The 43,145-nt window shown below is 41.2% G+C and carries 31 protein-coding genes and 1 pseudogene (1 of these 32 cut by a window edge); 19 read left to right on the top strand and 13 right to left on the bottom strand.

The window, feature by feature from the left end; translation table 11 throughout:
- The 3 genes from V7K62_RS17310 to V7K62_RS17300 form a co-directional block, all read right to left on the bottom strand.
- The coding region (locus V7K62_RS17310) for a hypothetical protein (RefSeq protein WP_334866002.1) at positions 1-1,400 on the bottom strand (1,400 nt) is incomplete at its 3' end.
- Positions 1,401-2,029: 629 nt separating this feature from the next.
- Positions 2,030-2,485, bottom strand: coding sequence for a cupin domain-containing protein (locus V7K62_RS17305; protein ID WP_334866001.1), 456 nt, complete (start codon positions 2,483-2,485; stop codon positions 2,030-2,032).
- A gap of 380 nt (positions 2,486-2,865) precedes the next feature.
- Positions 2,866-3,645 (bottom strand): cysteine hydrolase family protein, encoded by a 780-nt coding sequence (locus tag V7K62_RS17300; protein WP_334865999.1) that lies wholly within the window; start codon positions 3,643-3,645, stop codon positions 2,866-2,868.
- Between the two features lie 81 nt (positions 3,646-3,726).
- Here V7K62_RS17300 and V7K62_RS17295 point away from each other — a divergent pair, with 81 nt between their 5' ends.
- From V7K62_RS17295 to V7K62_RS17275, 5 genes are all read left to right on the top strand, one after another.
- Complete coding sequence (locus V7K62_RS17295; protein ID WP_334865997.1) at positions 3,727-5,127, top strand: amidohydrolase; 1,401 nt, start codon at positions 3,727-3,729, stop codon at positions 5,125-5,127.
- A gap of 452 nt (positions 5,128-5,579) precedes the next feature.
- Positions 5,580-7,847 (top strand): caspase, EACC1-associated type, encoded by a 2,268-nt coding sequence (locus V7K62_RS17290; RefSeq protein WP_334865995.1) that lies wholly within the window; start codon positions 5,580-5,582, stop codon positions 7,845-7,847.
- Between the two features lie 70 nt (positions 7,848-7,917).
- The gene (locus V7K62_RS17285; RefSeq protein WP_334865993.1) at positions 7,918-8,403 is read left to right on the top strand and encodes a hypothetical protein; all 486 of its coding nucleotides are present in this window, start codon (positions 7,918-7,920) and stop codon (positions 8,401-8,403) included.
- Between the two features lie 41 nt (positions 8,404-8,444).
- Positions 8,445-8,630, top strand: coding sequence for a hypothetical protein (locus tag V7K62_RS17280; RefSeq protein WP_334865991.1), 186 nt, complete (start codon positions 8,445-8,447; stop codon positions 8,628-8,630).
- Between the two features lie 155 nt (positions 8,631-8,785).
- Entirely contained in the window at positions 8,786-9,994 is a 1,209-nt protein-coding gene (locus tag V7K62_RS17275; protein WP_334865989.1) for a NupC/NupG family nucleoside CNT transporter, read from the top strand.
- A gap of 78 nt (positions 9,995-10,072) precedes the next feature.
- Here the strand turns inward: V7K62_RS17275 and V7K62_RS17270 are convergent, their stop codons facing one another.
- Together V7K62_RS17270 and V7K62_RS17265 are read right to left on the bottom strand one after the other, a co-directional pair.
- Positions 10,073-10,618, bottom strand: a complete 546-nt coding sequence (locus V7K62_RS17270; protein ID WP_334865987.1) for an RNA 2'-phosphotransferase — start codon at positions 10,616-10,618, stop codon at positions 10,073-10,075.
- A gap of 68 nt (positions 10,619-10,686) precedes the next feature.
- Positions 10,687-12,003 carry an amino acid permease gene (locus V7K62_RS17265; protein WP_334865986.1) on the bottom strand — a complete coding sequence of 439 codons (1,317 nt, stop codon included), beginning with the start codon at positions 12,001-12,003 and terminating at the stop codon, positions 10,687-10,689.
- Between the two features lie 314 nt (positions 12,004-12,317).
- On the opposite strand from V7K62_RS17265, the gene V7K62_RS17260 reads away from it, so the two are divergent.
- The 3 genes from V7K62_RS17260 (at position 12,318) to V7K62_RS17250 (ending at position 21,561) form a co-directional block, all read left to right on the top strand.
- On the top strand, positions 12,318-13,568 hold the full coding sequence (locus V7K62_RS17260) for a hypothetical protein (RefSeq protein WP_334865984.1): 1,251 nt from the start codon (positions 12,318-12,320) through the stop codon (positions 13,566-13,568).
- Between the two features lie 133 nt (positions 13,569-13,701).
- The gene (locus V7K62_RS17255; RefSeq protein ID WP_334865982.1) at positions 13,702-16,011 is read left to right on the top strand and encodes an NAD(P)-binding protein; all 2,310 of its coding nucleotides are present in this window, start codon (positions 13,702-13,704) and stop codon (positions 16,009-16,011) included.
- A 216-nt stretch (positions 16,012-16,227) separates the two neighbouring features.
- The gene (locus V7K62_RS17250; protein ID WP_334865980.1) at positions 16,228-21,561 is read left to right on the top strand and encodes a trifunctional serine/threonine-protein kinase/ATP-binding protein/sensor histidine kinase; all 5,334 of its coding nucleotides are present in this window, start codon (positions 16,228-16,230) and stop codon (positions 21,559-21,561) included.
- A 94-nt stretch (positions 21,562-21,655) separates the two neighbouring features.
- Here V7K62_RS17250 and V7K62_RS17245 read toward each other — a convergent pair.
- Positions 21,656-21,850, bottom strand: a pseudogene (locus V7K62_RS17245) (pyridoxal-5'-phosphate-dependent protein); the annotation flags it as partial.
- A gap of 132 nt (positions 21,851-21,982) precedes the next feature.
- Here V7K62_RS17245 and V7K62_RS17240 point away from each other — a divergent pair.
- The 10 genes from V7K62_RS17240 (at position 21,983) to V7K62_RS17195 (ending at position 35,405) form a co-directional block, all read left to right on the top strand.
- Positions 21,983-28,012, top strand: a complete 6,030-nt coding sequence (locus V7K62_RS17240; protein ID WP_334865978.1) for an AAA family ATPase — start codon at positions 21,983-21,985, stop codon at positions 28,010-28,012.
- Positions 28,009-28,659, top strand: a complete 651-nt coding sequence (locus V7K62_RS17235; RefSeq protein ID WP_334865976.1) for a response regulator transcription factor — start codon at positions 28,009-28,011, stop codon at positions 28,657-28,659. Before V7K62_RS17240 ends, V7K62_RS17235 begins: the two co-directional genes overlap by 4 nt.
- A gap of 335 nt (positions 28,660-28,994) precedes the next feature.
- Positions 28,995-29,546, top strand: coding sequence for a DsbA family protein (locus V7K62_RS17230; RefSeq protein ID WP_334865974.1), 552 nt, complete (start codon positions 28,995-28,997; stop codon positions 29,544-29,546).
- A gap of 192 nt (positions 29,547-29,738) precedes the next feature.
- Entirely contained in the window at positions 29,739-30,677 is a 939-nt protein-coding gene (locus tag V7K62_RS17225; protein ID WP_334865972.1) for an NAD-dependent epimerase/dehydratase family protein, read from the top strand.
- Between the two features lie 298 nt (positions 30,678-30,975).
- On the top strand, positions 30,976-32,532 hold the full coding sequence (locus V7K62_RS17220) for a GMC family oxidoreductase (protein ID WP_334865970.1): 1,557 nt from the start codon (positions 30,976-30,978) through the stop codon (positions 32,530-32,532).
- Positions 32,533-32,611: 79 nt separating this feature from the next.
- On the top strand, positions 32,612-33,019 hold the full coding sequence (locus V7K62_RS17215) for a hypothetical protein (protein ID WP_334865968.1): 408 nt from the start codon (positions 32,612-32,614) through the stop codon (positions 33,017-33,019).
- 86 nt (positions 33,020-33,105) lie between these two features.
- The gene (locus V7K62_RS17210) at positions 33,106-33,756 is read left to right on the top strand and encodes a nitroreductase (protein WP_334865966.1); all 651 of its coding nucleotides are present in this window, start codon (positions 33,106-33,108) and stop codon (positions 33,754-33,756) included.
- A gap of 33 nt (positions 33,757-33,789) precedes the next feature.
- A complete protein-coding gene (locus V7K62_RS17205) occupies positions 33,790-34,071 on the top strand; it encodes a hexameric tyrosine-coordinated heme protein (RefSeq protein ID WP_334865964.1) in 282 nt (93 codons plus the stop codon).
- Positions 34,072-34,116: 45 nt separating this feature from the next.
- Positions 34,117-34,575 carry a hypothetical protein gene (locus tag V7K62_RS17200; RefSeq protein WP_334865962.1) on the top strand — a complete coding sequence of 153 codons (459 nt, stop codon included), beginning with the start codon at positions 34,117-34,119 and terminating at the stop codon, positions 34,573-34,575.
- Positions 34,576-34,652: 77 nt separating this feature from the next.
- The gene (locus V7K62_RS17195) at positions 34,653-35,405 is read left to right on the top strand and encodes an alternative oxidase (RefSeq protein ID WP_334865960.1); all 753 of its coding nucleotides are present in this window, start codon (positions 34,653-34,655) and stop codon (positions 35,403-35,405) included.
- 106 nt (positions 35,406-35,511) lie between these two features.
- On the opposite strand, the gene V7K62_RS17190 is transcribed toward V7K62_RS17195, so the two are convergent.
- Entirely contained in the window at positions 35,512-35,862 is a 351-nt protein-coding gene (locus tag V7K62_RS17190) for a hypothetical protein (RefSeq protein WP_334865958.1), read from the bottom strand.
- 426 nt (positions 35,863-36,288) lie between these two features.
- Positions 36,289-37,083, bottom strand: a complete 795-nt coding sequence (locus V7K62_RS17185; protein ID WP_334865956.1) for a methyltransferase domain-containing protein — start codon at positions 37,081-37,083, stop codon at positions 36,289-36,291.
- A 355-nt stretch (positions 37,084-37,438) separates the two neighbouring features.
- Between V7K62_RS17185 and V7K62_RS17180 the strand changes: the two genes are divergently transcribed.
- The gene (locus V7K62_RS17180; RefSeq protein WP_334865954.1) at positions 37,439-38,008 is read left to right on the top strand and encodes a hypothetical protein; all 570 of its coding nucleotides are present in this window, start codon (positions 37,439-37,441) and stop codon (positions 38,006-38,008) included.
- Positions 38,009-38,239: 231 nt separating this feature from the next.
- On the opposite strand, the gene V7K62_RS17175 is transcribed toward V7K62_RS17180, so the two are convergent.
- From V7K62_RS17175 to V7K62_RS17155, 5 genes are all read right to left on the bottom strand, one after another.
- On the bottom strand, positions 38,240-39,178 hold the full coding sequence (locus V7K62_RS17175) for an ABC transporter permease (RefSeq protein ID WP_334865952.1): 939 nt from the start codon (positions 39,176-39,178) through the stop codon (positions 38,240-38,242).
- A gap of 76 nt (positions 39,179-39,254) precedes the next feature.
- Positions 39,255-40,313, bottom strand: coding sequence for an ABC transporter permease (locus tag V7K62_RS17170; protein ID WP_334865950.1), 1,059 nt, complete (start codon positions 40,311-40,313; stop codon positions 39,255-39,257).
- Positions 40,310-41,776: an ABC transporter ATP-binding protein gene (locus tag V7K62_RS17165; RefSeq protein WP_334865948.1), complete on the bottom strand. Its 1,467-nt coding sequence runs from the start codon at positions 41,774-41,776 to the stop codon at positions 40,310-40,312. Before V7K62_RS17165 ends, V7K62_RS17170 begins: the two co-directional genes overlap by 4 nt.
- A 95-nt stretch (positions 41,777-41,871) precedes the next feature.
- Positions 41,872-42,930: a BMP family protein gene (locus V7K62_RS17160; RefSeq protein ID WP_334865946.1), complete on the bottom strand. Its 1,059-nt coding sequence runs from the start codon at positions 42,928-42,930 to the stop codon at positions 41,872-41,874.
- Positions 42,931-43,029: 99 nt separating this feature from the next.
- Positions 43,030-43,145, bottom strand: partial view of a hypothetical protein gene (locus tag V7K62_RS17155; protein ID WP_334865944.1) — the 3' portion only. 22 nt of this gene lie beyond the right edge of the window; the window shows 116 of its 138 coding nt (coding positions 23-138); its start codon lies off the right edge, out of view — the gene reads right to left on this strand; it ends in the stop codon at positions 43,030-43,032.

The following is a 43,145-nucleotide window of genomic DNA, read 5'->3' as shown; positions in this document are numbered from 1 at the left end:
GTAATGCCGCCATTGAGCGAAGCACTTCCTGGAGGTGCTAACTCAAATCGCTGCCAGCCGGCATTCTCGTACCAGTAAGCATCTTGGATAGAACCATCTGCCCCGATCCAAAACACTTCCATGCTGCTGGGGATTCTTGATACAGAAGTTATACCGCCATTAGTTGATGCACTTCCTGGAGGTGCTAACTCAAATCGCTGCCAGCCGGCATTCTCGTACCAGTAAGCATCTTGGATAGAACCATCTGCCCCCATCCAAAACACTTCCATGCTGTTGGGGATTCTTGATACAGAAGTTATACCGCCATTGAGCGAAGCACTTTCTGCTGGGGCTAACTCAAAACGATGCCATGAAGATCCAAGTAACCGATCATCCCATCCAATTTGACCACGACTCCATTGGCAAATGTCTAATACGTTACCATCCATTAAACAAGACACATGCGTACCCGAACACTTGACACAGTTGTTGTTCGGAATGCCAAGATGTCCATAACTACCACCGCACGAGCAATCTCCATACTCATCAGCCGCACCAAAAATGTGGCAGCTTTCATGGGCAAAAACTCTGTTAATTTGATCTGAACCCCATCCATCGTTTGAATAGTTCATGCAAACTTTTTCATCAATGGCATAGGCAAAATGCTTCAGAGGATATTTAGTAAAATAGCCAACATAAGCCCAATCAGTTCCTCTGCTACTTCTCAGATTCTCAACATATTGAACTGAGCCGGAACGATTTGCCAAAAAGCCCATTTGCTGAAGCGCAGCATCACGCCAAGGTGCTTCAGCGTTTTCATAGCTATCGGTAGAGCCAGGAGTCGCCGATACTGTCACAAGGCGAATATCATAAACAAAGGTAATGTTTGCACGAGGTTCAGCACTTGCAAGGAAATTGAGTCCTTCTTGCACTTCTTGAATCACCTGTTGTTGTTCCGCAGTTGAAAAAGCAAGATCAGTCTGAGTTCCTGAAACAATCACCACACCAACTGCTATAGAGCCGACCATATAGCGACTTGTGGGTGTACCAGTGGACTGATCAGGAAGGTTTTCTGTTAGAGTAGGAGATCGATTAATTGCATCAGGATCGTTTTCAGTAGAACGAGGTGGTGAATACCCCGGTGTGTCCCAACTGAGTCCCTCTGTCGCGCTGGGCGCTCCGTTAGTTTGTCCTTTCACCTGAAGTTGATTCCAGGCATTTACTGCTAGTTGTGATACGGGATCGAGCGAGTCAGGCGGAACAGTTGCAGATTGCTGTAACGTTTGAGGATCAACTGAGTCTGGGAGATTGACAACAATCACAACATCCGTGAACTGCTGTGTAACTCTTCCGCCAAGAGCTACTATTTCTTGTTTGGCTTGTTGTAAATCTTGTGTATATAGGAGAAATTCTTGAGGCATAAGGCACTCCTTCTATTTATGATTTTAATATTCTGGTGACTGTGATGTGTGTTTTAATCTGATGCAATTAAAGCTGTAGTGTCCCAACTCGTTCTGCATAGCATCGATCTACATATCTATGCACAGGTGAAATATTATGCAGGTTTTTACACAGCTTAATGTAGATGACTCTTACTCTCGCTTTTAAACCGAGTTGAGCCGTAACCGCAAGCAGCTCACTCACAAATAACGCTCGTACATCAAGCTTTGGTATGTGGCACCTGGTATCAACTGCCCTAAGAGGTTGTTTGAAAAGTGTTTTGGTGTGACTTTAGGCACTTTTAGATCCCCCCTAACCCACGCCAGTCGCTCCACTTGGGGAGACCCCATCGCGCAGCGTCTCCCCTTGGGAGAAGACCGCGCTGGCTCCCCTTAAAAAGGGGGGAACCGGAATCAAAGTCCCCCAATTTATCGGGGGATTTAGGGGGATCTAAAATATTTTTATACCGACAAGAGGACTTTTAAAACAACCTCTAAGACTGGCGGGAGGTCTTTAGTACTAAGGAGAACTCCAGCAATAACTACCTCCTGCCTCAAAACCCGTAGCTTTGTACTTAATGCAAAAGAAAACTGCTGTATTAGGAATGATTTTAACAGGGCATCAAAGCATTTAATCTCCCTAGTACTGCCATATCTTCTGCATCTAACTCCGCCGGGATACCACTGCGAATCAATTCCGAAAAGTCTTCATTAGGAACCATAACAGTCAACGTGTACAAGCGAGTAGAACCAGTATTTTTAATCAAATGAGTCCCAGTGGGAGGCACTAATAAACTATCTCCAGCTTTGATCGTGGCACTCTTGCCGTCACACATAGCGATCGCCTCCCCTTTGAGGACAAAAAACATTTCCACCGCCCACTGATGGCGATTTGGCGGTGTTTGTCCACCAACATCAAAAATTTCTATGCAGCAAGTCAAGGAAGTATTAGCATTTATCGAATCAAAGATAATTGCTAATCGATTAGAGTCGTTGGGACTGATGCGATATACCTGGTAATCTTTGAGAGATTTGATCACCGGAATTACACAACTAGTAGCGTACATTTATTTATCCCCTCTGAAGTTATTGATGGGTACGAAACTTCCTAAAATCCCAGTCCGGAATTACAGAATTTTAGATTTTAAATTTGGGATTGAATAATTCCAAATTCAAAATTTAAAAATCCCTGAGAGCAAGCGAATTTAAACGGGAGAACAAATCTAAAATTCTTGATCTAAGAGGTTGTTTTAAAAGTGGTTGGCTGTGATTTTAGGCATTTATTGATCCCCCCTAGCCCCCCTTCAAAAGGGAGGAACCGGATCAAAGTCCCCCAACGGGGGATTTAGAGGGATCTAGAACGTTTTGCTACCGACAAGAGGACTTTTAAAACATCCTCTAAGAAAGAGTATTCATACATGGAATCAATCTAAAATCCAAAATTGAGTCACTCCTCACCATTTTGCAGCGCTGTTAAAATTGCTTGCGAGTCACTGACAAAACCGAAGCATTGTTTGACGTTGTACAATGTTGCCTGCCAACAATATTCAGGAGAAGTTGTGGCGGTGCAGTCTTTAACTAATACGCAGTCATATCCTAAGAAGTTGGCATCACATAAGGTAGTTAGTACACATTGATCGGCATTAACACCAGCAAAAAATAATGTTGTCCTTCCCAGATTCCGCAAGATACTATCTAATGGTGTATCCCAAAAGCCACTCATGCGGTATTTATCCACACGAATATCTTCGGGTATCTGTTCTAGCTCGTCTACTACTGCCGCGGCCCAACTACCTGCCATGAGTACTCTAGCACCATTGCTTGGCAGTGGATCGCCCAATCCCACACCCTCGCCTGTGGGATTATAGACATGGCGCGAACTAGCACTAATATTGAGCAAGTCGGGACGATTCCCCCAATTTACCCAAATAACTGGAACACCAACCTCACGCAGTTCGGGAAGTAAGTTGTTCAAAGGTTCAATGGGCTGACGCGCCGGAGTTACGTCCACGCCGATATGCGCTAACCAGCCATCAGGGTGACAGAAGTCGTTTTGCATATCAATGACGAGGATAGCAGTTTTTGCTAAGTCTAGGCGCAGGGTTTTAGTTTCTGTTGATAAAATAACGGGTTGTGGGGTCTTTTGAAGACGAGTGATATCTGCGATCGCATCATTCACTGTCCACGCATTTGGTGCAACTCCCAATGTCCGTAATGGTAAATTCATAAAATTCCAATACCCAACACCATTTTCTATTTTGTAACTTGAAATTCAGTTGAGAATACAATTACTTAATCAAGGTTAAATATGCTAGATTTCACCATCCAAAATGTTTTGATTCCCGTCAGTGATGATTATGCAACGGTAGATGTACAGATTGGAGATGGTGGAATCGCAGGCATTTCCCCCAGTCTACAAGTAATCGGCACTGCCATAGATGGCAAAAATAAGCTATTGCTACCTGGCTTTTTCAACGCCCACACCCACTCATCAGAGATGTGGCAGCGAGGAATCATGTCAATGTTCCCTTTAGAATTATGGTTGGCGGAACTGTATGATTTTGCCCCCCTCGATCCCGAACAGGTTTATCTCAGTGCTTTGGGTACTGCGGTGGAAACCCTACTTTCCGGGGGGACGAGTGTAGTAGATCACCTGGTGTTAATTCCCGGACTTGAGTTAGAAACGATCGCCATTGCATCTCGCGCTTACAAAGAAGTGGGAATTCGCGCCTTTATCGCCCCTCTAATTCAAGATGAATCCCTCACCGCAGGTATCCCATCTGGGGAATCAGCCCCAACTCATGAGCCTTATTTTCGCTCAACTGCGGCAACACTGGAAATCATCGAAGAGGCGGTAAGACAGTTTCATCGCCCAGATGAGGGTGTAAATATTTTAGTCGCACCAACAGGGATTCAATTATGTACTGATGCTTTATTTGAGGGGTGTACTGAGTTAAGCGATCGCTACAATCTTTGTCGTCACTCCCATTTACTCGAAACCAGGGCACAGGAAAAACTCGCCCAAGAAAAGTACGGTTGTACTGCTGTGGAACATTTGAAAAGAATCGGATTTTTGAGCGATCGTACAACTCTAGCTCATTGTGTTTGGTTAAATGATGCTGATATTGCCATCCTCGCCGAAACTCAATCTACAGTTGTTCATAATCCCTTAAGTAACCTGCGTTTAGGCAGTGGCATCGCTCCAATTTTAAAATATCGCCAAGCTGGAGTAAATGTGACTTTTGGTTGTGATGGTGCTTCTAGTAATGACTCCCAAGACTTGCTAGAAGCTATCAAAATTGGTTCTATTTTACATAATGTTACAGACTCAGATTATCAACACTGGATTACGCCCCGACAAGCAGTAGAAATGGCATCTTTGGGAGGCGCAAAGGGACTGAATATAGCAGATAAACTCGGTTCCTTAACTGTGGGGAAACAAGCCGATTTGGTACTTTATGACCTAACAAATTTATCATTACTTCCGCGTACCGACCCCATTGGTTTGTTGGTTTTAGGGCGTCCTAGTAATGTTGTTAATAGTGTTTGGGTAAATGGCAAGCAAATTGTTGCCGATGGTAAAGTGACAACAATTAATGTTGATGAATTGCGGCAAGAATTATTTAACCGCAGTCAATGGGAGACAAAGCGCAAGTCTGAAACCGTCGCGCAAATTGAAGCACATTATCGCACGGTTATGGGGTTGTGAAACTGCGATCGTAAGTGAAGCAGAGTGAAAAATTGTGTTAATTCAACCAGCCTCTCTGCTTCTTGTCTTTTTAAAACCTAATTTTGACCTGCTTAATTTTATTTCTACACCATTAGGATTTACGTATAAAAAATAAATTGTGCTTTATCTATCTATTGCTGTGGCTTTTGTACGTAATTCCCTTCTGTTTTTGAATATACAGCACTTTCGGCAGCTATGAGGTACATCATCAAAGCTGAAAGCTATGCTAGGAGAGGGGCAAGAAAAAAACTGTATTGCATAATAGCGGGAAGCGCTGTAAGTTGGTGATGGGAAATTGAAAGTATCTGCTGATAGTCGAGAAGAATTAGAACTTGCTATTAAAGCTGCTCAGGAATTTATAGCAGATAAATAAAACTACTATAAAAACAGCAAATAATTTGGATTTTTTTCCGCAATATAAAGATATTTAAATGGCAAAAATAGCATTGTTAATTGGAGTCAGTGAATACGAACCTGGGTTAAGCTCTCTTCCAGCAGCGTTGAAAGATATTGAAGCATTGCGTCAGGTTTTACAAGACCCTGATATGGGAGATTTTAACGAGCTAAAGAGTTTAAAAAATCCTGAACCCCAGACAATGCAGTACGAAATTGAAGCACTTTTCTCAGAGCGGACTAAGGAAGATTTAATACTTTTCTATTTTTCTGGGCATGGCATTAAGGATGACACTGGTAATTTATACTTTGCAACTCGCGCAACAAAGAAAAACTCAAAGGGAGAATTAGTACGGTCAACTGCTGTCCCTGCAAACTTTATTCATGAAGTAATGAAACGTAGCCGTGCGAAGCGGCAGGTAATCATACTCGACTGCTGTTTTAGTGGAGCATTCGATCCAATTCTATCTGCTAAAAATGACGATTCCGTTGATTTACAAGGACAACTAGGTTCAGAAGGACGAGTAGTTCTGACATCCTCTAGTTCTACTGAGTATTCTTTTGAACAAGAAGATTCAGAACTATCTGTCTATACTCGTTATTTAGTAGAAGGCATCGAAACAGGAGCAGGCGATCTTAATAAAGATGGACAAGTATCAATATTAGAGCTTCATGAGTTTGCTACTAGCAAAATCCAAGAAGTGATTCCTAGTATGACTCCTAAAATCATTGTGCTAAGAGATAAGGGCTTTGAAATAATATTAGCGAAAGCAAAATCTATGCCCATTCCAGTTTTAGAAACAATTCAGACCAAGATTCACATCGGAGAAATTAAATTAGAATATTCTAAAAAGCTAAGTAATACTAGGTACTATAATCCTATCCCAAGCTTATTACAACCTTTTGAATCCTTTATTAGCAGATTAGCTGAACGATTAGGAGAATATTCTGTTAAATATTTATCTAATAACACTGGAGATACAGCAGCTACAGTTCAAAATTTTATTCTTGAAGTTATTAGACAAACTTCAGACGCAGACTTAGTGTTTGTAATGCATCGCGTCGAAAATCAAAATAGTTGGAATATAAAGGCGCAAAGCAATTTTAGTGAAATTATTGATGATGATACTTATGCCAACATTTTAAAAAATAAAATTCTTTCTAATATTCCAATTAATTCTATCTTTACTTCAGATCATCAGGGGATTTACAGAATTCACTATGATGAGCAAGAATCAGCATCTAAAGCTTTTATATTGATACCTTTAGATACGTTAGATAATGAATTTATATTAGTCTGTGGTTTGTTAAAAGATTCTTATTTACTTAGTGATGCTTACTGTACAATCATATCTAGTTTCTACGAAGCTAGCCAAAAATTGTATCTCCAACCGACAAGAGTTGAGGCAACAATTCTTGACAATTTGAAAAAGAATTACGGTTTTGTTCCTTTTTCTTTCTATGAGAAAAGGTTTAATCTTTTTTGTGATCGTCTAGCCAAAATTATTATATATTTTGAACCTATTCTTGACTTAGATACATTTTCAATTAGTGGTTGGGAAGCTCTTGCTCGTGATCCAGATAGCTTGATAGCTCCTGTTGATCTATTCTATGCTGCTGAGTTATGGGGACGTAAATTTACAATTGAGTTAGACCAAGTTCTTCTCAATCTGGCGGCTGATAGCTATAGACGAGCATTAATTGAAGCAAAACAAAGTAGATCTCATGAAATACTTCCTCTATCAGTGAATGTGTATCCAGAGTCTCTGATGCGAACCGCCTATTTTGAGACTGTTCGTGAGATTGTTAAAGAAGGAACAAGCAATCACATTACAGCCAAAAAACTAATTTTAGAAATTTCCGAAAAAACTGATTTGCCAATTTATCAGGATGGAGTGAAGCTTCAATCTCCTTTAGATACATTTAAAATTAGATTGTCTAAATATGTTCAAGAGTTAAAAATTAAATTTGGTATTGATGATTTTGGAGTTGGTTATGCGTCAGTCTCTCGATTAGCAGGACTTAATCCACCTTATGTAAAAATTGACCGTGAAATTCTTTATCAAGAACCAGTTAATGTTATTATCCAGTTTGTTCAACAAATAGTTGCAACAACGAATCCACTAAACCCAGCAAGTATAATTGTTGAGGGATTAGATGAAAATTCACCAGTTACACTAAATCAATTGAAAAAATTAGGTATTAGCTATGTACAAGGTCATATAATTGGAAAAGCAGAACCTACAATTTATCGTTTATCTCAAGAGAAAAGTGAGTTTTTAAGAAAGCAGATATTAGGAGAGTAATTCTGAGAAGTGCTGCTCGTAGAGCCAATATGGAGAAACAGAACTCGATCGCCTAGAGGTTATATCCTGGGTGTTCAATATTATCTACCACCAGTTATCTTGGTCGTTATGTCGTTGTGTCTATATTTACATAGTGAGTATATTTCAGGATTGGTTCTGGGAAATCAAAGAGTGTGGGCAAGGGACTGATTACTACTTCAGTGCCTCTTTTGCTCCGTCTGATGCTGAACGCCTTGCTGCTTTGGTGCGCCAGCATCCACTGTGTGGCTTTGAACACTGCCACTTTGTTGGCAAATTAATTAATGCGCCATGTAAAGACGCCAATACTCAAGGTTCTTACGATTTGTATGTTGACCAGAGCAACTATGCTGAAGTCATGTTGGGTATACAAAGAGATGAACCTATAGTTACTGTTGCACATTGTATCTGGCAAATCATTGGTGTTTGCGATCGCAAATTTGGCATTGAGTGTGGTTATGGTGGGATAACTGGCACAGATAACCAAGCTGACACCTCACTGATTATACGCTGGCGCAGTCACCACAACTCACCTTAGTTGATTGGAGAGTCGTTGCTGGGGGAGACGGTTACGCATCGGTGTTTTTTAGAACTGGCACATCAGCCACAGAACTGCTTGCTTACTTGCAGATGCAGCCGGAAAAGCCTGACTTTGTGCAAATAGAGAGAGAGTTACGTCTGGCTCTCTCAGATCGAGCATTGTCTAATATCTATCGCTTGGGCGAGTGCAAAATCAACGGTTGGCGGCTGGAAGTGGTCGTATAATATTGAAAAAACCACAAGCTATGGTGGGGAAGGATGGCACATGACACCACACACCACCAAGCTTTACAAAGTCGCCCAAACTGTTAGCGATAAAGGCGGGTTTTTGTGTATGCTCTGTGACTAAGTGCCTTAGCGATACATTTCCGGGAGTAAACATGGAACGCGTTATTTCTGCGTTAGGAATTTTAGTTTTTATCGGTATATCCTACGCCTTCTCTGTTAATCGTCGTGCGGTGCGTTGGCGAATAGTGGCATGGGGTTTGGGATTGGAGTTTGCATTTGCGCTAGTAATTCTTAAAACTCCTTGGGGTTTGAATGTGTTTAAATCTCTGGGAGATATTGTCAGCCAATTTTTAGCATTTTCTGATGTTGGTGCCAAATTTGTCTTTGGAGAAAATTTTAAGGATCATTTCTTTGCCTTCCAAGTGCTGCCGACAATTATCTTTTTCTCTGCCTTCATCAGCGTCTTGTATTACTACGGTATTTTACAGCGAGTCGTAAACGTGATGGCGTGGGTAATGATCAAGACGATGAAAACATCGGGTTCTGAATCTTTATCCTGTGCAGGTAACATCTTTTTGGGCCCAACAGAATCGGCGCTGATGGTTAAACCTTATATAGCGAATATGACGCAATCAGAACTTCATGCCGTGATGACAGGTGGTTTTGCCACAATAGCCGGTGGAGTACTAGGGGCATATCTTTCCTTTGGGCTACCAACAGAACACCTGATTGCTGCTTTCTTTATGACTGCTCCTACATCGTTGGTGGTATCAAAATTACTTTACCCAGAAACAGAAGTATCAGAGACGGCTGGTAAGGCAAAAGCGCACGTAGAAAACAATTATGTAAATGTAATTGATGCTGCTACTACCGGAGCAATTGACGGCGTGAAGCTAGCAGTTAATGTTGGGGTGATACTTATCGCCTTTTTAGGATTATTGGCTGCCCTGAATGCGCTACTGGGATGGTTGGGGACATTTGTGGGCTTACAGCAACTTTCATTGCAGTGGATTTTATCTTTTATTATGGCTCCCGTGGCCTGGCTGATGGGCGTACCTTGGGCTGATTGCCGCCAAGTTGGGGCTTTATTAGGTACAAAAACAATTCTCAATGAGTTTATTGCTTTTTTGGATTTGAAAGCATTAATTGAAAGTGGTAAAATTTCCCAACGCGCAGTAATTATTGCGACTTACGCATTATGTAACTTTGCAAATATAGGTTCAATTGGTATTACCATTGGCGGCATTACGGGGATAGCACCGAATCGCCAGCATGACTTAGCTCGTATGGGTGTAAGGTCAATGATTGGCGGATTGTTAGCGGGTTTTATCACCGCTTGTATTGCTGGAATGTTGATTTAAAGAAGAATTTTCCAAGTCAGATCAGAGACTATTTAGAAAGTAAATCTTCCTAATTTCTGATTTATATTTTGTTAAAATTCAAATTTTTTGTAGATACTCAGGTGGCACACGATCGACTAACCAAACACCATTAGCAGAACAATAGAATATGTAACCAGCCTGATACATTGCCGCAGCATGTACAGCAAAAACTACTGCTTTTCCATGTCTTGCACCAACAGTTTGTGCTGTTGCAATATCCTTCGATAAATGGACATGATGCCGTGACATTTTGCAAAGTCCTGTTTGCAGAATTAACTCTACAGATTTGCGTCCCGTGCCGTGATAAAGCTCATCTGGAGGAACAACAGCTTCTAATTGTAAATCAACTTTTACACTATGTCCTTGATTGGCACGAATCAGATTACCTGTAGAATCAAAAGAAAAGCGTTGTTTATCGTTGAATTCAACTACCACCTCTAATTCCTGACGGCTAATCGGAAATTTGTTTTTAGCACAAGCGGTAAGTAGGTAATCAACAGCAACCCAACCACCGGGATCAAGTTTAATTCCAATTGCATCCGGTGTGTGTCGTAGATATTTGCTGAGATATTTGCTGATTTTCAGGAGGTGAGAATCACTCATTTGATTGTGCTTAGCATATTTATACTACAATTATAATTGTAGCGTATTACATAATTTTATTGATGGTTTTAATTTGTGTAAATTGACAGAATTTGTCTTGCCATCATGGCTAATGCTACTCCAATCATCACAATGAGTGTCACCTTCCCACCAGGAACAAGTGGCTGATTTATACTATCTGAGTTTTCTTGTTCTTGACGTTGCTTCCAACTCATTAACGCCGGAATAATTCCACCGAGAACTGAAATACTAAATGTTCCAGTGTAATCTAGGGCAGTAAAAAAGATGCTGGGGTTGAGCGTACCCAGAGTCATCGGAGGGAACAGAACCAATGAATAAAGGGGTAAGCGACTAGAAAGTTGCCCCTGTGCAGGGAGGAAAATATCTTTGAACAAATCCAGTAATCCGTACACAAATCCAATAAATGATGTGACGATCGCAAACTCTGAAAAAATGGACACTAGCACCCCTAACCATTCCCCAGCGCCACCTGCTCGTAAAACTTGTAGTGGGTCAAAAACAGTTCTACCATCAGATGTACCATGTAGCATATCAGGACTGACGCTTCCTAAAATTACGGCATTCCACGCCAAGAACATAATTAGCGGAATCACAGAACCAATAAAGATAGACTGACGAATTTTGCCGGCATCCCCTTCGAGTTGCGCCACAACCAACGGCACAACGTTTTGGAAAAATAGCGCCACAGACATCACTGAAATGGCACTACCAAGGGCACTCCAGTCCTGAAATAACAGCTGGTTACTCTGAATATGTCTTCCTGCGAGAAATAATAGTCCTAAAAAGGAAACGATGACAATTCCGACAAAGGCGCTGTTTAATTTCTCAATAAACTTTTCTCGCCCAAGATACATAATGCCACCAAATAAGAGCGTGAAAGTCGTTGTGCCCACCCACGTAGGCAATATCTGCACACTCCAGATTTTTGCTACCGCATATCCTAAAATCTCTCCGCCTTCGGTGATGTATGCCACCAAAAGAGCATAGTGCATGAATAAATATGCACCCCCTGCAATTCGCCCTCCCAGTTTACCAAGGATTTTCTCAACAACTCCCAAAAAACCTATACTTGCACGTCCTTCTGATCGCATCGTGTTTAAGGTAACATCTGCAACCAGTAACCCTGAGACTAAAGCATAGAGCCAAACAGCAATCAGTCCAGATGTGGATGGCACAATACCAGACGGCAGGGTAACGGCTGGTAGGGCGAGAATCCCAGCCCCAATGGTGGTTCCCGCAATCAATGCAGTACTTCCCAATACACTACCCGGTTGATGATTGAGGTTTTTTCCATCAAATTCGAGATGAGAAAACAACCGAGTGACTTGCTCTGAATCTTTTAGAACAGTCTTTATGGGAACCATACTGAATATCCGTACTTAAACCAAATAAACAATATTAGCATGTGTAAATTTTCTTCGCCAAAACCCTGATTTTAGGTTTTGCTGGCATTTGGGGCGATCGCCTTACAGTTTCCATTAACTATACCCCGTGAGGTAAATGAAACGTTTTATACCAACTTTAATTACTAGTTGTGTTGGCGCGGTTTCCACTAACTATTACCTTGCAAGGGGACTGAAATCTGTCTGAGCAATTTGTTAGAAAAGCCAGTGTAAGGGGAATACTTCAAACAAGACTCTGTGCTGAAGAATAATTGTCATTTATTTCCCAAAACCCGATGAACACCAACAACCCTTTGCAGACAATACAAACAAGTTTCCATACGGCTTTAGGCGCTGTTAGCGAATTTGCTGCCCTACTTCAAGAACCCCAAAAACTCACAAATTACCTTACCCAAATGCAACAAAAGCCGGAGCAATTGTTCCAAAATTTAGCGGTAAAAGGCAAAAATATGGAACAAGATATGAATGGTTTTTTCCAAAATTACTTTTGCGGAGGTGGTAACAAATCATCATACCCCAAATATATAGAACGAGCAGATGGACAGGCATTTAATCAACCCTACGATATCAAAGGGACAAAAATGTACGGCTTTGTCGTTGAAGGTTCAATGGCGAAGTTACAAGAGGTGTGTGATAAATATCTCAATGATCCCAATAACGGCGAGATTGAATATCGCCCAGCGACGAACTATCTCATCTTGACGTTCAACAAGATAGATTCTTTAAGTTCTATTTATCCACCCGACTATGAGAAAGGAACTGTGCATGAAGAAGAAACCATCTTTTGGATGTTAACAGTGGTAGGTAAAAGAGTCGGGCCTTTATTCATTGCCGAACGCCTAGCTTGGTTCATGCCTTACTTATACGTGAATAATTGTCCCATCCTAGTTTCTGGTAGAGAAGTCTACGGCTTCTTTAAACAACTTGGCACATTTCAGATTCCTGACTTAAATCAAGAACCGGATTTATTAACCGTAGACACCTTGGTATTTAAAGAATTTTCTCCTACAAGTCAATCTCTAGATGCACGGCTGCTAGAAGTTCAACGCATCAGTACAGGAGATAAACATCGAGCTATCAAAACATGGGGCACTTTTGAAGAAGCCGCAAGCGCGATCGCTAGCTTATTATTTAACAATGACGAAGTTGCCATTCCTGGCTTGCAGTTACCCTTTAATCTCCTCGAATATCTCCTAAACAGAGTCGTCCCCCTCGTTACCCTCAAACAAATCCGCGACGTAGAAAACAGCAAAAATGCCTGCTATCAAGCACTGATTGAATCCCCCATGCAACTACAAACCTTCTATGGCGGAAAGCTCTTTGGCTTCAATGGTTTTGGCGATCAATTTCAATTAAAAATCAATAATTTCGCTAGCCAACCAATCGTCCAAGACTTAGGACTAGGCAAAGGTTATCTCCCAGGTAGCGAATCAGTAAATATCCCCGTAAAGCTTGGTTTCGTCCTGCATTTCGACTTCACCCTCAAAGATGGAAAAACCGTTTGGCAAGCACCACAGAAAAATTAGTATGGGGCGAATATAATTCGCTACTACACAAGCTCTCGGTTTACTAACCTGCGGAGGCAGGTAAAGTCTCGTGTAGCCGCGACTTCTAGTCGCCCAGATTTTCCCAACTAGCTCCTTATCAGGAAAAACAACCATGTCCAAAACCGTTAAGCCAAAAAAGATCGCTATTTTAGGCGGTGGAATGGCATCCCTAGCCACCGCTTATGAATTAACCAGTCAACCAGAGTGGGATAGTCTCTACGACATTACTATTTATCAAACAGGTTGGCGTTTAGGTGGTAAATGTGGAACTGGACGGAATATCAAACCCCATGCACCTGATTGTGAACCAGACTACCGCATCGAAGAACATGGACTGCACATTTTTTTTGGATTCTACGAAAATGCCTTTCGTCTACTCAAGCAATGCTATGACGAAGTTGGTGGCAACGGGCCTTTCAGCACCATAGAAGACGCATTCAAACCCCACAGTCTCATTGTCTTAGAAGAATACATCAATCAAAATTGGGTAAATCTGCCTTTTAACTTCCCTACTAATTCTCAAGTTCCCTGGGAAGGTGGCGGTATTTATTCTCTTTGGGAACATATCTGTACCACCATCAAATTCGTCATTCGGACTTACGCAGAAATTTATAATTCCGACCAGTTCCATCCTTTCAAAAGTTCCTCAGTATCTCTTGCCAAACAAATAGCATTAGGCAAAGAGGTAATGGAATTTTTATCAGATAGTAGTCTCTTACAATTTCCTAGCCAGTTAATTCAGTTATTTTTACAAGAACCTAGTTATTGGGGAAAATGGCTTAACAATATCAACCAATACATTGGCGATATCCTCCAAGATATAGACTTAACTTCTGAAGGAATGTTCTTAAATATTGCCTATAACCTAGCTCAATCACTGCCTAAAAATACCAAAACTCATAGACGTGAACATCACCAGTTAATTCTCAAGCTAATAGACCGTTTTAAAGAACACTTGAGCCGTCAGATAGAATCAGAAAACGGGCAAAATCCTCACATTTTTTGGCGTTTAACACTCATTGACCTAGCATTAGCAACCATTCGGGGTTTATTAGTAGATGAGATAATTTCTTTTCGTTCCCTAGACAGTTTAGATGAGTACGACTATAGAGACTGGCTACGAAAACACGGAGCTAGGGAATCAAGTGTTAAATCAGCATTTATTCGCGTCTTATACGATTTAGTGTATGGTTTTCCAGAAGGCAATACCAATAAACCGCAACTAGCAGCAGGAACAGCTATTCGTGTCCTCACCACTATCTTGTTCAAATACAATGGCGCAATCATGTGGAAAATGCAATCAGGGATGGCGGAGGTAGTCATCACTCCACTATATGAAGTGCTAAAGCGTCGCGGTGTAAAATTCAAGTTCTTCCATGTTGTCAAGCAGTTGCACTTGGATAAAGATCAGCAATCAATTGCAACCATCACTTTGGCTCCTCAAGTCAATTTAAAAAACCCAGAGCAAGAATATCAACCACTCATCAAAGTTAAAGACATTCGTTGCTGGCCTAGTGAACCTCTCTACGATCAGATTGTCGATGAAGAAGCCCAAAAACTTCAAGAGCAAGAAATTAACCTTGAGTCATATTGGACACCTTGGCAGAATGTAGACAAAATTACCCTCACCAAAGGCAATGATTTTGATATTGTGTTGCTAGGAATTCCTATAGCCGCCTTACCCTCTATTTGCGGTGAATTGCTCGATGCCAAAAAAAATCCCGTGCATCAAAAATGGCACGATATGTTAACTCAAGTTAAGACAGTAACTACTCAAGGCGGACAAATATGGCTTAAGCCTACCTTACCCCAATTGGGATGGCAACAATCTAGTCCCGTGGTAGGAGCTTATGTTGAACCACTCGATGTCTATGCAGATATGAGCGAGTTAGTGCAACGAGAAAATTGGCCTTCTGAGCATTATCCTTACAGTGTAGCTTATTTCACCGGTGTAATTGCAGATCCAGGTATTCCTCCGCAGACAGAATATGATTTTCCAGCTAAAGCCCAAAAAAAAGTAGAGCAACAAGCAATTAACTTCCTCAACAATTACATCGGACACCTTTGGCCTGATGCTACTCACCCTAAAAATCCTCAAGGTTTGAATTGGGATTTACTAGTAGATTTTCAAAACCGTCAAGGAGTAGAACGGTTTAAAGCTCAATACTGGCGAATTAACATTAACCCATCAGAACGCTATGTACTTTCTGTACCTGGAAGTACCAAGTATCGACTCAAAACTGATGAATCTGGGTTTGATAATCTTTACCTAATTGGCGACTGGATTAACAACGGTTACAATTCTGGTTGCGTGGAAGCTACAGTAATGTCTGCTATGCAAGCAACACGAGCTATTCTACACCAATGCTTCCATATAAAATACACTAAAGAAATTATTGGTGAGTGGGATTCTTGGTTCTAAAGGTGTATTCAAGTTAATGAGGTGCATTTTGACAAACTCAACAAAATTTAGGATTATATAGGTTTTGGCAACCGATATAATTTAGTGTTTATATACATTTTTAATATTTGTGCCATAACAAACATTAAAAATGTATTTGTTATTCTATTCTTCATAGGATAATTATTTCAATATTTCCAATACTTCGAGAATTTGTCTAAAGTATTAATATCACAAATGATTACATTATCTAATTACCAAATTATAGAATTAATTGATGAAGGAACAAAAACTGCTGTTTATCGAGCCAGGAGAAATAAAGATAATAAACTAGTAGTTATCAAACTTTTAAAAACAGAATACCCTGAACTCAAAGATATAGCAGCATTCAAACATGAATATGAGCTAATCAAAAATTTAGATATCCCAGGAGTTATTAAAGCTCATAGCCTAGAAAAATACAACAATGGTTTTGCCATTGTGTTAGAAAATTTTAATGGTACTTCCCTCTGCAAAATTATCCAGTCAACAAAAATTACCTTACTTGATTTTCTCAATATAGGCATTCAAATTACCCAAGCTTTAGGTGAATTACACCAAAATTATATTATTCATAAAGATATTAAACCACAGAATATTATTGTTAATTTAGAAACTCATCAAGTTAAAATTATTGATTTTTCTATCTCATCACTGCTTTTTCAAGAAAAACCCAAACTTAGTAATCCTGATTTGCTCGAAGGAACTCTAGCCTATATGTCTCCAGAGCAAACAGGAAGAATGAACCGATTAGTTGATTACCGTACAGACTTTTATTCGTTGGGTGTAACTTTTTATGAAATGCTCACAGGTCAGTTACCGTTTCTAGCAATTGATCCAATGGAGTTAGTTCATTGTCATATCGCCAGACAACCTATAACAATAGATCAGTTAATCCCAGAAATTCCTCAAGTAATTTCTGCAATTATTATGAAATTACTCAGCAAAACTGCTGAGGAAAGATATCAGAGTGCTTTTGGGATTAAAGCTGATTTAGAAAACTGTCTCAATCAGTTAGAGCAAACTAATTCTATAATCGAATTTTCTATTGGTCAGCAGGATCAGTCTAGCCAACTACAAATTCCCGAAAAGTTGTATGGACGAGAAGCAGAAATAGATATCTTAATGACTGCTTTTGAAAAAGTTAATCAAGGAAATAAAGAATTAATATTAGTTGCTGGTTATTCGGGTATTGGTAAATCAGCATTAGTGAATGAAATCCATAAACCTGTTATCAAAAACAGAGGCTATTTTATTGCTGGTAAATTTGAGCAATTTCAGCGCAATATTCCTTATGCTTCCCTGATTCAAGCATTTCAAGAGTTAATGCAGCAATTACTGACAGAAAGTGAAGTACAATTAGCCACTTGGAAAGAAAAACTTTTAGAAGCTCTAGTTCCAAATGCTGAAATTATTATTGATGTCATTCCTGAACTAGAACTGATTATCGGTAAACAACCAGAAGTACCACAACTAGCTTCAGCAGAAGCACAAAATCGCTTTAACTTGGTTTTTCAAAAGTTTATCAATTTGTTTGCTCAAAAAGAGCATCCATTAGTCATATTTTTAGATGATTTACAATGGGCAGATTTAGCTTCATTAAAATTAATTCAGTTATTAGCTACAAATACTGATATTCAATATTTATTGATAATCGGAGCTTATCGAGATAATGAAGTTGATACCAGTCATCCTTTAATGTTAGTTTTGCGGGAAATGGAAAAAAATAGTAGCTCTGTCAAGACTATTCATTGTCAAAATCTCAAAATTGCTGATGTTTATCAACTAGTTAGCGACGCCCTAAAATCTAATTTAGATAACTCTAAAGAATTAGCAAAATTGGTTTTCAATAAAACTGCTGGCAATCCGTTTTTTATCAATCAATTACTCAAGTTTATTCATCAAGAAAATCTGCTGTTATTTAATTTCACTACTGGTCAATGGCAATGGGATATTCAGCGCATTCAGATGCTAGGAATTACTGATAATGTTGTTGAATTAATGATAGGTAAAATTCAAAAGCTCAAAGACACTACACAAAATATTTTAAAAATAGCTGCCTGTATTGGTAATAAATTTAATTTAAATATACTTTCTTGTGTTAACGAAAAATCTCATAAGGACACAGCATTAGATATTTGGGAAGCACTACAAGCTGGTTTAGTTTTACCTTTAAGTGATAGCTATAAACTACCACAGCTATTAGATAATGTTGATATTTTTGTAATTGATTATAAGTTTCTTCACGATCGCGTGCAACAAGCGGCTTATGCGTTGATACCCGATGAGCAGAAAAAGAAGATTCACTTAAATATTGGTAGACTCCTATTAAAGAATATAAACGAAAGTTTAGTAGAGGAAAAAATCTTCGATATTGTTAACCAGTTAAATCTCGGTACTGAACTAATTTATTCTCCAGAAGAAAGATATAAACTAGCTGAGTTAAATCTTATTTCTGGACGTAAAGCTAAAGATTCTGCTGCTTACGAATCTGCTGTAAGCTTTCTGAAGCAAGGTCTAAGTTTACTTGCAATCGATTGTTGGCAAAACTATTATAAATTAACTCTGAACCTTTATGTAGAAACAGTAGAAGCAGAATATTTAAATACAAATTTTGAGCAAGCAGAGGCATTATTTACCAGTGTTATAAGTAATAGTAAAAACATTCTTGATACTGTTAAAGTATATGAGAAAAAGATTCAGTTTTATGTGGCTCAAAATCGAATGCGAGAAGCATTAGATTTAGATTTGCAGGTGCTAGAGATGCTGGGAGTTTCATTGTCTCAAACTCCACCAGCAGAGTTAATAATTGAAGAATTAGTCAATCTGCCAGAAATGACTGATGCTCATAAGCTAGCTGCCATGAGGATACTAATGACAGCCATGCCTCCCGCTTATTTAGCAGATCCTGCACTTTTACCACTGATTGCTTTTACGATGGTTGATTTATGTGTGCAGGATGGCAATTCATCTTTTGCAGCTTATGCCTATGGTTTTTATGGGCTAATTTTATGTGGGCCTCTTAAGGATATTGAATCAGGATATCGTTTTGGTAAATTATCTTTACAGATTTTAGATCAATTCAACGCTAAAGAAATTAAATCTAAAGTGTACGCCTTATTTAATATTTTTGTTAGGCATTGGAAAGAACATATTCAAGCAACTATAGAACCTTTAGAAGATGGTGTTCAAAGTGGTTTAGATACAGGAGATATTGAGTATGTGGGTTACAATGGATTATTAGTTTGTTGGCATCTTTTCTGGGCTGGAGAAAATTTAGAAATTCTGGGAAAAAGACTAGAACAATATATTAATTTAGCACATAAAATACAGCAAGAACATTTTACCGTTTGTTTGCTTATCTTAAAACAGATGGTAATTGAACTAGTTCCAGGACAGGATAATAAATCTTATTTAGAGGGTGAGAGTTTTAATGAATCAGTAATGCAGAGAATGGCAGGAAATATTACAGGTATCTTTTATGCTTATCTTGCCAAAAGTATTTTAAGTTATTTCTTTAAAGATTATGGTCAGTCTGTTAAAAATGCTCAATTAGCACAACAGTATGAAGTTGCAGCTAGTGGGACTGTTTATCTACCTCAATATAAGTTTTATTATTCTCTAACATTGTTGGCTGTCTGTTTAAATACTACTTCTGAAACAGATATAAAAACTGCTATGGAGAAAGTGGAAGAAAACCAAAAACAATTAAAAGAATGGGCGGCTCACGCACCTGTAAATAATCAGCATAAATATGAACTAGTAGAAGCAGAAAAAGCACGATTTTTAGGACAAGCATTAGTAGCTATGGAACACTATGATCGTGCAATTCAAGGCGCTCATAATTCTGGATATATTCATGAAGAGGCGCTAGCTTATGAATGTGCAGCAGAATTTTATCTCAGTCTAGGAAGAAATGAATTTGCTTCGCTATACATGACAAAGGCACATTATGGTTATCGTCGTTGGGGAGCAGATGCTAAATTTAAGGATTTGGAATTAAAATACCCAGAATTAATTGTTAAGATTCCCACTCACTCTCAAGTAGGGTTTACAAGTAATACTATTACTACTTCCACTGCCAATGAAAAGTCAAGTGGACTAGATTTAATCACGGTTATTAAAGCATCACAAGCTTTATCAGAAGTAATTTTATTGGAAAACTTGCTAAAAAAATTAATGACGATTGTGATTGAGAATGCTGGCGCTCAAACTGGTATTTTGCTTCTAGAGAAAGCAGGGAGATTATTTATTGAAGCTCAAGCAAGTGTAGATAAAGATGATTTAACTGTTGGTCAATCAATACCAGTGGAAAATAGTCAGCAATTGCCTATATCTGTAATTAATTATGTCACAAGAACCAAAAAAGATGTGGTTTTGTCTGATGCCACTAACGAAGGCAATTTTACGATAGATCCGTATATTATTGACCATCAAATCAAATCACTTATGTGTACTTCTATCGTTAATCAAGGCAAAATAATTGGTTTGCTTTATTTAGAAAATAATTTAACAGTGGGAGCATTTACTTCGGATAGAATACAAATATTAAAGATCCTATTTTCACAAGCAGCTATTTCTTTAGAGAATGCCCGACTCTACGCGAACTTAGAAGAGAAGATAGAGGAAAGAACTAGGGAATTAAATGAAAAAAATATCCGATTAAAGCAAACTTTGCACGAATTAAAATTAACTCAAACTCAGCTTATTCAAACAGAAAAAATGTCAAGTTTGGGGCAAATGATTGCTGGTATTGCTCATGAAATTAATAACCCTGTAAGTTTTATTCATGGCAACCTAGAGTACATTAATAATTACACACAAGATTTACTTAATTTAATTAATATTTACCAAAATCTCTATCCCGACGTAGTACCAGAAATTGAAGAGTTTTTAGAGAATATTGATGTTGATTTTATTAAAGAAGATATGCCTAAAACTTTATCTTCTATGAAAATTGGTACGGAACGCATTCGGGAAATTGTGCTGACATTACGTAATTTCTCTCGGTTAGATGAGGCTGACATGAAACCTGTTAACATTCATGAGGGAATTGAGAGTACCTTATTAATTTTGCAAAGCCGTCTCCAAGTCAAACCAGATAAGCCTGCAATTGAGATTATCAAAAATTACGGTGACTTGCCAAAGGTTGAATGTTATGCTGGGCAACTAAATCAGGTATTTATGAATATTCTGAATAATGCGATTGATGCTTTGGAAAAGTTAAATCAGCAAAGAAAAGCAGAGGAGATTAAGAGTAATTATAGTGCGATCGCTATTCGTACCCAAGTAGTCAATCCTGATTTAGTCGTCATTTCCATTAAGGATAATGGGGTAGGTATAAGTGATAGTGTTAGACAAAGAATATTTGATCCTTTTTTCACTACTAAACCTGTAGGACAAGGTACTGGTTTAGGATTATCAATCACTTATCAAATCGTAGTAGACAAACATCACGGTACAATAGAGTGCATTTCTGCACCTGGACAGGGCGCAGAGTTTATCATTCAAATTCCCTGCAAAAGCGGGTAATTTAGAACACCAGGCGACTATAACTCACGGCTACACAGGCAAAACCCGCTTGCGCGGGTTGAAAACGCTGATGGTTACAAGCCGCACACTCAGTTCAATCCAATCCCCCAGAAAACAATTTACCAACTTGCGTCAAATCTACATTCCCACCGCTGATGATCACACCAATCCTCGCCTCTGGTGCTGTCACCACACCTTCTAGTAAGGCGGCGGCGGCGAGTACTCCGGTGGGTTCAACTACAATTTTCAGACGTTCCCACAAGAAAAACATGGTGCGAAGAATCGCTTCTGTAGTGGTTATGCTTTGTGTTCTCGGCATATTTTGCCTCAAGTTAAAACAATTTTGGTAATTATCATGAAAACAAATTACAAACTGTATAATTAACGATGTTGCTCATAATCATCATCGAAAGAGAGCGCAATGATTGCCCTACCGGGAGTTGCCATTCAAAGCAAAATCTATGAGAGTTCGGCATCTTTGGTGTATCGGGGCATCAGGGTACAAGATAATTTGGCGGTAGTCGTAAAAATACTTAAGCAAGATTATCCCTCTCCCCAGGAACTAACCCGCTACAGACAGGAATACGAAATTACCCGCTTCCTTAACCTGGGAGGAGTTGTCAAGGCGTACAGTCAGCAGGAGTATCAACGCACTCTTGTCATTCTCTTAGAAGACTTTGGTGGAGAGTCCCTAGAGCAATGGAGGCACAAACGCACAGGTTTTTACCCCTTGCCCTTAGCCACCTTTCTACCTCTTGCGATCGCACTCACAGAGATTCTGGGCAAAATCCATGCAGCTAATATTATTCATAAGGACATCAACCCTGGAAATATTGTCCTGAATCAGGATACTGGCGTTATAAAATTTATTGACTTCGGGATTGCAACCCAATTTAACCGCACGAATCCAACTTTTAAGAGCCACTATGTTTTAGAAGGCACACCCGCCTACTTGTCTCCAGAGCAAACTGGGCGGATGAACCGTTTGCTCGACTACCGCACCGATTTTTACTCGCTGGGTGTAACCTTCTACGAACTTATAACCGGATACCTGCCTTTTCCCACAACGGACATCCTTGAGCTAGTCCATTGCCATATCGCTAAACAGCCACCTCCACCTTATAAACTGAATGCAACGATTCCCAAACCAGTTTCAGATATCATTGTCAAACTGATGGCGAAGAATGCAGAGGATCGCTATCAAAGTACTTGGGGAATCAAAGCAGATTTAGAATTTTGTGCTGACCAATTAAAAGAAATCGGTCAAATTGATAGTATTCAACTAGGTCTGCAAGATGTTTGCGATCAGTTTCAAATTCCCCAAAAACTCTACGGAAGAGACAATGAAGTTTCCATGTTATTGGCGGCTTTTGACCGCGTTACTTCTTCACAAAACTATGCACAAAAAACTGTACAACAGGAACAAAAGGACAACCGAACCTTCAAAGTCGAAATGATGCTGGTTTCTGGCTACTCTGGAATTGGGAAATCAGCATTAGTGCAGGAACTCTATAAACCAATCACCCAAAAGCGCGGCTATTTTATCTGGGGTAAATTCGATCAATTTCAGCGCAATATTCCCTACAGCGCGATCGCAGATGCTCTGCAAAAATTGGTAAGACAAATACTCTGTGAATCCGACGAGCAAGTGCAACAATGGCGATCGCGTCTACTTACAGCTTTGGAAAACAATGGACAAATCATTATTGATGTGATCCCAGAAGTGGAGTTAATTATTGGCAAGCAGCCACCTGTATTGGAAGTTGGCGCAACCGAAGCCCAAAACCGCTTCAATCGCATTTTTCAATCATTTGTGCGGCTGTTTTGTTCAAAAGTACACCCGCTTGTGATTTTTTTAGATGATTTGCAGTGGATAGACTCAGCAACACTGAAGTTAATTGAATTGATGCTGCTGGATCAGCAAACTCAATTCTTATTTTTAATTGGAGCCTATCGAGATAATGAAGTAAATCAAACACATCCACTGATATTAACTTTGGAGAGATTGCGAAAAAAAGGAGCAGTACTTCAAGAAATTATCCTGAAACCCTTAACGTTGCAGCCGTTAAGTCAGTTAATTGCCGAGACGTTGCATCACAATACTGATACCTTTCTTTCCTTGGCTGAGTTGGTACTGCGTAAAACTGAAGGCAATCCTTTCTTTGTCAATGAATTTTTGAGAATGCTGTATAGCGAAAATTTATTGACCTTTGATGCTGAAAACTTAAGTTGGCAGTGGAACATTGCTCAAATTCAAGCTAAAAATATCACCGATAATGTTGTGGAGTTGCTGCTTGGCAAATTGAAGAAATTGCCAGAGAACACACAGCAAATTCTCCGTTTAGCTGCTTGTGTCGGGGCTGAATTTGATTTAAATACTTTATCAATTATTTGTGAGAAATCATCTAAAACGATTTTCCAAGATTTATTAGCAGCGATACAAGCTGGATTAATCCAACCCGTATCTGAATTAGACGAAGACTTGTTAATTCAAGAGTATAAATTCTCGCACGATCGCGTGCAACAAGCAGCCTACGCCTTAATCGATGAGGCGCACAAGCAAATTATTCATTTACAAATTGGTCGCAATCTGCTAGAAAATACTTCACCAGAGCAGATAAAAGATAGGCTGTTTGAAATTGTCGATCATCTGAATCAGGGGATTGAGCTTGTTACCAATCAACCAGAACGAAATGAAATTGCTAGATTAAATTTAATTGCGGGTCAGAAAGCAAAGGCAGCGATCGCCTATAGTATGGCGAAAAAATATTTAGCCAAAGCCAGAGAATTGATAGCAGCTTCTAGCTGGCAAACCAACTATGAGTTGACCTTAAATTTATATTTAGAAACAACAGAAGTCGAGTACTTGTGTGGCGATTTTGAGCAGGTAGAATATTGGGTGGCGATCGTTGTCCAAGAAGCTAAAACTATCCTCGACATCGTAAAAATTTACGAAGTCAAAATTCAAACCGACATGGCGCAGAGCCAGCCATTGAAAGCAATTAATACTGCATTGCAAGTTTTGCAGCAACTAGGGATCAGTTTTCCCAAAGAGCCAAGTAAGTCAGATATTCAGCTGGAACTAGACACAATTACATTACTTCTGGGTGAGAAGCCGATTGTGGACTTAAGATATTTACCAGCAATGACCGAGCCGGAGAAGTTGGCAGCAATGCGAATCCTATCAAGTATCATGATTGCTGCCCAAATAGCGGCTCCTGATTTGATGCCGCTACTGGCATCGAAACAGGTCAACTTGTCAATCCAGTATGGCAATACGTTTACCTCTGGTTTTGCATACGCGAACTTTGGGTTAATTCTTTGTGGAATGGTAGGAAACATTGAGTCAGGCTACCAATTTGGGCAGCTTGCTCTCTTGTTGTTATCACAGTCTACTAATACTCATTCACTCAGAGCTAAAACATTTTTCATTGTATATGTCTTCATTATTCACTGGAAAGAACATATTAGAGAAACATCTCAGCAATTACCAGAAGGTTATCAAAGTGGGTTAGAAACGGGAGATTTGGAGTTTGCCGCCTATTGCGCTCACACTTACTGCCTGCAATCCTTTATTGCCGGAAAAGAACTCGTGGAACTTGAACGCGAGTTGAGAACTTATGGTCAAGCAATCCATCAAATCAAACAGGAAACACCACTCGCCTGGAATCAAATATTTCAGCAGTCTGTCTTAAATTTGATGGGATGTTCGGGCAGTCTAACTCATCTAATTGGCGAAGCTTACAATGAGGAGAATAGACTGCCACAGCATGAAACAGATGGAGCCGTAATTTTTCTAGTACACTTCAACAAACTTTTCCTCTGCTATCTATTTTCTGAGTATTCTCAAGCAGTTGAAAATGCTAGGAAAGCCGAAAGACATTTACTTAAAGCAAGAGGGACAGCCCTTTTTCCTTTGTATTACCTCTATGACTCTCTGGCAAAGCTCGCAACATACCCCGAAAGCAGCGATCAAACGCAGGGTGAAATTATCAAAAACGTCGGTGTTAGCCAGGCGAAAATAAAGCGATGGGCAGATTACGCGCCCATGAATCATTTGCATAAATATCATTTGCTGCAAGCAGAGATTGCAAGAGTTTTAGGTCAGTTTTTTGAGGCAGAAGAATTTTACGAACAAGCAATTCTTGGAGCTAGAGAAAATAAATATATCCAAGAAGAGGCGTTAGCTTATGAATTGGCTGCAAAACATTATTTGGCGCGAGGTCGGGAAAAGTTCGCCCAAACTTACATGAAAGAAGCTCATTACTGTTATGAGCGTTGGGGAGCGACTGCAAAGGTAAAAGATTTAGAAACTCGCTATCCAGAGCTATTTCCTCAGTCATCAGATGTGGCTTACACGCCAATTCCCAAAGTTTCTAAAACGACTTCTAACAGTTCACCTATCGCTTTTGATTTAGCAGCGGTACTAAAGGCATCTCAGGCAATTTATAGTGAGATTCAACTGGATCAATTGCTCAACTCCTTGATGAAAATCTTAATTGAGAATGCTGGCGCACAGACAGGAATTTTGATTTTGGAGAATTCAGGAGAATGGTTGATTGAAGCTGCTTGTGAACTAAATGATAGTGATGGTGAGAATGCCTATACTACGCAAGTTTTGCAATCTATCCCAACAGCAAATCATCTTCCAGAATCAATTATTAATTATGTTATTCGGACTCATGAATGTGTCATTTTAAATGATGCGATTCGTGAAGGTAATTTTATTAATGAACCATACATTCAACACCATCAACCTCAATCAATCTTATGTATGCCGATGCTGAATCAAGGTAAGCTCGTCGGCGTATTGTATCTAGAAAATCAACTAGCGGCTGGGGCATTTACACCAGAGCGAGTCTCCTTTGGAGACGCTACGCGATCGCAAGTTTTAAATCTTTTATCGACACAGGCAGCGATCGCAATAGAAAATGCCAGACTTTACTCAAAGCTTTGCGCTAGCGAAAGTAAGATGGCTCAATTCTTAGAAGCAGTGCCGGTAGGAATTGGAGTCGTGGATACGCTTGGTCGCCCTTGCTACGCCAATCAACAGGCAATTCAGCTATTAGGTAAAGGCATTATTCCTGGTGCGATACCAGAGCAACTTGCAGAAATTTATCAACTTTATCTGGCGGGAACAGATCGACCATATCCCATTGAAAACCTTCCAGTGATGCGGGCGTTGAAAGGCGATCGCACAAGAATTGACGATTTAGAAATTCGCCAAAACAATGCAACCATCCCGGTTGAAGGTTGGGGGACACCCATTTTTGACGAACAGGGGAAGGTGATTTATGCGATCGCAGCTTTTCAAGACATCACCGAGCGCAAACAAGCAGAGCAACTGTTAGCCAATTACAACCGCACTTTAGAACAACAGGTAGTAGAACGAACAGCAGCTTTACAGCAAAGCGAAGCCACACTGCGCCACCGAGAACAGGAGTTACGTCTGATTACCGACGCTCTCCCCGCTTGTATCTGTTATATAGATGCAGATCGGCGCTATCGATTTGCCAACCGAACTTATGAGGATTGGTATGGCTGTAGTCGAGATAAGATTTTGGGTAAGCAGGTTTGTGAAGTCATGAGTGAGGCAGCTTATCAAATTATTGAACCATACATCAATCGAGCGCTAGCGGGAGAGACTATAACTTATGAGGCAGAATTACCTTTGCCGATGGGCAAAAAGTATGTTGCTGTCACCTCCATCCCTGATTTAGATATCAATGCTCAGGTGAGAGGATACTATGGTTTGATTACAGATATCAGCGAACAGCGAAACGCGGCACTGCGCGAACGCAAACGCGGCGAAAATGCATTAATTTTGGAAGAACGCAACCGTATGGCGCGAGAAATTCACGATACGCTAGCCCAAGCTTTTACTAGCATAATTGTTCACTTAGATGCTGCCTCCCAGCGCCTCAAGCTTGATCCAGATGCTGCCCAGTCACACCTGAAAACAGGGCGCGTTTTGGCGCGTTCTGGGCTTGCCGATGCTCGTCGCTCGGTAGAAGCACTCCGCCCGCAGATATTAGAAGAAGGGAATTTGTATAGCGCCCTGGAGCGATTCATGAATCAGATGTTTTCCTTGACATCCGTACAGGTAGTTTGCAGCGCGATCGGCGAACCCTATCCTTTACCGAATGAGGTCGAAGTGAATCTGCTTCGCATCGGGCAAGAGGCGTTAACCAACGCTTTTAAGTATGCGAATGCAAGGGAAATCTGCGTTGAGTTGCGGTATGAGCGATGCCTGCGGCGGGCTACGCCAACGCAGTTCGTCTTGCAGATCCAAGACAACGGCCAAGGGTTTGAAAGCAGCAGTCTGTCTATCGGTCGGGGCTTTGGGTTACTCGGAATGACCGAACGCGCCCAACGCATTGGAGCAGAATTAACGATTGTGAGTCACCTTGGACAAGGTACAGAAATTGTAGTGAGAGTACAAACGCCATGACGCACCGCTTAACCGCGACACCTGACTCCTCTGCGATCCGCATCTTGATTGGCGATGACCATCCATTTATGCGAGAGGGTCTAACAGCCGTACTCGATTATAAACCGGATATGACCGTAGTTGGGCAAGCCTGCAACGGGTATGAAGCAGTAGAATTATTCCGCCAACATCAACCCGATGTTACATTGATGGATTTGCGGATGCCTGAACTGAGTGGCGTGGAAGCGATCGCTACTATCTGTGCTGAGTTTACCGACGCTCGAATCATCGTCCTGACAACCTACGACAGCGACGAAGACATCTATCGGGGACTGCGAGCAGGTGCGAAGGGCTATGTTTTAAAAGATGCAGAGCCAGACGAACTACTGACAGCAATTCGGGCAGTTCACAACGGTAAACACTATATCCCCCCAGCCGTGGGCGCAAAACTGGTAGAACGGCTACAGAGTCCAGAACTAAGTGAGCGTGAGTTGGAAGTGCTACGCGTGATGGCAACGGGCAAGAGTAACTTAGAGATTAGCACGGTTTTGGCGATCGCTGAGGGAACAGTCAAATTTCATGTGAAAAATATTTTGAGCAAATTGGGAGTGAGCGATCGCACTCAAGCGATGATTGTTGCTCTCAAGCGCGGCATTATTACGCTTTAAAAACTTAGTCCTAGAGTCATCACCTGCTCTTGAGGATAGGTTATTTATAGACTTAAGAGTAAGTTAATTCCTACCCCTATTACTAGTGTAAAAACTTCTCGCAGGGGATGTGACAAAGCAGGAGCAATTTTCATATTCTCAGAACCAAGAAACGATATTGCATTTCTGGCGTTGCATAATTGCGGGATGAAATTAGATGAAATTATTCATTTCAACATTTAAAACTCTTCCTTTTTGCATGAGAAAAATCATCCTATTAATCAGCAGCACCTAATTTATTATTGTTCTTTCCAGCATTTTCATCACCAAGATGCTATCCACAGACGGCATAAAAAATGATGAGTCAGACAAGCGATAGTGATAGGCTGCTCATGCCAGTTTCAGAACACGACCATACCCAAGGAGGAATCGATGCATCAGTCATATTAGTTGAATACGGTGACTATCAATGTCTTTCCTGTGGTGAGGTTAACAGGATGATTCAAGAGATTCAGCAACAGATCCCATTGTGCTTTGTATTTCGCCATTTCCCCCGTACACACTTACATCCTCAAGCACAAAAGGCAGCAGAAGCTGCAGAAGCCGCCGCCGCACAAAATAAGTTTTGGCAAATGCACAATACCTTATTTGCGAATCAATCTACACTTGATAATGGATATCTTCTACAGTATGCCCATGAGATACAGCTTGACATCGATCCATTCCTTCGGCACATGACAGACCATGTTCATGCTAAACAGATTACTCAAGACATTGAAAGTGGTATACAAAGTGGTGTCAGTAGTACGCCAGCTTTATTTATCAACAAAATTCGCTACAGAGATGCGTGGGATATGGAGAGACTACTCATAGCGATCGCCCAAGTTAAAAATTCTGGTGTTACATAATAGCGAGATGAATTTAGGCAAGCATGAGAGGTAACTTAATCTGGCTCGACTCGATGAGGAAAAGATGACAATGAACGCTCTAGAAATTGTTAAGCAGGCTTACATTTACCCGCACTAATATCAGCCTAATTAGTCCTTTTAATTCGTCTTATCTATCAAAATGTTTCACAGATTTTAACAGGAGGTTCACAGATGAAGATTTTTGTTGCAGGCGCAACGGGAGTAATCGGTCGTCCGCTAATCGCGCAATTGCTTGCCAAAGGTCATAATGTGGTTGCATTGACCCGTTCTTCAGAAAACGCGCAAACTTTAGTCGAACAAGGTGTAGAACCTGCGATCGCAGATGTATTTGATGCTGATGCTGTCAAAGCGGCTCTAGTTCGCGCTCAACCGGAAGTGGTAATCGAACAACTCACCGCACTACCCAAAACCTACACTGGCGAATCGATGAGTGCTGCCGCACCATTCAATCGGCGTATTCGTTTAGAAGGGGGTGCTAATGTGTTGGCAGCAGCACAAGCGGCAGGCGTGCGCCGTTACCTGAGACAGTCGATCGCATTCTGGGGAGTTCCTGGTACTGGATTGGCAGACGAAGAAACACCGCTATCGTTGGATGCTTCGCCCGCCGTTGCCACCGATGCACACACAGTCACCGAAATTGAGCATCACCTCCTTGAAACGCCGAATCTAGAAGGGATTGCTCTGCGTTATGGCTTCTTCTACGGGTCTGGGACTTGGTTTGCTGCCGATGGTGACGCTGCTAACCAGGTGCGCCAGCAACAGTTCCCAATTGTCGGGAATGGAGAAGGCGTATGGTCGTGGTTACATATTGAAGATGCAGCGATCGCTACAGTTGCGGCAGGAGAACGAGGCAATCCTGGCATTTACTTGATTACGGGCGATCGCCCCTTAGCAGTGCGCGAGTGGCTCCCTGCCTATGCCCAATGGCTCAATGCACCACCACCACCGCAGATATCAGTTGAGGAGGCGCTGAAAGTAGGTGGTGCGGATGCCGTCTACTACGGTACGCAGATGCGGGGCGCATCCAATGCTAAGGCAAAACGCGAACTCAATTTTCAGCCGCGATCGCTGGAATGGCTGGTTGAAAGTGCCGTTGCTCGTGCAAGCTAACGTACTAACACTAACTATTAAGGATCGAATGGCACTAAGATAAGCCCAAAGCCTTGTGTTGCCTCGTTCCCAGCCTCCAGGCTGGGAATGTATTCCAAGAGGCTCTGCCTCTCGTCAAGAAAGAGGAGGCGGCAGCCCTCCCAGGATGGGTTCCCAGCCTTCAGGCTAGGAACCAGTCAGGGCAAGGGTTATATCTTAACTTAGTGCCATTCTATTAAGGATCATTCCTTACAAAACGGGGTTTTAACTATGAGATTACGTCTACTTTGGATTTTTACTGACTAAAGGAGAAAGAATCATGAGTCGATATGACTACATTGTGATTGGTGCCGGGTCAGCAGGCTGCGTAGTTGCCAACCGTCTGACCGAAGACCCTGATACGACTGTATTGTTACTCGAAGCAGGTAATCCAGATACAAAACCAGAGATTCAAATTCCGTTAGACTGCACAACTCTACTTGGCACTGAGGTAGACTGGGGTTACTTCTCTGAACCAGAGCCGTATCTCGACAATCGCAAAATCTTTTGTCCTCGTGGCAAAGTCTTGGGAGGCAGCAGTTCAATCAATTTCCTGCTTTATGTCCGAGGGAATCATCACGATTACGATCGCTGGCAGTCACTAGGCAATCCCGGTTGGAGTTACCAGGATGTATTACCCTATTTCAAGAAATTTGAGCATCAGCAACGCGGTGCCTCCGAATACCACGGTGTAGATGGCGAGTTGAGTGTCACCGATCTGATTGCTCCTGCTACAATATCTCAACAATTTGTAGAGGCAGCAATAACGCTGGGTTATGACTACAATCCTGATTTCAATGGCATCCAACAGGAAGGAGTAGGGCCATTTCAATTGACGGTCAAAGATGGGAAACGGCATAGTGCTGCGGCTGCTTTCCTCCTGCCCATTCTCGATCGCCCCAATTTAACTGCAATGACTGGAGCTTGCGTAACTCGGTTGTTATTTGAAGGAACTCGCGCCGTTGGAGCAGAATATCTGCACAAAGGAACACTGCACCAGTCCAGGGTCGATAGGGAAGTGATTGTTAGTGCAGGTGCATTTGATTCCCCCAAGTTGCTGATGTTGTCAGGCATTGGGGATGCAGCACAATTACAAGCAATGGGGATTTCTGTTGTCGTTGATTTGCCTGGTGTCGGTCAAAATCTACAAGACCACATTGTTGTTCCTATTCCATACGAAGCAACTGGTGATTTACACACGGCAATTACCAGCAATGGCATCGCCGAAGCTGTATTGTTTTTGCATAGCGAAGGTAATTTGGAAGCTGCGCCGGATTTAGAGCTAATTTTCGGCCCGATTCTGTGGGCACCTCCTGGCCATGCAAACTCTTTAGGCTTCACGGGTCTGGTCGTTTTGACTCATCCCCAAAATATTGGCAGTGTCAGTTTGCGTTCGCCGGATGCCAAAGATGCACCAATGATTCGATTGAACTATCTGCAAAGTCAATCCGATGTGAAAAAGCTAATTGACGGAATTAAATTAATGCGTCAATTGTTTCATACCAGTGCCTTCGATCCGTTTCGAGGTCGGGAAGTTGCTCCTGGTGCCGACGTGACTAGTGATGCAGCACTCGAAGCTTATATCCGCAACGTTTGCGGTACGGTGTTTCATCCTATCGGCACTTGCAAAATGGGAACTGACTCTATGGCAGTTGTAGACCCCGAACTACAGGTACATGGAGTTGAGGGGTTGCGTGTCGTCGATGCTTCAATCATGCCAACTGTAATTACGGGACATACGAACGCGGCCAGTATGATGATTGGCGAAAAAGCAGCTGCTTTAATTAAAACAGCAGGTAGCTTTTCAAAGCAAGGACAGAAAGCAATTGCCAACTGACTCGCTCAATGACCGGACAATTTAGAAGTTACTAAGTGACGATTCTTCATGCCAGTTAAAATTTTGAGGTAGAAGAAAAATGAAGATTGCTCAATATGGAACAGCAATCGTGGTTCTTCATGCGATCGCTAATGGACTACATGGTTTAGCACATATAGAAATCCCAGTTGCCCTCTCTGTGCTTCAGAGTTCGTTTGTGGCGATTGTGACTTTTCTAATTCCCATCATTGCAGCTGTTTTACTTTGGACACAGTTTTACCGCCTCGGTAGCTGGCTGTTGCTGGGTTCAATGGCAGGATCACTCCTTTTTGCAATCTACAATCATTTGCTTGTAATTAGTCCGGATCATGTTTCTCAAGTTGCCTTTGCAGGTTGGGGAATGCTATTCCAAGTTACAGCCATCTTGATATTAATTGTGAATGGATTTGGCTGTTGGGTTGGTATAGTGGCATTGAAAACGACGACTCAGCAAGAACAAGTTTGGTAAACTACTCCTCGGTGTGGCGGGAGTCTTCTGAGGCTGCTAGATGAGTATTTGAGTTCACATTTATTTCTTATCAAGGTTGATTTAATATGTTCGATCTCGAACAAACTATTCAAGACCGGCACTCAACACGCAAATTCTTATCTCAACCAGTGCCGCGAAATTTGCTCGATGAAGCTCTCACTTTAGCCCAGTGTGCGCCGTCAAATTCAAACATCCAGCCGTGGCGGATGGTGTTTGCTGTTGGTGTCCGTCGCGATCGCCTCCAAGAGGCTTTGCTAAACCAAGCCAAGCAGCAACTGCCTAACATCCCACCACTTCCAGAAGCCTTCCAGCATTACCGCCAGGAACTAGGTGTGCAAGTCTACGGATCAATGGGGATTGCTCGTGACGATAAAGCGAATAGAACACAAGCCGTTCTCCGCAATTACGAATTTTTTGGCGCACCAGTGGTTGGTATTGTTTGTATGCACCGAGACCTTGGCGTTGCGGATGCTGTGAGTGTGGGGATGTATCTAGAAACGCTGGTGTTGTGCCTAACTGCTCGCGGACTTGGCACTTGCGTAGAGGTTTCACTAGCGGGTTATCCCGAAATCATCCGTAACGAATTGAACATTCCACCGGAATTATTGATTATTTGTGGTTTAGCCGTTGGCTATTCCGATCCTGATTTCTCCGCTAATCATCTGCATATTAGCCGTGAATCTGTTGAGAAAAACGTTAGGTTTCTCGACTATTAAAGCCTGTTTTTCCTTATTTTAGGAGATTTTGACATGGATAATGTAATAGCTTCAACCAATTTACCTGTTGTGACACCACCCGAAATTACATTGGTTCCTAATAACTCACTATTGACTGAGACACCAGAAGCAGGACGACAATTGGCAGTCAAAATGGCACGGCTAATTATTAAACTGACTCAGCCGGATGAAGAAAAACGCAACCAACTGCGAGACGTATATGGTAACGATGCCATGATGCTGATTGCCGTTGGACAGACGGTGGCAACAGAGTTTGCCACAATTGCTGCTGCTAACAATTACTGGCGTAAGTAATATCTCGACAGCATCAAATCAGTAATTTGCTCAGAGGTGATTTCCATGACACCCAAAGTAGAGACTCTTGCCAAACTCTACCTGGAAGGAGAATCTGTCGAACTCTCAGACCTAGATCAACAAGAACTCTGTGACTGGCTCATGGGCGAGTTTCAACAACTTCCGATTAATCCGATGTTCTCTGATTATATGCGCTATCGCACGGCTGCCGAAATGTGTGCGGATATTGCCCAAGAGCGTCTGTGGGTGTCGGCTGAGAGTTACGATAGCGAGATTTATCCGAATCCGTTTTATGGTTTTGCGTTCTTGGCAATTCACGATTATTACCATTGTGTAGCGAATGCTGACTTTAGCCTTGAAGGAGAAATCACTGCTTACCGCACACTGGCAAATCGAGTCCCAAGTTTACAGATTCAAAAAATTCTCTACTCCGAAATTGTGCTGAAATCCTCTGCTCACATTTATTTAGGTCATCCACCTGAATCGAAACTTGTATTTCCCTAAACAGACATTCAACTGGCGGTGGTGAAATCACGCGCTATAAGCCCCCATAACGTATTTTAATTTTGGAGGGATGCACAATGAAAATTTTTATTCGAGTGATCGTCAGTTTTTTTGTATTCCTTGTCGATGTCGTCTACGGAAATCGTTCCTACCCTCGGTTTTATGTGCTGGAAACCATTGCCCGCGTTCCTTACTTTTCATATCTCTCGGTGCTGCATCTTTATGAGACATTGGGCTGGTGGCGCAGGTCTGACTTGTTGAAAGTTCACTTTGCTGAAACTTGGAATGAATTTCATCATTTGTTGATTATGGAATCATTAGGTGGCGATCGCAACTGGAGCGATCGCTTCATCGCCCAACACGTTGCAGTGGTTTACTACTGGGTAGTTGTACTGCTCTATATGCTCTTTCCCAAGTATGCCTACTACCTAATGGAGCTAATTGAAAATCATGCTTACCACACTTACGACGACTATCTGAAAACTCACGCAGAGGAACTGAAAGCTCAATCGGCTCCTCAAGTTGCGATCGATTACTACCGTGATGGCGATCTCTATATGTTTGAGGAATTCCAAACTACACCAGGAGGTAATTTTCGCCGTCCTACCGTTGATAATTTATATGACGTGTTCATCAACATCCGTGAGGATGAATGCGAACATGTGAAAACAATGCAAGCACTCCAAAAACCAGAAGCGCGGCTAACCTTTCACAGTCCTCATACAGTTTTCGTTGCGACAAAAGCTTTACCCACGGTGGAAACGGAGAGCAAAATTATTGAACTGGGTTCAACCTTTCCTGTTCCACTCCGTCCAGATGATTCTCTATAAATATTTGCTTGCTAACAATACATCCGCTTGCACAGCAGGTTTTAACTCTGCTTTCGCCAAATCTGGCAATTGTCGTTCATTGCTCGGCAAAAACTTTTGAAGATTCTCATATACGGCACGAAATCTTCAAGTACGCTGCATGACGGCTGTAACCAAAGCGTTCGCGGCAGTATTCCTCAAAGCTACGGTGCGTGGAACGGTATAGTCGTCTGTCACGCAACTCCATGAATGCTTTACCTGCTTCAACAAAAGCACGTTCTACACGGCATTCTAAGTTTAGCCGCTCACTTTGTTCTTCTTCGGTCAACTCTAGAACTTCAACAGCCACAACCTCAATGGTTGCTGAGGCTGGCTTGTCTTGGGCAGAAATATTTTCGGGAGTAGAGTCGGTGGCTGGCTTTGGTTCAACAGATGCCGCAGAGGTAGCTTTCTTGTGTCTGGATGGTAGTTTGTTCATTGTGCTACCTCCAGGACAAATTGGCTCGTACAGATATTGAGTTGTGTCATCATGAAAATAGAGTTTTTATTTATGCCCCCATCCTTCAAATAGGCTGGGGTTTTTCGTTGCTTTTTATATTTTGCAGTCTTAAGCCACGACCAAATATGAAAGCTATTAAAAAATCTCATAGACCAATTATCAAAAAAACTACCACACCAAAGTCACTAACACAACAAAATACTGTTTGGGCGTATTCTAGAAATCACCCTCTTCAACACATTGGTAAAACAACGGCTAATACTTGATTATTTAACAGCGATTATTGCATTTTGGGTGACTATATAAATCTCATCTAGGTTGAAACCCGTAGTTTTTCCGTATCGGTTTTGAGATAAGTTGTAACCACACTCGATATTGAGTTTTATTTAGAATTAAGGGGCTGATTTAAATTTTTTGAGCAAAGAAAAGAACCGATAAATAGGGTTTAGTAACATATCCTCCGTGAGCATTTAATATCTGTATAATAGCATCAGAGAAATCCTGCTTTTCAGTTTCAGTAAATTCTTGATAAGCAGTTTGAGTTTTCAGAAGACCTAGATATCGCTCTGCATCATAATTAATAGACCAAGGATATTGTTTGACCACTAGGTTTGTGAAACAAAAACTATTTAATATCCAGTTTTCTCTTTTTTTTATTAGTGATTCAAGTGAGGATGCTTTAGAATTAGATATCGTTGACGGTACATATTTTTGAAACGTTTCTTTGAGTGCCTGAAATATTGGAGTATCCGGTAAAAGAGAAAAATTCCAAAAAAAAGCAATATAACCTTCTTCTTTTAAAGCTTGTGCAACTTTTGGATACCCTTTTTCACGATTTACCCAATGAAAGGCTTGGGCAGATATTGCTAAATCAAAGGCTTTTGGGCGTAAGTCCCAATTCTCGAAAGTAACTGTATCAAATGTTACTTTTGGATATAAATGCATATTTCGAGTTGCTATTGCAATAAGTTTTTCACCTGGCTCTAAACAGTGGATAGCGTAGCCCTTTTCAGCAAATGGAACAGTTCCCTTACCTGTTCCTGTTCCAATATCTAAAATTGAAGCTGAATCTGGAAGATTAGCCATCTCAATTACATCTTCAATCAATTGAGATGGATAGCTAGGGCGTGCTGCATCATAGATTTCTGCAACTTCATTAAAGGACTCACTACGTTTTCTGTTCATTACTGATAAATCCACAAAGGTATTTTGCTACCATAGCCTCGTAAGCATCTTTCCATTGCCACGCACTCTCTGCCGCAGTCCCTAAGAAGTGCTTATTCATCTGTGCTTGAATCGTCCTTGTAGTTAACGTTCGGTTTTCAAGCAGAGATTTGGTTAGTTCTTGGGCAACACCGACTACGGATTGCCCGTAATCTAGAATAGTTTGTAGGTCGAACAGAGAAACTTGTGTAGCGAGTTGGCTGACTATACATTATATATAGATATAATTTTTTCATTTATGTTTGGCGTACCCAATACTAAAGAGAGAAGATTTTGCTCACAGCAAAGAATTAAAAGAAGAATTATTGCCAAGATTTGTCAGGAGATAGCTTTGTCAAAAATCAACTTTAGAAAAAAATACTTTACAGCCATTGGAGTCACTTTGCTTACAATGGTGATCACCGCTTGCAATAACTCTGCTAAATCACAATTACCATCTGCCAATCGCCCATCAGTTGCAAATCTTTCGGATACGTCCAATCCAACTTCCCCACCTGTCTCTTCCACACAAAATTCTGCCAATTCCCAATCGTCGGAACAACAAGCTGTCCAAGTTATTCATGATTATTACGATGCTATTGCCCGTCAAGACTATAAACAAGCTTACTTGGCTTGGGATGGAGATGGATCTGCCAGCAAGGAGTCATTTGAGGAATTCAAGCAGGGTTTTGCGAATACCGTATCTGTTGTCGAAGAGGTTGGAAAACCAGGCTCCTTAGAAGGAGCGGCAGGCTCCCTATATATTGAAATTCCAGTTACTGTTACGAATGTCACTAGCAATGGGACTCCACAGCGATTTCATGGTAGTTATAAACTGCGACGAGTCAATAACGTTCCTGGCTCAACTCCACAACAGCGTAGATGGCATATCTACTCTGCCAATATTTCACTTGAGCAGTAATCAATTCTAGCAAAATCCTTCTTCATAAATAAAAACAGGATTAATATTTTGGTGTGGCGGCTCATTGAAGAAAAACTTACTAAGCCAGAAGCCACTAAATCAGAATTGATTGGTGGGGTTTAAACTAGTTTATTCATTGTCGAGCGATCGCCTGGGCGTTAGCTGTTACGCCTTTGCATTGATGCTTATCCAGCAACCTTTTCTAACCTCTTTTTCACCCCCTCAAGTTTTTTAGTCAGAGTGGTGATTTTCTCCAAAGTAGGGAGTACCTAAAGCTTTAGGGGGTGTAGATTTCCCCAACTTACCGACTAATGCTAATAAAGCGATCGCATAAGGTAGCATTACTAAAAATTGGTAAGGTATATTTGCTCCTAATGCCTGAATTCGCAGTTGTAAAGCTTCTGTAGCTCCAAACAGCAAACAAGCCAAAGCACTACCAAAAGGATGCCATCTGCCAAAAATTAATGCGGCGATCGCAATAAATCCCTTACCAGCACTCATCCCCTCGGCAAAAAATCTGACCTGTACCAGAGTTAAATAAGCACCTCCTAAACTCGCGAGAGTGCCACTAATCACCACAGCAACATAACGGATATTTTGTACCGAAATTCCAGCCGTCGCAGCAGCTTTAGGGGATTCCCCCACGGCTCGCAATGTCAATCCAAAGCTAGTTTTAAATAAAATGTATGTAGTTAAAATCACTAATATAAATAATAAATATACTAAAAAATCTGACTGAAATAGTAGCGGCCCAATCAGGGGAATATTAGCTAAACCAGGAATAATAATTGCCCCGATTCCAGGTAACTGCTGTGTACTACTGCCATTAAACACTAACCGGGAGAAAAACGATGTTAACCCAGATGCGACAAGATTAATAGCTAGCCCAGACACCAATTGGTCAACACGCAAAGTTACACACAAAAAAGCATGGAGTAGTCCGACTAATCCGCCAGCAATTAAAGAAGCCAGGATACCTTGCCAGGGATTACCAGTGTAGAAAGTGGCAGCAGCACTAGTAAAAGCACCAGTAAGCAACATCCCTTCCAAGGCGATATTTAACACCCCCGACCGTTCCGAGTACAATCCTCCAAGGGCAGCAAATCCTAAGGGAACAGCTAGACGCAAAGTAGCTACCAAGTAATCAGAGAAGAAGTTGAGATTATTCATAGAGTTATTTTTAAACGCAGAGGAACGCACGAGGGAAGCGCAAAGTTTCGCAGAGTTTTCTCTGTGTGACTCTGCGTTAAACCTTCGCGCTCCTTTGCGTTTTTACTCTTATTTCTCTTTCGACTGCGAAACTAATAGCAATAAACAATACCATAAAACCCTGAATCGCGTAAACCACAGTTCCCGGCACACCTGCACTACGTTGCATTACATTCGCACCACTGCGAAGCGCTGCAAAAAACAAAGAAGTCAATACTACACCGACAACACTACCACGACTTAAAAAAGCGATCGCAATGGCATCAAATCCATAACCAGGTGAAACTTGTTCAAATAGCCGATATTTCAACCCCATCACCTCACAACTCCCAGCTAACCCAGCTAAACCACCCGCAGCAGCCATCACCAGCATAATGGTACGTTCAACAGATATGTGGGCATAACGGGCGGCAATTGGGTTAAATCCCACAGCCGTAATTTGATAACCTAGAGGCGATCGCACTAACAATACCCATAAAATACCTGCGGCAATTAAAGCTAATAAAATCCCAGCATGGGCGAGGCTTTGTGGTAGGATAATCGGTAATCGGGCTGTTTTGGCAATTAATGGCGAATAAGGACTAGGCGCACCTGCTGCCATTAATGGATTTTGGACTAGGTAGCTAATTAAATTCACGGCGATATAGTTGAGCAACAAGGTAGTAATTACCTCATTAACTCCGCGGATTGCTTTGAGATAACCAGGAATCCCACCCCAAACTGCACCAAATAAAAATCCTGCCAAAAGTGCTAAGGGGATATGAATCATCGCAGGTAATCCTTGCACGTATAACCCAATTAAAGTACTTCCCAACGCACCCAGATAAATTTGTCCTTCCCCACCGATATTAAATTGCCCAGCCCGCAACGCGATTAACACGCCTAAACTGGTGAACAATAGCGGTGTCATTTTTGTGAGGGTGTTACCAAATCCAAAGTAGGTAGAGAGAGATTCTTGAAATAGGATGCTGTATGCGGTGATGGGATTTGCTCCAGCAATTAACATGAGGATAGCACCGACGATGAGGGCACAGGCGATGGCAATTAGCGGTGATAGGATTGGTAACAGAAATTTCATCCGATTAGTTGCGATCATCTAACACCACCACCCATTAACAAACCAATTTCTTCGACCTTCGCCGTGGCTGCATCCAAAATAGCGACAAACTCACCTCTGTAGATTACGGCAATGCGATCGCTCATTGTCATCACTTCTTCTAAGTCAGTAGAAATATACAAAATTGCGGCACCGCGATCGCGTTCTGCTAATATCCGAGAATGGACGGCTGCTGTCGCTCCTACATCTAACCCCCTTGTGGGTTGCATGGCGATAATTAAAGCTGGTGTCCGCGCGAGTTCTCGTGCTAACACTACCTTTTGTTGATTTCCTCCCGAAAGCTGACTTACCTTGATATCAATCCCATTCGCCCGAATGTCAAACTCTTGCATAGCAGCTTGGGCATGATTAGCGATCGCTTCTTGTTGTAACAAAAAACGGCGACAAAATGGCAGATATTTAAAAGCTTTTAAAATCAAGTTTTGGGCGACGCTAAATTGCAACACCAATCCCATTGTTTGCCTATCTTCTGGAATGTAGCCTACTGAGGAATCCTTGGGCGTAAACTCAATTTTACCCTGCTTAATAGTCCGCACAAGAGCGATGGCATCAGCTAATTCTCGCTGTCCATTGCCATCGACACCAGCAATTCCTAAAATTTCTCCCGCCCGCAGTTCAAAAGATACATTATTGACAGCAGGAATATTTCTTTCATCAGCAACTTGTAAATTTTGCACAGATAGGATGATTTTTCCTGGTAATCTAGGACTTTTATTTAACTGTAAAGCTACTTCCCGTCCCACCATTAATGTTGCTAACTGCTGAGATGTCGCTGCTGAAGTTGATATTGTTCCTACTACCTTTCCCTGGCGTAAAACTGTTACCGAATCACAGAGATTCATTACCTCTTCTAATTTATGACTGATAAAAATGATTGTATTGCCCACGGCTGCCAATTGGCGCAAGATAGCAATTAATGATTCTACTTCTGGCGGTGTTAAAACTGCTGTAGGTTCATCAAGAATCAACAACTTTGCTCGACGGTAGAGAACTTTGAGAATTTCTACCCGTTGTTGTGCCCCAACAGATAAATTTTCAACTTTGGCAGTGGGGTCAATTTCTAATCCATAAGCTTGGGATAATGCGGTGATTTCTTGCTGTTTATCTTGTAAATTCAGCCGCCAAGTTTTCCCCATCCCTAAGATGATATTTTCTGTGACAGTCAATTGAGGTACAAGCATGAAGTGTTGGTAAATCATGCCAATACCTAATTTAATTGCCTCATTTGGCGAGGAAATTTTTATTAGTTGTTCTTGGAGATAAATCTCGCCAGCATCAGGTTGATAGAGTCCACTAATAATATTCATTAAAGTACTCTTCCCTGCACCATTTTCGCCTAGTATTGCATGAATGCTTCCAGATGCGACAGAGAGATTGATATTGTCGTTAGCAATAAAAGACCCAAAGCATTTGGTAATATTGTTTAAGCGTAAATAGTTCATATTCACAAAACTGATAGCTCGTAGTGAGAACTTTTATCCTCAATATCTGGGCTAAAGTCCTCACTACAAAAGTTTTTTAATCTAGTCTGCTCAACCTATATTGTTGCTTTTTTTACGCAGCGCGTATCCTTCCCAGCCTCTTTACAGTCTTCAAAAACGATTTTTTTATTAACAATCTCTTGCTTTGCATTCAATACCTTTTGCTTTACTGCTTCCGGTATGATTGCTCCGAATTTTCCTAAAAATAAGATATCTGTCCTTTCTAGCCCAATTGTATATATTTGTCCTTTGATTTGTTTTTGTTTAGCTAATTCTGCTATGTAAACGATGGCTAAATCTAAGCGTTTGACAGCGCTGGTTAAGACAGCTTTTGGTGCAATGTCTAATTGATCCTTGGTGTTACCAAAAGCATATACTCCTTTTTCACCTGCTGTTTGTAAAACTGCGGCTGAAGCATTATCTAACCATTGATAGATGACATCAGCACCAGAAGAAATTAGTGCCAGAGTAGCTTCCTTGGCTTTGGCAACATCATTCCAATCACCTGTAAAAGTAGAAGTAATTTGGATATTTGGTTTAACAGACTTTGCCCCTAATTCAAATCCCCGCAGTTCTCCCTCGGTAGCGGGAAACTTTTCTCCAGCAATATAAGCTAATTTATTAGATTTAGTGACAGAAGCACCGATAATACCACACAAATAACTAGCTTGTAGGTGATCTATTCGTAAAGAAGCAATATTCTCAGCCTTGAGATTACCATTTACTCCCACAAAAAATGTGTTGGGGAACTGTGAGGCGACTTGTTCAATTGCGGCATCAAATTGTCCGCCATGCGCGAAGATGAGATTGTAGCCTTTACGAGCAAAATCTGTTAATACTTCTGTTTGATCTGCTTGTGCTACTTTTTCTACATAGGCGATTTGGGCACCTAGCGTTTGTTTTGCTAGATTGATTCCTTCATAACCAGATTGATTCCAGCCTTTATCGGTAATCATTCCAGGGAGAGCGATCGCTATTTTAAACCCTTCACTACCACCTGTTGTTGTTGCTGTTGGTGTTGTCGGCCTATTACTACAAGCTTGCACCACTAAGCTGGTGGCAAACGCGGCTGAACCAAACAAGATAAATTCACGCCGACTAAAGTTTGTTGTCATACCTCACCTTCAGATAGATACCTATTTTAGTTATTTCAACACTCTAAAGTCGTAGGTGGTCTTTTGTAACTTGTTGAGGAGTTTCATGAAACCGAAAACTTACTTGATAAAAATAGCGATCGCGATGTACTCATACAGGTTAATAGAGCCATCTGTTGCAAAACTCCCTTCTTGATAAGGATGGGGTTTTTCAGTGACAATCACTTTGTCTGGAC

The organism is Nostoc sp. (genome assembly GCF_036917935.1).
Lineage (GTDB): Bacteria > Cyanobacteriota > Cyanobacteriia > Cyanobacteriales > Nostocaceae > Nostoc.
The sequence above is the reverse complement of the archived record's forward strand: the minus strand, read 5'-3'. Positions and strand labels throughout refer to the sequence as shown.

Coding starts and splice junctions, on each gene's coding strand:
- V7K62_RS17305 (WP_334866001.1), bottom strand. CDS start 2,485: ATGTACGCTACTAGTTGTGTAATTCCGGTGATCAAATCTCTCAAAGAT.
- V7K62_RS17300 (WP_334865999.1), bottom strand. CDS start 3,645: ATGAATTTACCATTACGGACATTGGGAGTTGCACCAAATGCGTGGACA.
- V7K62_RS17295 (WP_334865997.1), top strand. CDS start 3,727: ATGCTAGATTTCACCATCCAAAATGTTTTGATTCCCGTCAGTGATGAT.
- V7K62_RS17290 (WP_334865995.1), top strand. CDS start 5,580: ATGGCAAAAATAGCATTGTTAATTGGAGTCAGTGAATACGAACCTGGG.
- V7K62_RS17275 (WP_334865989.1), top strand. CDS start 8,786: ATGGAACGCGTTATTTCTGCGTTAGGAATTTTAGTTTTTATCGGTATA.
- V7K62_RS17270 (WP_334865987.1), bottom strand. CDS start 10,618: ATGAGTGATTCTCACCTCCTGAAAATCAGCAAATATCTCAGCAAATAT.
- V7K62_RS17265 (WP_334865986.1), bottom strand. CDS start 12,003: ATGGTTCCCATAAAGACTGTTCTAAAAGATTCAGAGCAAGTCACTCGG.
- V7K62_RS17260 (WP_334865984.1), top strand. CDS start 12,318: ATGAACACCAACAACCCTTTGCAGACAATACAAACAAGTTTCCATACG.
- V7K62_RS17255 (WP_334865982.1), top strand. CDS start 13,702: ATGTCCAAAACCGTTAAGCCAAAAAAGATCGCTATTTTAGGCGGTGGA.
- V7K62_RS17250 (WP_334865980.1), top strand. CDS start 16,228: ATGATTACATTATCTAATTACCAAATTATAGAATTAATTGATGAAGGA.
- V7K62_RS17240 (WP_334865978.1), top strand. CDS start 21,983: ATGATTGCCCTACCGGGAGTTGCCATTCAAAGCAAAATCTATGAGAGT.
- V7K62_RS17235 (WP_334865976.1), top strand. CDS start 28,009: ATGACGCACCGCTTAACCGCGACACCTGACTCCTCTGCGATCCGCATC.
- V7K62_RS17230 (WP_334865974.1), top strand. CDS start 28,995: ATGATGAGTCAGACAAGCGATAGTGATAGGCTGCTCATGCCAGTTTCA.
- V7K62_RS17225 (WP_334865972.1), top strand. CDS start 29,739: ATGAAGATTTTTGTTGCAGGCGCAACGGGAGTAATCGGTCGTCCGCTA.
- V7K62_RS17220 (WP_334865970.1), top strand. CDS start 30,976: ATGAGTCGATATGACTACATTGTGATTGGTGCCGGGTCAGCAGGCTGC.
- V7K62_RS17215 (WP_334865968.1), top strand. CDS start 32,612: ATGAAGATTGCTCAATATGGAACAGCAATCGTGGTTCTTCATGCGATC.
- V7K62_RS17210 (WP_334865966.1), top strand. CDS start 33,106: ATGTTCGATCTCGAACAAACTATTCAAGACCGGCACTCAACACGCAAA.
- V7K62_RS17205 (WP_334865964.1), top strand. CDS start 33,790: ATGGATAATGTAATAGCTTCAACCAATTTACCTGTTGTGACACCACCC.
- V7K62_RS17200 (WP_334865962.1), top strand. CDS start 34,117: ATGACACCCAAAGTAGAGACTCTTGCCAAACTCTACCTGGAAGGAGAA.
- V7K62_RS17195 (WP_334865960.1), top strand. CDS start 34,653: ATGAAAATTTTTATTCGAGTGATCGTCAGTTTTTTTGTATTCCTTGTC.
- V7K62_RS17190 (WP_334865958.1), bottom strand. CDS start 35,862: ATGAACAAACTACCATCCAGACACAAGAAAGCTACCTCTGCGGCATCT.
- V7K62_RS17175 (WP_334865952.1), bottom strand. CDS start 39,178: ATGAATAATCTCAACTTCTTCTCTGATTACTTGGTAGCTACTTTGCGT.
- V7K62_RS17170 (WP_334865950.1), bottom strand. CDS start 40,313: ATGATCGCAACTAATCGGATGAAATTTCTGTTACCAATCCTATCACCG.
- V7K62_RS17165 (WP_334865948.1), bottom strand. CDS start 41,776: ATGAACTATTTACGCTTAAACAATATTACCAAATGCTTTGGGTCTTTT.
- V7K62_RS17160 (WP_334865946.1), bottom strand. CDS start 42,930: ATGACAACAAACTTTAGTCGGCGTGAATTTATCTTGTTTGGTTCAGCC.